This window comes from Chryseobacterium balustinum (assembly GCF_900168205.1).
Lineage (GTDB): Bacteria > Bacteroidota > Bacteroidia > Flavobacteriales > Weeksellaceae > Chryseobacterium > Chryseobacterium balustinum.
Window position 1 is genome coordinate 173,014 of the sequence record NZ_FUZE01000004.1, and the last position, 57,671, is coordinate 230,684.

Annotated in this window: 54 protein-coding genes, 1 pseudogene and 1 riboswitch (2 of these 56 only partly in view); of the genes and pseudogenes, 34 read left to right on the forward strand and 21 right to left on the reverse strand. The window is 33.0% G+C overall.

All coding sequences use genetic code 11. From position 1 onward, the window contains the following. Together B5X64_RS07920 and glgB are read right to left on the reverse strand one after the other, a co-directional pair. A protein-coding gene (locus tag B5X64_RS07920) for a glycogen synthase (RefSeq protein WP_079464706.1) crosses the window boundary here: on the reverse strand, positions 1-422 show its beginning. Its footprint begins 985 nt before the window's first position; 422 of the gene's 1,407 nt are visible here — the first part of the coding sequence; its start codon is at positions 420-422; its stop codon lies beyond the left edge, outside the window. Next, positions 419-2,368 carry a 1,4-alpha-glucan branching protein GlgB gene (gene glgB / locus B5X64_RS07925; RefSeq protein WP_172459129.1) on the reverse strand — a complete coding sequence of 650 codons (1,950 nt, stop codon included), beginning with the start codon at positions 2,366-2,368 and terminating at the stop codon, positions 419-421. Before glgB ends, B5X64_RS07920 begins: the two co-directional genes overlap by 4 nt. A 172-nt stretch (positions 2,369-2,540) precedes the next feature. On the opposite strand from glgB, the gene B5X64_RS07930 reads away from it, so the two are divergent. The 10 genes from B5X64_RS07930 to B5X64_RS07975 all read left to right on the forward strand — a co-directional run bounded on the left by B5X64_RS07930 (position 2,541) and on the right by B5X64_RS07975 (position 12,331). After that, on the forward strand, positions 2,541-3,671 hold the full coding sequence (locus tag B5X64_RS07930) for an alpha/beta hydrolase (RefSeq protein ID WP_079464708.1): 1,131 nt from the start codon (positions 2,541-2,543) through the stop codon (positions 3,669-3,671). 2 nt (positions 3,672-3,673) lie between these two features. Further along, complete coding sequence (locus B5X64_RS07935; RefSeq protein ID WP_079464709.1) at positions 3,674-5,089, forward strand: M17 family metallopeptidase; 1,416 nt, start codon at positions 3,674-3,676, stop codon at positions 5,087-5,089. 140 nt (positions 5,090-5,229) lie between these two features. Beyond that, on the forward strand, positions 5,230-6,441 hold the full coding sequence (locus B5X64_RS07940; protein ID WP_079464710.1) for an ATP-grasp domain-containing protein: 1,212 nt from the start codon (positions 5,230-5,232) through the stop codon (positions 6,439-6,441). Positions 6,442-6,528: 87 nt separating this feature from the next. Further along, positions 6,529-7,239: an alpha/beta hydrolase-fold protein gene (locus B5X64_RS07945; RefSeq protein WP_079464711.1), complete on the forward strand. Its 711-nt coding sequence runs from the start codon at positions 6,529-6,531 to the stop codon at positions 7,237-7,239. A gap of 46 nt (positions 7,240-7,285) precedes the next feature. Beyond that, the gene (locus B5X64_RS07950; RefSeq protein ID WP_079464712.1) at positions 7,286-8,239 is read left to right on the forward strand and encodes an ATP-grasp domain-containing protein; all 954 of its coding nucleotides are present in this window, start codon (positions 7,286-7,288) and stop codon (positions 8,237-8,239) included. A gap of 24 nt (positions 8,240-8,263) precedes the next feature. Continuing rightward, positions 8,264-9,382, forward strand: coding sequence for a carboxylate-amine ligase (locus B5X64_RS07955; RefSeq protein WP_079464713.1), 1,119 nt, complete (start codon positions 8,264-8,266; stop codon positions 9,380-9,382). Between the two features lie 32 nt (positions 9,383-9,414). Next, on the forward strand, positions 9,415-10,248 hold the full coding sequence (locus B5X64_RS07960; protein ID WP_079464714.1) for a type 1 glutamine amidotransferase: 834 nt from the start codon (positions 9,415-9,417) through the stop codon (positions 10,246-10,248). Positions 10,249-10,285: 37 nt separating this feature from the next. After that, positions 10,286-11,503, forward strand: coding sequence for a hypothetical protein (locus B5X64_RS07965; RefSeq protein ID WP_228418807.1), 1,218 nt, complete (start codon positions 10,286-10,288; stop codon positions 11,501-11,503). 15 nt (positions 11,504-11,518) lie between these two features. Further along, positions 11,519-11,962, forward strand: a complete 444-nt coding sequence (locus B5X64_RS07970) for a hypothetical protein (protein ID WP_079464715.1) — start codon at positions 11,519-11,521, stop codon at positions 11,960-11,962. Positions 11,963-12,025: 63 nt separating this feature from the next. Further along, positions 12,026-12,331: a hypothetical protein gene (locus B5X64_RS07975; protein WP_123920775.1), complete on the forward strand. Its 306-nt coding sequence runs from the start codon at positions 12,026-12,028 to the stop codon at positions 12,329-12,331. Positions 12,332-12,526: 195 nt separating this feature from the next. Here the strand turns inward: B5X64_RS07975 and cphA are convergent, their stop codons facing one another. Further along, positions 12,527-15,154: a cyanophycin synthetase gene (gene cphA / locus B5X64_RS07980; RefSeq protein WP_079464717.1), complete on the reverse strand. Its 2,628-nt coding sequence runs from the start codon at positions 15,152-15,154 to the stop codon at positions 12,527-12,529. Between the two features lie 198 nt (positions 15,155-15,352). Between cphA and B5X64_RS07985 the strand changes: the two genes are divergently transcribed. The 3 genes from B5X64_RS07985 to B5X64_RS07995 all read left to right on the forward strand — a co-directional run bounded on the left by B5X64_RS07985 (position 15,353) and on the right by B5X64_RS07995 (position 17,529). Next, a complete protein-coding gene (locus B5X64_RS07985) occupies positions 15,353-16,237 on the forward strand; it encodes a cyanophycinase (RefSeq protein WP_079464718.1) in 885 nt (294 codons plus the stop codon). Between the two features lie 105 nt (positions 16,238-16,342). Next, on the forward strand, positions 16,343-17,185 hold the full coding sequence (locus B5X64_RS07990; protein WP_079464719.1) for an isoaspartyl peptidase/L-asparaginase: 843 nt from the start codon (positions 16,343-16,345) through the stop codon (positions 17,183-17,185). A gap of 101 nt (positions 17,186-17,286) precedes the next feature. Further along, positions 17,287-17,529 (forward strand): YtxH domain-containing protein, encoded by a 243-nt coding sequence (locus tag B5X64_RS07995; RefSeq protein WP_079464720.1) that lies wholly within the window; start codon positions 17,287-17,289, stop codon positions 17,527-17,529. Positions 17,530-17,585: 56 nt separating this feature from the next. Here B5X64_RS07995 and B5X64_RS08000 read toward each other — a convergent pair whose 3' ends face one another. Further along, entirely contained in the window at positions 17,586-18,383 is a 798-nt protein-coding gene (locus B5X64_RS08000; RefSeq protein ID WP_079464721.1) for a class I SAM-dependent methyltransferase, read from the reverse strand. A gap of 156 nt (positions 18,384-18,539) precedes the next feature. On the opposite strand from B5X64_RS08000, the gene B5X64_RS08005 reads away from it, so the two are divergent. From B5X64_RS08005 to B5X64_RS08025, 5 genes are all read left to right on the forward strand, one after another. Next, positions 18,540-19,562 carry a hypothetical protein gene (locus B5X64_RS08005; RefSeq protein ID WP_079464722.1) on the forward strand — a complete coding sequence of 341 codons (1,023 nt, stop codon included), beginning with the start codon at positions 18,540-18,542 and terminating at the stop codon, positions 19,560-19,562. A 6-nt stretch (positions 19,563-19,568) separates the two neighbouring features. Beyond that, entirely contained in the window at positions 19,569-20,543 is a 975-nt protein-coding gene (locus B5X64_RS08010; protein ID WP_079464723.1) for a hypothetical protein, read from the forward strand. Then, positions 20,544-22,130 carry a hypothetical protein gene (locus B5X64_RS08015; protein ID WP_079464724.1) on the forward strand — a complete coding sequence of 529 codons (1,587 nt, stop codon included), beginning with the start codon at positions 20,544-20,546 and terminating at the stop codon, positions 22,128-22,130. Between the two features lie 424 nt (positions 22,131-22,554). Next, positions 22,555-23,199 (forward strand): TerD family protein, encoded by a 645-nt coding sequence (locus B5X64_RS08020; RefSeq protein WP_123920763.1) that lies wholly within the window; start codon positions 22,555-22,557, stop codon positions 23,197-23,199. Positions 23,200-23,542: 343 nt separating this feature from the next. After that, positions 23,543-24,049 (forward strand): thermonuclease family protein, encoded by a 507-nt coding sequence (locus B5X64_RS08025; protein WP_079464726.1) that lies wholly within the window; start codon positions 23,543-23,545, stop codon positions 24,047-24,049. A gap of 101 nt (positions 24,050-24,150) precedes the next feature. On the opposite strand, the gene B5X64_RS08030 is transcribed toward B5X64_RS08025, so the two are convergent. The 4 genes from B5X64_RS08030 to B5X64_RS08045 form a co-directional block, all read right to left on the reverse strand. Continuing rightward, complete coding sequence (locus tag B5X64_RS08030; RefSeq protein ID WP_079464727.1) at positions 24,151-24,837, reverse strand: DUF1835 domain-containing protein; 687 nt, start codon at positions 24,835-24,837, stop codon at positions 24,151-24,153. Positions 24,838-24,848: 11 nt separating this feature from the next. Beyond that, positions 24,849-26,219, reverse strand: coding sequence for a histidine--tRNA ligase (hisS, locus tag B5X64_RS08035; RefSeq protein ID WP_079464728.1), 1,371 nt, complete (start codon positions 26,217-26,219; stop codon positions 24,849-24,851). A gap of 142 nt (positions 26,220-26,361) precedes the next feature. Further along, positions 26,362-26,820 carry an HRDC domain-containing protein gene (locus B5X64_RS08040; RefSeq protein ID WP_079464729.1) on the reverse strand — a complete coding sequence of 153 codons (459 nt, stop codon included), beginning with the start codon at positions 26,818-26,820 and terminating at the stop codon, positions 26,362-26,364. 174 nt (positions 26,821-26,994) lie between these two features. Further along, a complete protein-coding gene (locus B5X64_RS08045) occupies positions 26,995-27,327 on the reverse strand; it encodes a single-stranded DNA-binding protein (protein WP_079464730.1) in 333 nt (110 codons plus the stop codon). 245 nt (positions 27,328-27,572) lie between these two features. Here B5X64_RS08045 and B5X64_RS08050 point away from each other — a divergent pair, with 245 nt between their 5' ends. Beyond that, positions 27,573-28,580, forward strand: coding sequence for a phosphotransferase (locus tag B5X64_RS08050; RefSeq protein ID WP_079464731.1), 1,008 nt, complete (start codon positions 27,573-27,575; stop codon positions 28,578-28,580). On the opposite strand, the gene B5X64_RS08055 is transcribed toward B5X64_RS08050, so the two are convergent. Continuing rightward, the gene (locus B5X64_RS08055) at positions 28,555-29,574 is read right to left on the reverse strand and encodes an acyl-CoA dehydrogenase family protein (RefSeq protein ID WP_079464732.1); all 1,020 of its coding nucleotides are present in this window, start codon (positions 29,572-29,574) and stop codon (positions 28,555-28,557) included. The two genes, B5X64_RS08050 and B5X64_RS08055, sit on opposite strands and share 26 nt — an antisense overlap. A gap of 260 nt (positions 29,575-29,834) precedes the next feature. Next, positions 29,835-30,431: a nicotinamide riboside transporter PnuC gene (gene pnuC / locus B5X64_RS08060; protein ID WP_079464733.1), complete on the reverse strand. Its 597-nt coding sequence runs from the start codon at positions 30,429-30,431 to the stop codon at positions 29,835-29,837. Positions 30,432-30,875: 444 nt separating this feature from the next. Here pnuC and B5X64_RS08065 point away from each other — a divergent pair, with 444 nt between their 5' ends. The 9 genes and pseudogenes from B5X64_RS08065 (at position 30,876) to B5X64_RS08105 (ending at position 36,148) form a co-directional block, all read left to right on the forward strand. Further along, on the forward strand, positions 30,876-31,472 hold the full coding sequence (locus tag B5X64_RS08065; RefSeq protein ID WP_079464734.1) for an HPP family protein: 597 nt from the start codon (positions 30,876-30,878) through the stop codon (positions 31,470-31,472). Positions 31,473-31,474: 2 nt separating this feature from the next. Continuing rightward, positions 31,475-31,816, forward strand: coding sequence for a DUF2116 family Zn-ribbon domain-containing protein (locus B5X64_RS08070; RefSeq protein ID WP_164463472.1), 342 nt, complete (start codon positions 31,475-31,477; stop codon positions 31,814-31,816). 13 nt (positions 31,817-31,829) lie between these two features. Then, on the forward strand, positions 31,830-32,735 hold the full coding sequence (locus B5X64_RS08075) for a TIGR01777 family oxidoreductase (protein WP_079464736.1): 906 nt from the start codon (positions 31,830-31,832) through the stop codon (positions 32,733-32,735). Positions 32,736-32,882: 147 nt separating this feature from the next. Then, positions 32,883-33,464, forward strand: a pseudogene (gene nudK, locus B5X64_RS08080) (GDP-mannose pyrophosphatase NudK). A gap of 28 nt (positions 33,465-33,492) precedes the next feature. Continuing rightward, entirely contained in the window at positions 33,493-34,065 is a 573-nt protein-coding gene (locus B5X64_RS08085) for a hypothetical protein (protein WP_079464737.1), read from the forward strand. 121 nt (positions 34,066-34,186) lie between these two features. Beyond that, positions 34,187-34,537 (forward strand): hypothetical protein, encoded by a 351-nt coding sequence (locus B5X64_RS08090; protein ID WP_123920761.1) that lies wholly within the window; start codon positions 34,187-34,189, stop codon positions 34,535-34,537. Beyond that, positions 34,537-35,226 carry a hypothetical protein gene (locus B5X64_RS08095; protein ID WP_079464739.1) on the forward strand — a complete coding sequence of 230 codons (690 nt, stop codon included), beginning with the start codon at positions 34,537-34,539 and terminating at the stop codon, positions 35,224-35,226. Before B5X64_RS08090 ends, B5X64_RS08095 begins: the two co-directional genes overlap by 1 nt. Further along, positions 35,223-35,603 carry a VOC family protein gene (locus tag B5X64_RS08100; protein WP_079464740.1) on the forward strand — a complete coding sequence of 127 codons (381 nt, stop codon included), beginning with the start codon at positions 35,223-35,225 and terminating at the stop codon, positions 35,601-35,603. The genes B5X64_RS08095 and B5X64_RS08100 overlap by 4 nt, the downstream gene beginning before the upstream one ends. 56 nt (positions 35,604-35,659) lie before the next feature. After that, the gene (locus B5X64_RS08105; RefSeq protein WP_079464741.1) at positions 35,660-36,148 is read left to right on the forward strand and encodes a hypothetical protein; all 489 of its coding nucleotides are present in this window, start codon (positions 35,660-35,662) and stop codon (positions 36,146-36,148) included. Positions 36,149-36,182: 34 nt separating this feature from the next. Here the strand turns inward: B5X64_RS08105 and B5X64_RS08110 are convergent, their stop codons facing one another. Next, positions 36,183-36,644, reverse strand: a complete 462-nt coding sequence (locus B5X64_RS08110; RefSeq protein WP_079464742.1) for an Lrp/AsnC family transcriptional regulator — start codon at positions 36,642-36,644, stop codon at positions 36,183-36,185. 153 nt (positions 36,645-36,797) lie between these two features. Next, positions 36,798-36,982: riboswitch (cobalamin riboswitch) on the forward strand. Between the two features lie 407 nt (positions 36,983-37,389). Here B5X64_RS08110 and metE point away from each other — a divergent pair. Then, positions 37,390-39,714: a 5-methyltetrahydropteroyltriglutamate--homocysteine S-methyltransferase gene (gene metE / locus B5X64_RS08115; RefSeq protein WP_079464743.1), complete on the forward strand. Its 2,325-nt coding sequence runs from the start codon at positions 37,390-37,392 to the stop codon at positions 39,712-39,714. A 41-nt stretch (positions 39,715-39,755) separates the two neighbouring features. Here the strand turns inward: metE and B5X64_RS08120 are convergent, their stop codons facing one another. The 4 genes from B5X64_RS08120 to B5X64_RS08135 all read right to left on the reverse strand — a co-directional run bounded on the left by B5X64_RS08120 (position 39,756) and on the right by B5X64_RS08135 (position 43,663). Continuing rightward, entirely contained in the window at positions 39,756-40,757 is a 1,002-nt protein-coding gene (locus B5X64_RS08120) for an NADP-dependent oxidoreductase (RefSeq protein WP_079464744.1), read from the reverse strand. An 11-nt stretch (positions 40,758-40,768) separates the two neighbouring features. Continuing rightward, entirely contained in the window at positions 40,769-41,533 is a 765-nt protein-coding gene (locus tag B5X64_RS08125) for an SDR family oxidoreductase (protein WP_079464745.1), read from the reverse strand. 210 nt (positions 41,534-41,743) lie between these two features. Next, a complete protein-coding gene (locus B5X64_RS08130; protein ID WP_079464746.1) occupies positions 41,744-42,448 on the reverse strand; it encodes an SDR family oxidoreductase in 705 nt (234 codons plus the stop codon). A 123-nt stretch (positions 42,449-42,571) separates the two neighbouring features. Then, complete coding sequence (locus B5X64_RS08135; RefSeq protein ID WP_079464747.1) at positions 42,572-43,663, reverse strand: alkene reductase; 1,092 nt, start codon at positions 43,661-43,663, stop codon at positions 42,572-42,574. 107 nt (positions 43,664-43,770) lie between these two features. Between B5X64_RS08135 and B5X64_RS08140 the strand changes: the two genes are divergently transcribed. From B5X64_RS08140 to B5X64_RS08150, 3 genes are all read left to right on the forward strand, one after another. After that, on the forward strand, positions 43,771-44,187 hold the full coding sequence (locus tag B5X64_RS08140; RefSeq protein ID WP_079464748.1) for a winged helix-turn-helix transcriptional regulator: 417 nt from the start codon (positions 43,771-43,773) through the stop codon (positions 44,185-44,187). Between the two features lie 174 nt (positions 44,188-44,361). Beyond that, positions 44,362-46,311, forward strand: a complete 1,950-nt coding sequence (locus tag B5X64_RS08145) for a DUF2075 domain-containing protein (protein WP_079464749.1) — start codon at positions 44,362-44,364, stop codon at positions 46,309-46,311. 86 nt (positions 46,312-46,397) lie between these two features. Continuing rightward, positions 46,398-46,844, forward strand: a complete 447-nt coding sequence (locus tag B5X64_RS08150; protein ID WP_076559884.1) for a KTSC domain-containing protein — start codon at positions 46,398-46,400, stop codon at positions 46,842-46,844. A gap of 92 nt (positions 46,845-46,936) precedes the next feature. On the opposite strand, the gene B5X64_RS08155 is transcribed toward B5X64_RS08150, so the two are convergent. After that, positions 46,937-47,737, reverse strand: a complete 801-nt coding sequence (locus B5X64_RS08155) for a Cof-type HAD-IIB family hydrolase (RefSeq protein WP_079464750.1) — start codon at positions 47,735-47,737, stop codon at positions 46,937-46,939. Between the two features lie 131 nt (positions 47,738-47,868). Then, entirely contained in the window at positions 47,869-48,741 is an 873-nt protein-coding gene (locus B5X64_RS08160) for an AraC family transcriptional regulator (RefSeq protein WP_079464751.1), read from the reverse strand. A 154-nt stretch (positions 48,742-48,895) separates the two neighbouring features. Here B5X64_RS08160 and B5X64_RS08165 point away from each other — a divergent pair, with 154 nt between their 5' ends. Then, the gene (locus tag B5X64_RS08165; RefSeq protein WP_079464752.1) at positions 48,896-49,492 is read left to right on the forward strand and encodes a hypothetical protein; all 597 of its coding nucleotides are present in this window, start codon (positions 48,896-48,898) and stop codon (positions 49,490-49,492) included. Positions 49,493-49,862: 370 nt separating this feature from the next. On the opposite strand, the gene B5X64_RS08170 is transcribed toward B5X64_RS08165, so the two are convergent. From B5X64_RS08170 to B5X64_RS08185, 4 genes are all read right to left on the reverse strand, one after another. Then, on the reverse strand, positions 49,863-53,054 hold the full coding sequence (locus B5X64_RS08170) for an efflux RND transporter permease subunit (RefSeq protein WP_079464753.1): 3,192 nt from the start codon (positions 53,052-53,054) through the stop codon (positions 49,863-49,865). Between the two features lie 6 nt (positions 53,055-53,060). Next, entirely contained in the window at positions 53,061-54,122 is a 1,062-nt protein-coding gene (locus tag B5X64_RS08175; RefSeq protein WP_079464754.1) for an efflux RND transporter periplasmic adaptor subunit, read from the reverse strand. Positions 54,123-54,211: 89 nt separating this feature from the next. Next, on the reverse strand, positions 54,212-55,564 hold the full coding sequence (locus B5X64_RS08180; protein WP_079464755.1) for a TolC family protein: 1,353 nt from the start codon (positions 55,562-55,564) through the stop codon (positions 54,212-54,214). A gap of 95 nt (positions 55,565-55,659) precedes the next feature. Beyond that, positions 55,660-56,253 (reverse strand): TetR/AcrR family transcriptional regulator, encoded by a 594-nt coding sequence (locus B5X64_RS08185; RefSeq protein WP_079464756.1) that lies wholly within the window; start codon positions 56,251-56,253, stop codon positions 55,660-55,662. Between the two features lie 171 nt (positions 56,254-56,424). Here B5X64_RS08185 and B5X64_RS08190 point away from each other — a divergent pair, with 171 nt between their 5' ends. Next, on the forward strand, positions 56,425-57,671 hold the start of the coding sequence (locus B5X64_RS08190; RefSeq protein WP_164463407.1) for a DUF7948 domain-containing protein. The gene runs 2,671 nt beyond the window's last position; only the first 1,247 of its 3,918 coding nucleotides appear in the window; its start codon is at positions 56,425-56,427; its stop codon lies off the right edge, out of view.

Here is a 57,671-nt window from a genome sequence, read left to right on the forward strand (position 1 = left end):
ACCAAACCGGTGTGATAATCATGACAATGCAAAACATCAGGACGAATTTTCATTGCAGTCAACCAATGTAAAACACCTTGCTGGAAAGCTAAAAACTGGAAACTTTCATCTTCATATCCATAAGGGTTTTCACGATCGAGTAATCCTGGAATTTTCACCATAAACAATTCAAATCCTAAAACATCTGTGGTTTCTTTCATAACCTGAACCTGAAGCATATTGGATCCCTGATGAATAAAGCCGTCAAAAACTACCTCAAAATCATAGTCGTATACAAAATGTTTGTTGTACCAAGGCATCACTACTTTCGCATTAACCTCTTTTATTTTGTTCTGATATTTTGGCAAAGCACCAACCACATCTGCAAGTCCGCCAACTTTTGCTACGGGATAACATTCTGTACTGAGGTGAAATATTGTCATTTTTTGTGTTGTTTAATCCTATTTAATTTATACTTTTTATCTTTTTTTTGTCTTAAAACAATTCCGGAAAGCGCAGGAAGATTAAGGCTTATTGATCTTGGACAATTCATCCATTCATCATGATCTTCTCTGAAAATATTCGCTTCAACTCCACTTCCACTATATTTTTCATCATCGGAATTCAAAACTACTTCCCAGTGTGTACCTAAGTTCACTCCGACTTTATAATCTAAAACATTTGGAGTAAGATTTAAAATCACCATAAAAACATCATCCCGTCTTTTTCCTTTCCTTAAATAAATATAGACAGAATTATCGGTATCATTGGCTTCAACCCATTCAAAACCATTTTGATTGAATTGATTTTCATAGAAAGCCGTTTCATTTTTATAAAGATGGTTCAGATCTTTTACTAAAGTCTGCAAACCTTTATGAACCGGATATTGCAGCAAATGCCAATCTAAACTCTGTTTAAAATTCCATTCATTGGTTTGCCCAAATTCATCACCCATAAAAAGCAATTTTGCTCCGGGATGCGTAAACATATAAACATATAATGCTCTGAGATTAGCAAATTTCTGCCACTCATCACCTTTCATTTTATAAATCAAACTGGCTTTTCCGTGTACCACTTCATCATGTGAAAACGGAATCATATAATTTTCATTATACATATACATCGACGAAAAAGTCAGTTTGTGATGATGGTATTTTCTATCTGCATGATCTTCTTTAAAATAAAATAAGGTATCGTGCATCCAACCCATCATCCATTTCATTCCAAATCCTACGCCACCGTCATGTACAGGTTTTGTCAACATTGGAAAATCTGAACTTTCTTCCGCAATGGTTATAATATTATTTCCAAATTCTTTATAAACAGCGGTATTAAATTCCTGAAGAAAAGCTTTTGCTTCAAGATTTACATTTTCTCCATAAATATTTGGTTCCCATTCGCCTTCATTTCTTGAATAATCAAGATGAAGCATAGACGTTACTGCATCAACTCGAAGTCCATCTGCGTGATAACGATCGAGCCAGAAAACCGCATTCGAAATGAGGAAAGATTTCACTTCATTTCGTCCGTAATTAAAAATGTATGATTTCCAATCGGGGTGAAAGCCTTTTCTGGGATCTTCATGCTCATATAGATAAGAGCCATCAAAACAATGCAAACCATTAGCATCACCCGGAAAATGTGAAGGAACCCAATCTAAAATAACGCCAATATCATTTTTATGAAGTTCATTGATCAGAAACATTAAATCCTGCGGAGAACCAAAACGAGACGTTGCCGCAAAAAAACCGGTAATCTGATATCCCCAACTCGGATCATAAGGATATTCCATCACGGGCATAAATTCTACATGAGTAAAACCCATTTCGGTAATATACGGGACCAGTTTTGAGGCAATTTCCCTATAATTCAGAAATTTTTCTGGATGGTCTTCATCTCGCATCCATGAAGCTAAATGTATTTCATAAACGGAAATAGGAGCATCCAAACTGTTTTTTTGCCAGCGTTTGTCAAGCCATTCCTGATCTTCCCATTCATACCAATTGGTAGAAACCATCGAGGCTGCCTGCAGATTCTGCTCCCAGCTTAATGCATAGGGATCACTTTTTTCTAAAATTTTCCCCTGAGCTGTTTCTATCGCGTATTTATAAAGCGTTCCCCAGGAAAGTGCGGGAATAAATCCTTCCCAAATCCCCGATTGATCCCATCTGGGAAAAAGAATATGTTCACGGTGATTCCAGTTATTGAAGTTTCCTATCACAGAAACTTTTTTGGCATTGGGAGCCCAAACCGAAAAATAAACCCCTTTTACTCCGTCTTTTTCAACAGAATGAGCACCAAACTTTTCGTAGAGCCTGTAATGTATACCTTCTTTAAAAAGGTATACATCATGATCCGTAAAAAGAGTGTAGGTTTTTACAAAATTCATCATAATCGGTTTTTGATCTAAATCATCATAAGCATATCTTCTACTAAATTACGATGACTACCAAATATATGAAATATTCCCTTGGCAAGAGCTATTTTTAATCAATATTAAAAAGAATTCATAAAAATATTTTTTATAAATTTAAAAGTTTTAAAACCGTTAAAAACACATAATGAAATTTACACTCAATACGGCAGAAAAAGACAACAGACCTATTTTCATCACCGGAAATTTCAATAAATGGAATCCTAAAGATTACAATTTTCAACTTCAGATTTCTGAAGAAAATACTTACAGTATTGATATTGAAGACCAATTACTTCCTGATAACATCGAATACAAATTCACAAAAGGAGGTTGGGAAAATGTAGAATTGGATCAATACGGAAATATTACTCCAAACAGAAAAACCCACAAACATTCTGCTAAAACTACTGATTTTGTAGAAAAATGGAGATTCAACTGGGGACCTTTTAAAGATGAGTTCTTCCCGATTGTTGAGGTGATTTCTGAAGAATTTTACATTCCACAGCTTGACCGTTACCGCAAAGTTTGGGCACTTCTTCCCTACGATTATTATATTTCAGATAAAAAATATCCTGTGCTTTACCTTCAGGATGCACAAAATTTATTTAATGAAGGCAGTGCATACGGAAATTGGGAAATCGACAAAAAACTATCGATTCTTGCCGAGTACGGCCGTGGAGATGTTATTGTAATCGCAGTAGAACACGGAAGCGAAGACCGTATCAAAGAATATATTTTCGATAATGATAACGTTGCCAACGGATCGGAAGGGAAAAAATATATCAGATTCGTCACAGATACTTTGAAACCTTTTATTGATGAACATTACCGCACAAAAAAAGACCGCGAAAATACAGGGATCGGCGGAAGTTCTTTAGGCGCATTAATCAGTTTATACAGTGGTTTTCTCTACCCTGAAGTCTATTCTAAACTGTTGATTTTTTCACCTTCACTTTGGATAGAACCCAATAATAACTTTCCGATGATGAGTTTCAGAATTCCTTTTAAAACTAAAATCTATCTTTATGGTGGCGAAAAGGAAGGTTCTAAAATGGTAAAAAGAATTCAGGTTTTTGAAAACTATCTGAAACGATGGGAAAAGAAAAACCTTTTTGATTTTGAATTTAGAACCAATATTAATCCTGATGGCGAACACAGCGAATTTTATTGGTCACAGGAATTCCCGAGAGCAATAGAATGGCTTTTCTATAATAACACAGAAAACCCTGTTGAAGTAACACCACAACAGGAAAATATTAAAAATAAAACGATTTAAAAATGCAATTATTCAACAAAAAAAATAAACAGTACGCACAGATTTTTCAATTATTTACAGAAGAAACTTGGGCTTTAAACTCTAAAAATTTCAACAAAAACATAGCACTTCTTTTTTCAGGTAAAAAACATGAAACCTTCATTGAAACCGGTGAAGAAACCATTACATATTATATAGGTCTTGGAAAAGAAAGTTTACAGGATTTTGAATTCCAACAAATTGGAGTGAAATTTTCTCAAACTCAGAAAAAAAACATACAAACCGTACCTACTTTATTAATTTCTGAATTTATTAATGAAAAACAGTTTGAAGAATTTGCAAAAGGATTACTGTTGGGAACTTATACTTACCCATTTGATAAAACCCATCCTTTTTGGAACGAATCTTTTGAACTTCACTTTGGAAATTTAAGTCAGAAAAAACTGGAAACCATTTCTTCAAGAATAGACGCTATTTGTGAAGGACAAGCAGCTTGCCAGGATTGGCTTAATAAACCAGCCAACCTAAAAAAGCCTGAAATTTTCAATACTTACCTAAAAAATTTAGCTAAAAAAAATCAGTTGACATACACTGTTTTCAATAGAAAAAAATGCGAAGAGTTAGGTCTTGGAGCTTTTCTTTCAGTGAATCAGGGAAGTGCTTATGATGCAGCTTTTACTATTTTAGAATATAAAACAACGGAGAAAAATGCCAAAACTTTTGGACTTGTAGGAAAATGCGTTTTATTTGATACCGGTGGAATATCCATCAAAGCTTCAGACAATATGCACTACATGAAATCTGACATGGGAGGCGCAACAGCAGTGATTGGAGCATTAATTTACGCATCGCAAATGAAACTTCCCGTTAACATTACAGCGATTTTACCGATTACCGACAATGCTGTCTCAGAAAATGCCTATTTGCCTAGTGATGTCATTACTGCTTATAACGGAAAAACAATTGAAGTTTTGAATACCGATGCGGAAGGCAGAATGACGCTTGCTGATGGCTTGTCTTATCTCTCAAAAAATTATAAAACCGATGTCCTTATTGATCTTGCAACACTTACAGGAAGCTCTGTAAGAATGTTTGGAGATACTTGCGGAGCGATGTTTTCTAACAATGAAGACTTGAAAAATCTATTGATTAAAACCGGTGATAAAACCAATCAGCGATTATGGAATCTTCCACTTTGGGATGTTTGGTTAGATGATTTCAAATCTGATGTTGCTGATTTTAAAAATATATCGATGAAACCTCTTGGAGACTGTATTATTGCTGCAAAATTTCTGGAACAGTTTATTGAAGACCATCCAAACTGGGCACATCTCGACATTGCAGGAGTTGCGTTTGGAAACGTTGGATATGCAAAAGATAAAGCCGCAACCGGCTTTGGAGTACAATTACTGGCCGATTTAATCGAAAATTATCATTAAAAATTAGTTTTTTAAAATTTTTCTTCTTATACTTGATTAGTAATTCTCAAAAGCACATCGATTATCAATTTTTAATATTAAATAATCAATAATCATAAGCTTTTATTTTTTATAATTTAATAAAAATTAAAAATCACTATATGAAGGAGAAAACCATCGTATGTATTTCGTGCTATTATAAAGGTTACGATTTTATGGACGAGATGAAAAAACTCGGCAATAAAATCATCCTCGTAACATCTGAAAATTTAAAAGAAAAAAACTGGCCATGGCACGCTGTCGATGAAGTTTTCTACATGCCGGAACTTAAACCTTCGGTTTGGAATCTCGATCATCTTATTCAGGGATTTTCTCATTTGATGAAAACCCGGAAAGTAGATGCTGTAATTGCTTTGGATGATTATGATGTTGAAAAGGCTGCGTTGATTCGTGAGACATTCCGTATTCCCGGGATGGGGCAGACAACGCACCGTTATTTCAGAGATAAACTGGCCATGCGTCAAAAAGCAAAAGACTCAGGAATCAGTGTTCCTGAATTTACCGCCGTGTTTAATGATCAGGAAGTAAAAGATTTTACCGATAAAGTTTCTCCGCCCTGGGTTTTAAAACCACGATCAGAAGCTTCAGCATCTGGAATTAAAAAATTAAAAACTCAGGAAGAACTTTGGAATGCCTTGGAAAAACTGGGTGAAGAAAGACATTTATTTCTTCTCGAAAGCTTTAAACCGGGCGATGTTTACCATGTAGACAGTTTAACATTCAATAAAGAAATTGTTTTTACCTCTGCTTCAAAATATCTGGCTCCACCGATGCAGGTTTCTCACGAAGGCGGCGTTTTTCGTACCAAAACTTTAGGAAGATATTCTGAGGAGTTTAAAGCTTTAGAAGAGGCTAATGCAAAAGTTTTATCGAATTTTGGATTGCTGAACGGAGCCACTCACACAGAGTTTATCCGTGGTAAAGAAGATGGAAAATGGTATTTTCTGGAAACGTCCTCAAGAGTTGGAGGTGCTCATATTCCTGATTTAGTCGAGGCTTCGAGCAATATTAATATTTGGCGCGAATGGGCGAAAATTGAAGATGCTCTGTTGAGAGGAAATGATTATGAAGTTTCAAAACCTACAGGTTATTATTCAGGATTAATTGTCGCATTGATTAAAGATTTAGCTCCAAACTATAAGGATTTTGAATGTGAAGAAGTCGTAAAATTCCTTCCTATTGATTATCATGTAGGAATTGTTTACAAATCAAGGGATTCTGGTATTGTGCAGGAAAGACTTGATTTTGCTGCTGAAAAGATCCATGCTGAAATGCTGAATGTACTTCCTCCGAAAGACAAACCATCAAGTTAAATGAATGATAAATGATAATCAATAATTGATTAACAAAACTTCCACTACAAATTATCATTCATCAATTATCAACTATAAATTAAAAAAATGCCACATATAGAACATACAGATTATTATTCTAATATCTTAGGAACAAACCTTAAAGTGGAAGTTACGGGACATTACGGTTATCCTATCATTATGTTTCCTACTTCTCAGGGTTTATATACTCAAAATCACGATTTTCACCTGAACAGCAGTATCAATTATTTTATTGAGCAGGGAAAAGTAAAATTATACAACATACAAACCATTGATTCATGGAGTTTTTATGACGAAAAAATTTCGCCACAACAAAGGATTAGAAATTACGAAAAATATGTACAGTTTCTGATTCAGGAGTTTGTTCCTTACATTCAAAAAATTCATCAAGTACATCGTGTTGCTATTGCAGGAGCGAGTTTTGGAGGGTATCATGCCGCTAATTTCGCATTTAGATTTCCTGATGTTATTTCGCATTTATTCTGTCTTTCGGGAGCGTTCAGCATTAGAAATTTCATGGATGGATATGATGGTGAACTCGTTTATTTTAACTGTCCGAGAGAATTTGTAAAAAACGATGAAGCGTGGAAATATAAGCATATGCACATTGTTTTAAGCACTTCTGATGAAGATATATGCAAAGACAAAAACGTAGAAATGGCAGGGATTTTAGCCTCAAAAGGAATTGATTTCTGGTATGACGAAAAAAAATGGATCAATCACGACTGGCCACTTTGGAGAATGACTTTTCCAACGTACATCGGGGCATTTTTTTAAATTAAAACAACTCAAATATTAATATTAAATCATTAAAAAACAAATTATGGCAAAAAAAGTAGGAATTTTATTCGGGATGGAAGACACATTTCCGTGGGCATTTATTGATAAAGTAAACGAATTAGGAAAAGGAGAAATTATCGCCGAAGCAGTGAATATAGATAAATTGGAACAAGGTGCAGACTATGGATATGCTGTAATTATCGACCGAATTTCTCAGGATGTTCCTTTCTACAGAGCTTATCTGAAAAACGCAGCTTTAAACGGAACCTATGTCATTAATAATCCTTTTTGGTGGAGTGCAGATGAGAAATTCTTCAACAATGCTTTGATGTCAAAACTCGGAATTCCTTTGCCTAAAACCGTTCTACTTCCTTCACACGAAAGACCTACAGATACTTCAGAAACTTCTTTCAGAAACCTAAAATTTCCACATGATTGGGAATACATTTTTAATTATGTAGGATTTCCTGCTTACATGAAACCTCACGACGGCGGTGGTTGGAAAAGCGTTTACAGAGTTGAAAATCCGCAGGATCTTTGGGATAAACTGAGCGAAACAGAACAGTTGGTGATGATGGTTCAGGAAGAAATTGTTTTTCAGGATTATTACAGAGTGTATTGTTTGGGACAGAAATACGTTCACATCATGCCTTATGAACCAAGAAATGCTCCTCATCTGAGATATGAAACCACGCATCAGACGGAAGGCGAAGATTTGAAAAAACTACTGAAAACGATTCATGATTACACCATTAAAATGAATCAGGCTTTAGGATATGATTTCAATACCGTGGAATTTGCGGTAAGAGACGGAATTCCTTATGCGATTGACTTCTGTAACCCAGCTCCTGATGCAGACAAAAATTCTGTTGGAGAAGAAAATTTTGCATGGATTGTAGAACATTCTGCAAAATTAGCCATTGAAAAAGCTAAAGAATACGTTCCCGGAAAACCTAATATTTCGTGGGGAACTTTTGTAAAAGATTCTGTAAAATAAAACATAAAAAACACTGAAAAAAAAATGCATCAATTTACAATAGGAATAGAAGAAGAATATCAGATCATCGATGTTGAAAGCCGAGATTTAATCTCTCATGTTTCAAAAATCATTGAAGGCGGAAAGGCTGTTTTAAGTGAAAATTTAAAACACGAAATGCACGAATCAATGATTGAAATGGAAACCGGAATCTGCCAAAACATTCAGGAAGCTCAGGCTGAACTTACCAATCTTAGAAGACATCTGATCAATACAGCCCACGAACAGGGACTTCGTGTTTCCGGAGGTGGAACTCATCCTTTTTCAAACTGGGAACACAATACGATTACAAACGGCGAACGTTATAACAAAATTGTAGATGATATGGGCGATGTTGCCCGTGGAAATCTTATTTTCGGATTACACGTTCATATTGGAATTCCAAACCGTGAAGAAGGCGTAAGAATACAGAATGTAATGCGTTATTTTCTTCCGCATGTTTATGCTCTTTCTGTAAACTCCCCTTTTTGGATCGGAAGAAGCACAGGTTTTAAATCTTACAGACAGGAAATTTTCGTGAAGTTCCCAAGAACCGGAATCCCGAGTTACTTTAATTCTTTGGCCGAATTTGACAGTTATGTTGATCTTTTGGTGAAAACGGGAACCATTGATAATGCTAAGAAAATTTGGTGGGATTTGCGTGTTCATCCTTTTTATCCTACTATTGAGTTCAGAATCTGTGATATGCCTTTAAGAATTGAAGAAACGGTTTGTCTGGCTGCAATTATGCAGAGTTTAGTAGCAAAAATCTATAAACTTCACCAACAGAATTTAAGTTTCAGAAGCTACAGAAGATTGTTGCTTAACGAAAATAAATGGCGCGCTTCCAAAGACGGAATTCATTCTAAGCTGATTGATTTTGGTAAAGAAGAATCGGTACCTTATCCTGATCTTTTAAAAGAACTTTTAGAGTTTATTGATGATGTTGTAGATGAATTAGGATGCAGAAAAGAAGTAGAATATGCCTGGAAAATCTTGGAAAACGGAACCGGCGCAGACCGACAATTGGCAGTCTACAAAGAAACCGGTGATCTGAAGAAAGTCGTTGATTATATGATATCTGAGACTGAATACGGCATTACGCACGGCGAATTTGCTTCATAATAAATTCATAACTTTGCAGAAATTATGAAGTTATGAAAGATGTAAGAATTGCTTTATTGGATATGAATAACAATCAGGCGAATCAGGGGTTTAAAAATATAAAAGAAATCTCTGAAAATTTCCAGAAGCAATCGGAAGAAAATATCAGCATTACAGGTTTTGATGTAAGACATAAAAATGAAATTCCAAATATTGAGGATTTTGATATATTTATTTCATCCGGCGGACCGGGAAATCCGCACCGTGAAGGTTTTGAATGGGAACAGAAGTTTGCAGATTTTTTAGATGCTGTTTATGAACATAACAAAAATAATGACGCAAAAAAATATCTTTTTCTGATTTGTCATTCTTTCCAATTGGCAAGTATTCATTGGGATTTAGGAAATATCTGTAAAAGAAAATCTTACTCTTTTGGAGTGCAGCCAATTCATAAAACGGAAGAAGGCGAAGAGGAATTTTTATTCAAAAACTTACCCGATCCTTTTTATGCGGTAGATTCCAGAGCCTATCAGTTTATTGAGCCTAATTTGGATCGCTTTGAAGAACTAGAAATGAAAATGGTAGCGATTGAAAAATCTCGTCCTCATATTGATCTGGAGCGCGCAATTATGGCAGTCCGTTTTTCTGATGAAATTTTCGGAACACAGTTTCATCCCGAAGCCAATCCTGATGGAATGCTTGAAAATCTGAAAGACGAGAAAAACAAAGAAGCGATGATTGAAAATTACGGTATGGAAAAATATCTGGAAACCGTAGACCGAATTAATGACGAAGATAAAATTGTTCTTACGCAATCTCAGATCTTACCACGCTTTTTGAGCGATGCTAAGAAAAATATTTTGAAACAAAAGACGGCAACAGCCTGATAAAAAATTCAAATAAAACAATTAAAATCGAGCATTCATGTTCGATTTTTTAAATCACAAAAGAAAAAATATGATCCCAAAATACAGAAAACAGTTTAACGAAGAGTTCAGTAGCGAAAAGTATGATCAGCTTCAATCAATATTAAAAGAAAAAAGCGGCATACAACCTACATTCAGATTGTCTGAAAGTCCTATTTTTTTAACTCATGAATTCAAAGAAAAATTAGTTTCCGCAAGTGAAAGTATTATTGATCAGATTAAAAATTTCCCAGAAGGAACTTTAGAAAATTCGATTCCTGAAAACTGTAAAGTTCCTAATGATACAAAACAGCCTCATTTTTTCACCATAGATTTTGGAATCTGCAGAAGTGAAAACGGAAAAATAGAACCTCAACTGATAGAATTGCAGGCTTTTCCTTCATTGTATGCGTTTCAGAATGTTTATGAAGAAACCTTTTGTGAAGTTTATCCGTTCTTAACTCAATTGAGAAATAATATTTCAGATGAGGATTATAAGAAACATTTATATGAATTAATTGTAGGTAAAGAAAATCCTGAAAACGTAATTCTTCTTGAAATTTATCCTGAAAAACAGAAAACCGCAATTGATTTTGCCTTAACCGAAAAACTTTTAGGCATAAAAACCATTTGTCTTACTAAAGTAAAAAAGCAGGGAAATCAACTATTTTATGAACATAATGAAAAGCTGATCAGAATTAAAAGAATTTATAATCGTGTCATTTTTGATGAACTTGATAAAATTCCTGATCTTAAAACTGAATTTAATTTCCGTGAAGAAATAGATGTAGAATGGGTTACGCATCCGAATTGGTTTTTCAAAATTTCTAAATATATTCTGCCTTTATTAAAGCACGAATTTGTTCCGAAAAGCTATTTCCTCCACGAATTCCCTGAAAATGAAAGCCTTGAAAATTTTGTTTTAAAACCTTTGTTTTCTTTTGCAGGAAGTGGTGTAAATCTAAATCCTACAAAAGAGATCACAAATACTATTTTAGATAAAGAAAATTATATCTTGCAGCGAAAAGTAAACTATGAGCCTATTTTTGAAGATATCAACGGTGATTTTTCAAGAGCAGAAATTCGTTTACTTTATGTCTGGAAAGAAAATGAAGAACGACCTATTTTACTTCAAAACCTTTCCAGAATGACCAAAGCCGCAATGGTCAATGTAGATTTTAATAAAAAAGATGCAATTTGGATTGGAAGTTCTCATGCGTTTTTTGGGGAAGAGTAAAAATAATAATTATATATGGAAGAAAAATCTGTTTTTGATGAATTTGATAATAATTTTAACACAAAAAGAAGAAGAAATCTATTACCTATTTGGATAAAAGTTTTCATTTGGCTTTTCTTTGCTTTTGGTTTTATTGGTATTTTAATTCTGGCTTTCGGATTTTTCATGGGTAAATTTAACTTGTCTCTTTACGGGCTTGAAACAGATAAAGTATATAGTTTAATGGGATTCTTTCTCACAGCTTTATTTATTCTGAAAGGTATTGTCTCGTACGGACTGTGGTTTGAACAAGATTGGGGAATAAAAATCGCAAAAATAGACGCAATTATCGGGTTAGTAGTTTGTGGGGTTTCAATGTTTATTTTACCATTTTTCACTAAAAATTTTGAATTACGACTTGAAGTTGCTGTTTTAATTCCTTACTTGATTAAGCTCCAAAAAATAGAGAAAAACTGGTAGTAAAAAAGATAAAATTTGGACAAGCAGTTTTAATGCTTTTTTGGGGAAGAATAGTTTATGAACATGAATAAATATGTATTAAAAATCATTTTGCCGGCTATTTTAGTTTTTACTTTTAAGCTGAATGCTCAACAAAAAGTATATTCTAAACAGGAAATCGGAAAATTTAAAGAAAATGAACAATTTTACCTCAATAAAAAAGTAAAAAACATTTTGAGAGACCTTAAAGTAAATTTTGAGATAGCATATGTTGGCGGTGGCTGGTCTGAAGAAATGAGTTTCATTGTTTTAAGATTTAATAATCGAAAAGATGAATATCAACTTCAGCAAAAAGGAATTAAACTCGCAAGATTAACCCTTTTTTATTAAAGAACGAGACGTTGAAACCAATAAGCTTTTTTATTCTGAAACAAAGAGAATCACATTTTACAGAGACAGTTTAAAGAATAAATCTAATAAACAAATTTTAAAGGATTACAAAAATCTTACTGTTGCGATGATTTATGCTAATTCTGAGCAACCGTAAACAAAAAAGGAGTAAATCAACTTTACTCCTTTTTGATTTTAAAATTTATCGTCCTCGAGCAACTCTCTCGCCTGATAATCCTGAACAAGGTCAATCGCATTAGAAATCACATCACTTAAAGCAGTGATAAAAGTTCCTTCTTCCGCCATTCCCATCGCGTGTTTCAAAGCATCAATTTCTTTAGGAATCGTCTCATAACTTACATCTCTTCCCGAAGCCTGCATTCCATCGATAATCAAACCGTTGATTTCTTCTTCTGTTCTTCCTCGAAGATGTTTTTCGTTTCGGATGATGATATGATCAAACATTCTTCCTGCAATTTTTCCGCATAGTCTTATATCTTCATCTCTCCTGTCTCCCACTCCGGAAATAATCCCGATTTTCTTTGTAGATTCTACATTTTTAAGGTAGTCTTCAATCGCTTCGTAGCCTGCAGGATTGTGTGCAAAATCTATTAAAACTTTAAAGTTTTTAAATTTAAACACATTCAGCCTTCCCGGAGTCAGCTGCGCACTTGGAATAAATGTACGAAGTGAATTGGAAATATCTTCAATACCAAAACCATAAAGATAACAAGCCAAACTCGCTGCCAAAACGTTATCTATCATGAATTTTGCCTTTCCTTCCATTGTAATCGGAAAGTCTTTTACTTTTCCAATCCTGATTTTCCAGTCGCCTTTTTTAATGGTTACAAAACCTTCTTCGTAAACACAGGTTATACGGCCTTCTTTAGCGAATTTTTTGATGTATTCGTTATTTTCATCCAAACTGAAAATAGCAACATTACTCGGCAGATCATTAATGATTCGCATAGAATACTCATCTTCAGCATTCAACACGCTCCATCCATTTTTCTTTACACTGTCGAGTACTACCCTTTTTACTTTGGTTAAATCTTTCAGATTGTGAATATCATTCATTCCCAAATGATCTTCTTTAATATTGGTTAAAACACCGATATCACACTGAGAAAATCCTAAACCAGAACGAAGAATTCCACCACGAGCAGTTTCTAAAACGGCAAATTCTACGGTTGGATCTTTTAGAATAAATTCAGCAGAAATAGGTCCGGTAGTATCACCTTTCGTTAACATTGTATTCTGAATATAAATTCCGTCTGATGTTGTAAAACCTACTCTGTAGCCATTATTTTTAACGATATGAGAAATTAATCTTGTTGTAGTCGTTTTACCATTGGTTCCTGTAACTGCAATAATCGGAATGGTAAAAGGTTTTCCTTGCGGATAAAGCATATCTACAACTGGAGCGGCAACGTTTCTCGGAAGACCTTCACTCGGAGCCAAATGCATTCTGAAACCAGGTGCTGCATTAACTTCTATAATTGCTCCACCGCTTTCTTTTAACGGTTGGGTTAAGTTTTCCGCCATAATATCAATTCCGCAGACATCTAAACCGATGATCTTTGAAATTCTTTCTGCCATTGTGATATTTTCGGGGTGCACCATATCGGTTACATCAATCGAAGTACCGCCTGTAGAAAGATTAGCTGTAGATTTCAGATAAACAACTTCTCCTTTTTGAGGAATTGTTTCTAAAGTATATTGAAGTTTTTCAAGTAATTCTAAAGTATCTTTATCGACTGTAATTTCGGTCAAAACATTTTCGTGACCATACCCTCTTCTCGGATCTTTGTTTTCTTTTTCAATGAGCTTCTCAAGATTAGATTCACCGTCACCCACAACGTGAGCAGGAACTCTTCTCGCAGCAGCAACCATTTTATTATTAATCACCAAAACTCTAAAATCGTATCCGGTAATGTATTTTTCAACAATTACTTTTCTTGAATATTGTTGAGCATGTTCTAGTCCTGTAACCGAAGAAACCCAATCATTTACATTAATTGAAGATCCTTTTCCGTGATTTCCGTCTAAAGGTTTGATGACAATAGGATACCCAATTTTCTTGATAACACTTTGTAGCTCTTCTTCATCCACAATTAGATCTCCCATCGGAACAGGAATTGCAGCATCATGAAGCATTCTTTTTGTTAATTCTTTATTGCAGGCGATATCTACAGCAATTGAGCTTGTATTTCCGGTAATTGTCGCCTGAAATCTTTGTTGATTAACGCCATACCCCAACTGTACCAGAGAATTGCTTCCTAGTCTTATCCACGGAATTTTTCTTGAAACTGCTTCTTCAACAATACTTCCTGTTGAAGGTCCCAATCTTACACGTTCTCTGATTTCTTTTAATTTCTGAATACAAGCATTGATGTCGTATTCTTTATTTTCAATTAAAGCTAAAGCAATTTCTACTGCCTGTTCTGCAGCATAGATTCCAGCATTTTCTTCGATATAATCAAACACGACGTTGTAAATTCCCGGTGATTTTGTCTCACGTGTTCGTCCAAAACCAGTTTCCATACCCGCCAAGGTTTGAATTTCTAAAGCGATATGCTCAATTACATGTCCCATCCATGTACCGGTTTCTATTCTATGAAAAAAACCTCCTCTCGTTCCTTCAGAGCAACGGTGACTAATGAGTGAAGGCATAAGATGTTCTATTCTTTCACGAAAACCTTCGATTTTATTTGTAGGAAAATTTTCCATTTCCTCCAGATCCAAACGCATCTGTATCAGCTTCTTTCTTCTTATACTCCAAATATTTGGACCACGCAAAGCCTGTATCTTCTCAATTTTCATACTTTAGTTATACCTTATTATATTAATAAAAACATCTTTCTAAATCAAAGATAATGTAAAACCTCAAACAAAACCATAGCGTTATTAAAGATTTATTAAAAAAATACAATTTCTGTAATCAATTATAAATCAAACTAAATACGTTAAAAATGGGTTTACATTTCATTAACAATTTATTATTTTTTAAATTTGCAAGCTATGAAACCTGTTGGAAAATTAATTATTATCGGTGGGGCTGTTAATAAAGGCAGTTTTTCTGAGACCGATTACGATCAGAATGTCGAAAAAAATCTTAACTTTTTTGAAAGAGGAATCTTAAGAAAAATCATTACTGAATCTAAGAATAAAGAAAACTCAATTATCGAAGTCATTACTACGGCTTCGCAAATCCCTCAGATTGTTGGTGCTGAATATAAAAAAGCTTTTGAATTTTTAGGAGCCAAAAATGTCAATATCCTTGATATTCACAACCGTGAAGAAGCCAATTCGGATGCTATTGTGGCAAGAGCAAATGCAGCCGATGTTGTAATGTTTACGGGTGGCGATCAATTGAGGCTGACTTCTATTTTGGGTGGTACAAGATTTCACGATGCTATTTTACTGAAATATCAGGAGCAGGATTTTATCTATTCCGGGACTTCCGCAGGAGCTGCTGCAGCTTCTGAGAATATGATTTACCAAGGAAGCAGTTCTGAAGCTTTGTTGAAAGGTGAAATTAAAACCACACAAGGTTTAGGCTTAATCGATAACGTAATTGTTGATACTCACTTTGTACAAAGAGGAAGAATCGGAAGACTTTTCCAGGCTGTAGTAAATAATCCGAGAACTTTAGGCATCGGATTGGGGGAAGATACCGGACTTTTCATTCATAATGATACCATGACCGCTGTAGGATCTGGATTGGTAATTATTGTTGATGGAAGATTCATTAAAGACACCAATCTTACCAACATCAATTTAGGTGAACCTATCTCAATAGATAATCTTACCGTGCATGTCATGTCGATGAATGATCATTATGATTTGACGACTAGAAAACTGACGATAGAAAACTCTCAGTTTAATCCGATACCTCAAACATAAAATAATCATTGATAATCTATAAATAATAAATGATTTTGATTTGTAATTAAAAATTAAGATCATTTATAATCAATTATCATCTATCAATCATCAATTATACTTTTTATGAAAATCATTATCCACGGAGGTTTTTTCTCTGAAAGTGACCAGAGCCATGAAGTGAAAGTTGCCAAACAAAAGTCTTTAAAAAACATCGCTGAAAAAGCATATCAATATTTAGAAAACCATTCTGCTGTTGATACTGTTGCGTATGCAGTTTCTCTTTTGGAAGATGATGAATTGTATAATGCTGGAATCGGTTCACAAATTCAAAGTGATGGCATTATCAGAATGAGCGCAGCATTAATGGATGGTGAAACTCAGAAAATGAGCGGTGTTATCAATATTCAGGATGTAAAAAATCCGATTTTTGTAGCAAAAGAACTGATGAAAGAAGATGATCGTGTTTTAGGGGGAAAAGGAGCAAAGATTTATGCTAACAATAACGGATTTGAAAACTTCTCAACAGAAATTCCTCAAAGAAGAAAAGAATACGAAGCGAAATTGAAAAACGGAGGAAAGGGAACTGTTGGTTGTGTTGCCATCGATAAAAACGGAAAGTTAGCCGTTGCCACTTCTACAGGAGGTAAAGGTTTTGAGATTCCGGGAAGAATTTCAGATTCCGCAACCGTAGCCGGAAATTATGCCAACGAATTTTGCGCAGTAAGCTGTACCGGAGTGGGTGAAGATATTGTAAGCAATGCTACTTCAGCCAAAATTGTAACCCGAGTGACAGATGGAATGAGCTTACAAGAAGCTTTTGACAAAACTTTTGCAGAGCTAAAAGTTATCGATGGTTTTGCCGGAGCTATTGCGATTGATAAAAACGGAAATATTTATCATCAAGACTCTTACCCTACAATGGTGTTTGCAAGTTTTGATGGAAATCAGTTTGAAATCTTTAAATAATTTTAACATTTATTTATTATTCCCAAAATATTTTTGGCACACATTTTACATAGTTATTAATAACAAAATTTTAATATTATAACTTTTAAAAATCAAAGATCATGGGAAATAAGACAAACGGAATATTAGCTTTATTAGGAATTGGTGCTTTAGCATACTGGAAGTACAAAAAATCTACGCCGGAACAGCAACAAGCTGTGAAAGACAAAATCAACTCTGCGAAGGATAATTTGAACAAATGGGGAAATGATTTAAAAGATAAGGCAAATGATGTGGCTTCCCAGGCGCAAAGTAAATTTGACGAAGCAAAAACAAAAGTAGAAGATTCTGCATCTAAATTATAAGATCTGAATCAACAAACTTAGAAATTTTTAACATTCATATATAAAAAAAGTCATCATTACGATGACTTTTTTTGTGCTGAAATGGCATAAACCATCGGTATTTTGTTTCCAAATTTCTCTGTTCGCCATTTTCCTTTTTCAAATTCTACAATATTCTTAAAGCAAGGGTAAGGAGACCAATCAAACTCCTGAAATTTCTCTATTATCAGGTTTTTATCCATCAAACTTTGCATTACTTCTGATAATGAGTGGTTCCACATCACATATTCTTGTACGATTTCGGCAGAAAAATCAGCATATGTTCCTTCATAGGTTTCCATGATTGGCTTTTCATTAAAATAATTGTAGGCAATATCTTTAAAGTCGTCATCAAACATCCAAACTACAGGATGAAATTCTGCCATGACAAACTGCCCGCCAGGTCTTAGAAAATGATCAATTACATTCGCCCATTTTTCAAGATCAGGAAGCCAGCCGATCGTGCCGTAACTGGTAAAAACGATATCAAATTTTTCGTTTAAAATATTTGGTAAATCATATACATCAGAGCAAATAAATTCTGTATCTGTAGTGCATTGTTTAGCTAAATCTTTTCCAGTTTCAATCGCTTTATCTGAAAGATCAATTCCGGTAACCTTTGCGCCCATTCTCGAAAGCGAAATAGAATCCTGCCCAAAATGACACTGCAAATGAAGGATTGCTTTATCTTTTACATCTCCTAAAAGTCCTAATTCTATTGAATTTAATGAAGTTCTTCCTTTTAAAAATTCATCTACAAAATAGAAATCAGATTTCAGATGTGATTCTACTTTAGCGTTCCAGGATTTCCTGTTGATGTCTAAATAATTTTCCATTGTTTTTTCTGTAAATATAATTTTTTTCCGGAAACCTCTATGCTTTATGGTTTCCCGTAAAAAAATATAAGAATGCCACTGTAGTTTTGAAGAAAATTAGAATACTGAATTTCTTGTTTTAGAAGAAAGAAAAAAACAATATTATAAATACCAACCATGAGTAAAAATTCTTTAGGAGCATCAGATCTATTTTTAGGCGTGCTCGCAATATTATTAATCAGCGTGAGCTTTTATCAAACCTGGGTCGGGCTCGAGCAAATTTTTGGCAATGCATCATTTGTAATCGCACTCGTGCTTTCTTTGCTTTTATTATTCCTCTGCTGGATGCTTCGTGCTGCAAAACTTGAAGGTAAATCTACCGGAAGCTTGGTAGGAATTTACATATTCATTGCATCGTTTTGTTTTATCGCCAATTTCAATGCATTATACACAAGATTTATGCGTACTGACATCTATACCAATGAATTAAAAACGATTAATGAAGATTTTAATACACTGGAAAACAATATAGAAGCTAAATTAAATTATAAATATCCAAAAGAAACCACAAGGAATATTGAGATTAAGAAAAAACAATTAATGGCTCAAATTGTTGATCCTGCAAATCAGGGAATCGGGACAAGAGCGCAATCATTGATCAGAGATATTGAAAAAATGACGGGTCAGAAGGTAGATCTTTTAACGCCAATTGGAAATGATTATGAAGATTTAGCACAAAGAATGGGAAGCCAAATAGACAATATGGTAATGGATTTGTCACCAGACGAAAGAAATTTAAAATCAGATATCAATAACTCTGTTCTAAAATGGAATAAAAGAACACAGGAATTCTTGCTGTTACCTAAAAAAGAGAAAGATGATTTGGCACAAGCGCTTATAGACAATGCCTTAACAGACTATAATAAGCTTGGAAACCGAGGCAGTAATGTTTTAGGAGAAGAAAAATTCAAATTCGAACCTTTACTTTCTAAAACACAAGACGTTGGAAAAATCGGTTATGCTTTCGAACATGCGGTAAAAAACTTCGGAATGTATCAGTTTGTTGTTTTGGCGGGATGTATTTTATTAGATTTTGTGATTGTAATTATCATTTTGTTGGTTACAAGTCCGGATAACAGAACCAATAACAGCGTTTTAGGAAACAGAAAAAAAGGCAGAACATTAATCCCTAATAAATAAATTACCATGATCAATAATGACCAACCTTTTTCTTTTGACAACTATGATTATGAGAACGATTTTAAAAAATTCGATGATTTTACAGAGCCTCAAAACGAGATTGTAACGAATGAAAATATTTACACGCTTCCTGAAGTAGAAGATGACGGTTTTGTTCCAACTTCAAACGGCAGTACAACCACTGTGAAAAATAAAGACAGTAATTTCGTTTTCTTTTACGGAACATCTGCCTCGGGAAAATCGGTTATTTTATCGGCAATTTTATATTATTTAAATTCCTATGCCGGAGTTTTAAGACCTAAACTGGGAAGTCCAAATTCCAGAGAAGCCCAAATTTTATTGGCTGATTTTTTTGAAAATATAAAAAAGGGCATTCTTCCCAATAGAAGTACGAGAGATCAGGTGACAAGATTAGATTTTGTATTTGACCCCAATAATCAATCGAAAAAAGTTCCTTCCATTAATATTTCATTTTTAGAAACTGCAGGAGAAAATCATAACGAAATCTCAAGAGGTGGAAGATATCACACAGATATTGAAGCGTACTTAAACTCAGATATTCCGCTGAACTTTCTTATTGTAACAAGCTATGATAAAGCACATCATGAGGATTCTAAAATCGTGGAGTTTTTAGATTATCTGGAAAAAAAGGGAAAGAATTTGAAAAATGTAAATGTGCTTCTTGTGATTTCCAAATGGGATAAATCTGGAAATACAGGCGTAGATAACGAACAACATCTTGAAAATTTCATCAGCGAAAGATTGAGCATGACCAATAACCGAATTGATACGTACAACCTCAGCAAAACTTATTTTACAATTGGGAATGTGCAGAATCAGGCTGGAATTGAAAAAATAACGTTATTGAATCTGGAGTCGGCAGAAGTCATTGCAAAGTGGCTCTATCACAATATTGTTGGCTACAATTTGGATTACGAAGGGACTTTCTGGGAAAAAATAAAATTTAGCTTTTCAAAATAAATGAAAAATATAAATGTCTTTGGTTATGCAACATTTGGGACACCGAATGGTTTTACACAATCCTGTATTTATGGAAACAAAAATTTAGAAAAAGCGCTAAAAACTTTCGATTTAAAAACAGATGCCATACAATTATTATCTCCCAATGACCGTATTTACTCAATTAGAAAAGAAGGTATTGCCGATAAATTTATTGTCTCTTATTCTGTTTATACCTATGCAAAAGAAAAAAATTCTAACAGAACAGGCACTTTTATCGGTACAAGCTTGATTTTTTCTAACGAAATTGCTGATGAAAACTTAATTTTAAACTCATTGCATCAGATTCATCAGAAATTAAAAAATAATAATGTAAGCAATAATGTTTTAAATATTAATCATTCAAAAGAGTTTAATCTCACAGATGTTTTTGATAATGATTTTGAAAAAATTGAATACAACAGTAAAAAAACAGGCTTTATAGACTGGCAAAGTTCAGATAAAAATCTTGTTATTTTCACCAATAAATTAGACAATAATTCAATTCAGAATCTGTTTAAAAAAGCGTTGGAAATTTTACCAAAATATGATACTCTATTTTTTATAGACAGTAAAGAAATCGCTGAGTTTGTGTCTCAAAAAAGGCTTTTCAGATTAATTGATGTCAATATTTTAGAAGAAGAAATTCAAAATTTTCAAACTGAAATAAATCAACAGATCCTCAATACTATTTCAACATTCAAAAAGCAAAGTAAAAAGATTGAAGAGGAGGGAAAAACCGAACATGAGAATTTAAAAAAACAAATCGAGAAAGACGAAAAAACACATTGTGAGAATGGTAAAAAAATTGAGAAAGCAAATGAAAATTTAACAGTTTTGAAAAGCTTATACGAAAATTTTTCACACAAATTCAATGAATTTATTTCTGCTTTGGAATCTGGAAGACAACTGGAAGACATTAATAATTCTATCAAGCAATTGGAGAGAGAATTTAATATCGAAAAGAGAAAACTAGGAACTCCACTTCAGATTTCATTCCTTTCTAATACAAATACAAACAATCGTGTATCTCCATATCAAAATCCTTATCAGAGAGATTTAAATGATAGGAATATGGAAAGAAGTGAAAAAAACAGAAGTTTTGGAACTTTAGCGGTCATTTCATGCATTATAAATCTTCTATTTATTGGGGGAGCTAGCTATTTTTACTTTATGCATTATAGAGAAGTGAAAAAAATTGCTCCGCAAGAAATTATTGCTGAAAAGCCTTACATTGAAAAAGATTCCGCTGTAGTAGAAAATAAATTAAATCCTTTACCAAATGATTTTGCAAAAGATGAAAATAATAAAAAACTGATTTTAGACTTGCTTATCGAAAACAATACAAACATTGAAAAAACGGTTGATCTAATTTTTGAAAAAAATAAAATTATAAAAGATGTCTACCAATTTCAAAAAGAGGATTATGCTGATGAATTAATTAGAAAAAATCCAGGTGCATTTGACTCCAATAAAATCTTGCAAAAGAAAGATTCATTAATTAGAATTCCATTTTTTTCTTTTAGTTTAAGTGAAAATATTTCACCAAGCACTTACACTTTTAACTAAAAATGAATTTTTCATCTCAATATTTATATTACTTTTTCCAAAAATAAAATTTTAAAAAAAATATAATATCTATAAAAACATTGAATTAATTAATAGTTTCACAATTATCATTAACATTAATGTAACATATTACCAAAAACATTAAATATAACTTAAATAAATACAAAACATTAGGATTATTTCAAAAAACTATGTTAAATTTGCGCCAAACTAAGAGCTAAAAACTAAATTAAACAACTGTATTTCCAGATATTGAATCAAATAAAAATCTTCAATTTTATATTTTCATTTTTTAAGTTTTGATTAATCTATTTAAATCAAGACTAGAATTATATTTATTTTTTTCAACAAAGATTATTTTTGTTTATCACATACGTACAGCTTGAGATTAGTTTTTTTTAAAAGTAAAATTTCACAAAAAATTATGACAGCAATTTTAGAGAAAAGTCAGATCACTAATATATTTAGAGATTCTAAAAGCAATGATACAAGTTATACTTTGGGCGTAAATTGGGGGAAAATAGAAATACAGAAACGTAACTTTTTAGGAATAAAAACAAAAAAAATTATTTTAGACATCGACCTTGACTTAACTTGTATTATGTTTGATACTCAAAAAAAAGCAATAGACTGGATTTACTCTCCGAAATACAACAGTTGGCTTATTCATCATAATTTTCCTTTAGGTAAATACCATTCAAAAGACAACGCTTTTAATCATTTTTACAAAACATTAAATGATGATTCTCAGTATAAAAAAACCATAAAAATAAATCCTGATAAAATAGGTAATGAAATAGAAACCGTTTTTTTTTATTTAAGTATTGATCGAAAAAAAATAAAGGAAACCGATTTTTCAATGGTAGAATCTGTGAATTTAAGAATTAATGAAGATGCAAAAGCTGATAAACCATTAATTGAATTTAACATCAAATCTAATTATAATAAAAAGAATAAAGGAATTTTAGTCTTAGGAAAGCTTTTTCGAGAAGATAATGAGTGGAAATTTAAAGCAATGGGACAAGCTATTGATGAACAAAAATTTATTAAACTTACTCGTGGTTTTTAATATTCTATTGTAGATAAATTATTCTTTTATTTCCTAAAACGATTATCTCAAATCCTGTGATAACATTGTAAAGTTATCACAGGATTTTATTTGTTAAAAACTAACAAAGCACTTGCAGAGCCGAGTTTTTCAGATTTTATAAACTTTTGAATTTATCATTTCTTTTGATACTTTTGCAGAAAAAACGATACTTAAGCTTTTCTGTCGTGTACTAAGAAAATTGATTTAAGACCTGAAAAAGGTGAAAATATTAATTTAAATAACTTAGAGGCAATCGTAATTAATCATACTTTTTAAGAAATCTCATCTGTAGATTTTGGTATTATAATGTAATTATATTTAAATGGTTTATAAAACTTTTCTTCTCTTTCTCTTTCCAATTATTATATTTTCGCAAAATAAATCTTACAAAGTAATCGGAGTAAAAGACGGTGATACTATAGAAATATTAATGGACGGAAAACCGCAAGTTGTGAGACTTTCACATATTGATTGTCCGGAAAAAAAACAGCCGTTCGGAAACAATGCAAAACAATTTGCATCAGATCTATGCTTTGGGAAAAAAGTTAAACTTTCTACAGGATGGAAAAAAGATCGCAATAAAAGATTGCTTGCTGAGATTATATTATCAAACGGAAAAAATCTTAATAAAGAACTTGTAAAAAATGGTTTTGCTTGGCATTACAAAAAATATTCTAAAGACAACAGCTATGATGATTTGGAAAAGCAGTCAAGAAATCTGAAATTAGGATTATGGAATGACAAAAGCCCGACAGCGCCTTGGGAATGGAGGAAATCACGAAAAAAACCATCAAAACACTCCTTATCTTCTACTTCTAAAAATAAATAGCATAAAAAATTCCGGCTTTTCGAGCCGGAATTTTAATATTTTATCTACGAAAATTATAATTTTATTTTCCTAAACGATTATTTCAATATTTTCTTTAAAAATCATCTAGAAAACTGGTCAATACATCTCTTTAACTGCAAATCTCCAAAACCATAAATCGGATATTTTTGATTAAAAATTTTGAAAATTTCTTCAAAGCTTTCTGCTGTCTTTTGAATATCTTTTATTTGATTTTCTAAGACTCCGTTAAATCTATTTTCGTTTGCGACAATCAGTTCTTCAAGGTTTCTCACAATTTCAGATGAAGCCTTTTTCGATAAATTATTTTGTTGGAAATCTATCCAAAGATTTGAAATCAATTTGCTTTCTTCAGCATTAATTTCTTTTGCAGAATGAAATAGTTCCAACAAATCTTTTTCTTTACTTTCTGCAAACCCTTTTTCTTTATTTTTCGGGAAAATTCTAAAAATCTTTTTCTTATTTAAATTCAAGTTCGAAATTAAAAACCAAAGATTCAACTGACAAAACAAATCATCTTCAAACCAGAAAAATACATCAGAATCCTCTGGAATATTTTGTATTCTTTGAAATTCTTTTACAACCAATTCATCATAGTCGCTTTCTGCATCGTAATTTTCTGTGATAAATTTCTTACGATTTTCAAAGAAATTATTGTCTGAAACAGGTCCATCAATTAAAGCTTCTCTCCAGATAATACTTTCACCTTCCAAGTTTTTTGGAAATTTTTCAGCTAAACAATCGCCATTCAGAATGTGAAAAGTAGTCATCTGCAAAGAATTTAAGAATTAAGAAACTCTTCCAAAAAAACCGTTTTCTGTTCTCCTGCTTCTAAATTTTTAAAAGTAACCGTATTGTTCTTCAGCTCTTCTTCGCCTAAGAAAACCAAATTTTTAATTCCTTTCTTTTCAGCGTAAGTAAATTGCTTATTGATTTTTGCATTTTCAGGATAGAGCTCTGCAGAAACTCCTTTCTCTCTTAATTGGATGATTAATCTTAAAGCTTCCGAAGTTTCTTCTCCTCCGAAATTGGCAAACAGATATTCTACATTTGAAGCAGCTTCTTCTGGGAAAAGATTAAGCTCTTCCATTACCAGATAAATTCGGTCTAGACCAAAAGATATTCCGATTCCGGGAACATTTTTCACCCCAAAAACTTCGGTAAGATTATCATATCTTCCGCCACCGCCGATAGAACCCATTTGCGCTTCATCTGCTTTCACTTCAAAAATTGCTCCGGTGTAGTAATCTAAACCACGCGCCAAAGTAATATCAAAAACAAGATTCTGAATATCAACACCTAATTTTAGAGATTGTGTAATTACAAATTCTAGTTCTTCAACACCTTTCAAACCTATTTCATTTCCTACGAATTTTTCTTTCAGCTGAAGAAGATTTTCTAAAGCATCATTCGACTGATTGAAAAGGAAATCTAATTTATCGATCGATTCCTGAGAAATATTTCTTTCTAAAAGTTCCTTCACTACTCCATCCTTCCCTATTTTGTCTAACTTATCTAAAGCAACTGTGAAATCAATCAGTTTATCTGTAATTCCCGCATATTCTGCCAAACCTGAAAGAATTTTTCGGTTGTTGATATGAATGGTTACTGAAACTTTTAACTGAGCAAAAGATTTTAAATACAATTGCACCAAATCAACTTCCTGCCAAAGACTTTCGCTTCCCACAACATCGGCATCACACTGATAAAACTCTCTGAATCTTCCTTTTTGCGGACGGTCTGCTCTCCAAACCGGCTGAATCTGGTAACGTTTGTAAGGGAATGTCAGTTTCCCATGATTCATTGCTACAAATCTTGCGAAAGGAACCGTCAAATCGTAACGAAGCGCTTTATCTGTAAGGCTTTCTGCGCTAAATGGTTTATCTAAAGCTTTCTGAAAATCGGTCAACATTTGAGTTTTCTTATCCTCTTTAGCTTCGTTGATGCTTGAATTTAAAATCTTAAAAATCAAACGATCTCCTTCTTCTCCGTATTTACCTGTCAATGTTGAAAGATTTTCAAAACTTGGTGTTTCCAAAGGTTGAAATCCAAATAATTCAAAATTCTTTTGTAATATATTGATGATGTATTTTCTTCTTGAAACTTCCAGCGATGTAAAATCTCTCGTTCCTTTTGCTAAGCTTGGCTTCATATAATATAGGTAATGAATAATAAGTAATCAGTAATTGATTGCAAAAATAAGGAATTGAAAGGACTTTTAAATCAATAAAAAAGCTGGAGATTAGATTTCTCCAGCTTTGCTATTTCATCATTTGTGTTTTAGTGTTTTCATTTTACACGCTTTCTAGGATTTCTAAAATCTCTTCACCGTAGTTTTCAATCTTATGTTTTCCGAAACCTTTGATGTCGAGCAACTCTTCTTTTTTTGCAGGTTTATATTTCGCCACAGATACGAGCTCTTTATTGGTTGCAATAAAATACGTCGGAAGATTTTGCTCTCTTGCTTTTTCGGAGCGCCACAATTTCAACGCATCCAGAATTTTTATTTCGTCATTATTAAGAACTTCGTCATCGGCAGAATATTTTACTGCTTTAGAATCTTTTACACTCGTTTTATTAACAACAGATTCGGCATCATTAAAATAAAGTACCACCGACCAAAACTGTTCGTCGTGTACAAATGCTGTTTCAGTTTTAATAATTTCATGATTTTCAAGGAAATTATCTATTACTTTTTGGTCTTCACGCAGAAATTCATCTGCAATTCTGATTTTTAAAACTTTTATTTTCATTATTTGTGATTTTAAAGTTTAGCAATTATTTGATTGTCCGTTTTAATCTATAATTATTTTAACGCGAAGTGCGCAAAGTTTTCTTGACAACTCGCTGTTTTTAAGTTCGCAAAGGCGTAAACTCAGCAAAGAACTGAAAGTTTATCGAAAAAAAGGTAGGTTGATAAACGGATATTATTTACCACCCAAAAGCAGAAGTTCATCTACTCTGATTTCGGTAATATATCTTTTTACACCATCTTTATCGTCGTACGATCTGTACGTTAATTTCCCTTCAATGGCAATCTCTTTTCCTTTTGGAACATATTTCTGAAAAATCTCAGCCGTTTTTCCAAAAGCAACCAAACTGTGCCATTGTGTTTCTTCTACTTTCTCACCTTTTGCATTGGTGTAATGATCGTTTGTAGCCAATGAAACTGAAATTTTCATTCCTCCGTTTTCGAAGTTTACTGTTTCAACTTCTTTTCCTGTGAAACCTATTAAGGTTACTTTGTTTCTTAGTGACATAATTTTATATTTTTAAGATTATCGATTTAGATAAGAGACGTTCACTTGTTTTCTCGAATCTCTGTTGCAAAGATTCATCAGATTGGAAAAATTAGTCGGTGATAAACTATTTAAATTCGTTTGTAGTCGTTTGAAAATGGCTAAGTTATAATGAACAAAAAATAAATGAATACTAATATTTTCGTTTCGATAAATTCATTTTGTATATTTGAGAGTTAACCCCAGTTATAGAAAATCTACCTAAAATGTCAACTTTCCCCGTTATAGCTTCAACATTATCACAAACAGAATTAGGTAAGTTTATTAGCGAAAAATATCAATTAAAAGAACATTTTGACTGTAAACTTTTTAGAACCGGAGTAAATCACACTTATTTTATGTTGGGTACTCGTACAAAATATGTTGTTAGAGTATACTGTTATAATTGGAGAACAAAAGTTGAAATACAGCAAGAATTAGAACTTTTAAACTTGCTTAAAAACAATGATCTTTCAGTTTCATTTCCAATTGCTGATAAAAAGGGAGATCTAATTCAAGAAATAAATGCACCAGAAGGATTACGATATGTAGTACTTTTTACATTTGCAGAAGGTGAAAAAATACGATTTATGACAAATGAAACCTGCTTTGCAATAGGCTCAATTATGGCCAAGATTCACAATATAACTGCATCTAAAAAAATCGAGCGGGTAAATTACAATTCTGATGTTCTAATGAACAAAGCTTATGATCAACTAAACCTATTTTTCTCTAACGATTTAAGTGAAATGAAGTATATCAAACAAATTACCTCTAAAATATCGAAGAATTTTGAAGAAAGTAATTTGTCAGAAAATCAAAAAGGAATAGTTCATCTCGATATTTGGTATGATAACTTGAGTGTAAATAAAGAAAATGAAATTACAATTTTTGATTTTGATAATTGTGGAAATGGATTGCTCATTCTAGATGTCAGTTATTTTTGTAAGCAACTATTTTTCATTGAATCTGACAAGAACGAATATGAAATGAAAGTTGAAAATTTTATCAACGGCTATAGAACAGAAAGAATTTTATCTGAAAAAGAAATGAAATTAATTCCAGCAGCAGGTGCATCTATTTTTATATTTTATCTTGGCGTTCAAGCCCAAAGATTTGATTGGTCCAATATATTTTTAACTGAAAATTATCTTAAAATGTTTGTTGGAAGAATAAAAAACTGGATTGACTATTATGATGCAAAAGAAATTACATGCTCTCAAACTCTTTCCTAAAATTAGAATGTTGCGTTGCTGTAAAATAATCACAGAAAACCTGATAAACTGCAGAATCGGCATGACTTGCTTTAATTCCTAATTGAATATAAATCTGCAAAATCTTATGTGATAAATTGTCAACCAAATTTGACGAATACGTATGAATTTCTGATTGCTTTTCCTGAGTTATCGCTTTAGACTCATTTAATAAACTTTCAATTTCATTGGCAAATTCAATCGCTTTCACCATTGCTTTGTGTATTTTTTCATCGAAAAAGTTTAAGTCTAAATAAGGTCTTATTTTAATTGCTTCTTCAGAAAAATGAGAAGCCATTCCGAGATAATTGACCAATAAAGTTAAATCTGCAAAAATTCTGAACGGAATTTTATCAATCGTATCACCAGTGAAAAATTCGTCATAAATAAAACTGCAATCTTCCGCAACTTTTAAATTATCAACTTTAAAAGAATACGTTCCTGTCGCTTTCATTCCCATAGATTTCCAATTCGGAATTATTTCAGCCTGATTTTTAGAAACCACAAAAGATCTGATCAATTCATTTCCCGATTCGTCAAGCAAAGGATTTTCGTTTTCGGTCAATTTTGCGTTTAAGGTAAAATGACTTAAATGGGGAGCGCCCGTTGCAAAATGCCAAAGTCCGTTAATAAGAAAAGTTCCGTCGTTTTGTTTTTCAGCGGTTCCGCCAATCATTCCACTTCCTCCGAAACAGATTTTTGGATTGGAAAAAAGTTCTTTAGCAATATTTGGTTTTAAATTTCTTGAAAAAAAATTCGCACCGGAACACAATGTCAACATCCAACCTAAACTTCCATCGATTTTTGACCAATCAAAAAGGAGTTGTAAACCTTCATTTAAACGAAGTCCCAATCCGCCATACCTTTTCGGAACCCAAATCTGAAGCAATCTTTCATAATGAATCTGATCAATGATTGACTGTGGAACTTCAGAAGCTCCATGCATTTTTTCTCTTATTTCTTTAGGTGTAAACATTCTTTTTATTTTACCTCTCAATATTTTCTAAATCTAAATGGGACTTTATAAATTTTTATTTTTTCAAAGCAAAGTTTTATTTCTATGTGCTTTTATTTAAGAGGCAAAGAATAATCAATAAAATTGATTCAAAGCATATGTTTTCAAGCTTCATCAGCAACGAAGTTACCATCTTTGCTCCTTTAAAATATGTGTTTTCAATATAAAACTTTGCGTTTTCTCTTTCGTCGTTTAAAAATATAGATGAGGTGTTATAATTATTAAACAACTGCAACCGATTTAGATTTAATAATTTTTCTCCATTCCAAATAGCCAGAAATTGCGACAATAAATAGGAAAGCTGTCAAAACTGCATACAAATAAAGTCCTTTGTGAATCAATAACGGAATCGCGATAATGTTACTGATATTGAGTAAAATCCAGTTTTCAATTTTCCTACGAGCCATCAACCACATTCCTGCCCATGCAAAAGCACTGACTAATGAATCTAAAATTGGAACATCAGAATCTGTAAAATTCGTCAGGAAAAAATAGAAAATACTAAAGGTTCCAATCACAATTCCTGCAGTAATTAATTTTTCATTTTTGGTTGTTTCGGAAATTGTTGTTTCAGATTTTCGTTTTCCAAACTTCCAGTACAACCATCCGTAAATACTCATTATCAAATAGTAAAGATTAAGTGTAAACTCTGCGTAGAGTTTAGATTGAATCATCACATAAAGCGTTAGTGAAATTCCGGCAATACCGAAAAGATAATTATTGGAATTGTTTTTTCTTGCCAATAAAACCTGAAATACTGAAAAGAAGACACCAAGCCATTCTTGCCATGTTGTCTGTTGTAAAATGTCCTGCATCAAATTAACTTGTATAAATTAAATGATGAGATGATAAATCAAAATTCCCTACGCTGGAATTACCCAGATCAGGTGTGGAAAATTTTCCCGGGTATCATCTCAGCCGCAATTTGCAGCACCCCATTGATGGCGCAAAATTGATGTTTTTAAATGACATTAAAAAATATTTGGTCTTTTTTATTGTAAAAAGGAGCAAAAGGAACAACTGAGATTAAAAATAATTTTCTCGCAGATTGAGCTAATTAAGCAGATTATTTTAAGCTTTTATATCTGCAAAATTTGTTTAATCTGCGAGAGTTAATAGTTTGTCGTGCTGCAAACATCTCTCTATATCATATGTTAGATTCCTGCGGAATGACAAACAAACTACCTAGATTTAATAATGATTTCATTCATACCCGTTTACAAACGGATATTTTGTACCTTTAAATCTCAAATAAATTTATTGTGAAAAAAACTTTCAAAAGAACGCTCAGAGTATCCAAATATGTCATTTATAAAGAAACACTGGTTGATTATAAAGAACATTTTTGGTCTTTTCTGGGTGCATTTTTCGGAATTGGATTAATCGCTTTTCTGCAGTCTCAATATCTATTCAAACAAGAAAATATCTTTTTAATCGGTTCATTCGGAGCTTCATGTGTATTAATTTACGGAGCCATTCAAAGTCCGCTCGCTCAGCCGAGAAATCTTGTTGGCGGTCATGTAATTTCAGCATTAATCGGAGTTACCGTTTTTAAAATTGTTCCCGATATCATCTGGCTTTCTGCACCACTCGCTGTTGCTTTTTCAATTGTTGCCATGCAATACACAAAAACGCTTCATCCACCCGGTGGAGCAACAGCCTTAATTGCAGTAAGCTCAACGGGTAAAATTCCTGAACTGGGATATTGGTATGTACTTTCTCCGGTTCTTTCGGGTTGCTTAATTTTACTTTTGGTGGCTTTGGTTTTTAATAATATGACCAAACACAGAAGCTATCCCAACAGTACAAAATGGAAGCAACTTTTACATAAAAGACACAAACATCAACTGAAAAAATAATAATCATGGAATGTATAGAATGCGGTGAAAAGATCATTGGAAGATCCGACAAAAAGTTCTGCAACGATTCTTGTAGAAACGCTTATAACAATAATCAGAATAAAGATTCAAGCAACCTGATGCGGAATGTAAATAATAAACTCCGTAAAAACTATCGCATTCTGAGTGAAATCAATATCGAAGGAAAAACAAAAATTGCAAAGTCAAAATTGGATGGCTTAGGTTTTGATTTTAATTATTTCACCAATATAAAAGTGTATAAAAACGGTTCGGAATATAAATTTGTATACGACCAAGGTTATAAAATACTGGAAGAAGACTACGTTTTAATTGTAAAAAATTAAGCTAAACAATAAGATGAAAGAAATTGTATTAATTACCGGTGCAAGTGGAGCGATTGCGAGAGAGCTTTCAAAAAAGATTGAAAAAGAATATACAGTACGTTTCTTAACCAGAAAGAAGAAAGCCGAAAATGAGTTTGAATGGAATCTGGAAAATAATACGATAAATGAACAAGCATTTGAAAATATCAGCCATATCATTCATCTTGCAGGAGCCAATATTTCTGAAAAACGTTGGACTGAAGACAGAAAAAAAGAATTGATTTCAAGCCGGATAAATTCTGCAAAACTGATTTTAAATACACTTAAAAAGAAAAAAATTAAGCTAAAATCTTTCATTTCAGCATCAGGAATTAATTTTTACGGAACAAAAACTACGGATAAAATTTTCACTGAAAACGATGCTCCCGGAAATGACTTTCTGAGTGAAGTTGTCGTGGTTTGGGAAAAAGCTGCTGATGAATTTAAAGAACAAAATATAGCAGAACGAGTGGTAAAAATAAGAACCGCTGTTGTTTTGTCTAAAAACGAAGGCGCTTTGGCAAAGATGATGACCCCAATAAAATTCGGAGTTGGATCTCCCATCGGAAGCGGAAAACAATATATGCCGTGGATTCATATCGATGACATTTGTTCGATGTATGAATTTGCATTAAAAAATGCTGAAACTGAAGGTTCTTATAATGCTTCAGCACCACAACATACAACCAATGAAAATTTAACGAAATTAATTGTGAAGGTTTTAAACAAACCTTTGTTGATGCCGAATGTTCCATCATTTATTTTAAAATTGATATTTGGTGAATTGGCAGACGCTTTGCTGGAAGGTTCTAGAGCTTCTTCAGAAAAAATAATAAAAGTAGGTTTTGAATTTCAATTTCCTGATTTGAAAATGGCTTTGGAAGATTTGCTGAAAAAATAATGCTGTTATTAATTTTTTAAACGCAAAGGACGCAAAGATTTATTAATTACTAACTGTTTTTAAGTTCGCAAAGGCGTTTCACTTAACAAAGAACACAGAGTTTTTTAATAAAAATTATCATTAAAATAAAAAGATATACAATATAGAATGCAAGAGACGAATGTAAGTATCGAGAAAACAGAGATCTTATCTGATAACTGGTACACTTTAAAAAAAGTAACTTTCAACATAAAAAAAGAAAACGGACACATCGAAACCCAAAGCCGGGAAGCTTATGACAGAGGAAACGGAGCCGTTATTTTACTGTATAACACCCATACTAAAAATGTAATTTTAACGAGATAGTTCCGTCTTCCGACATATATCAACGGAAACCCGGATGGAATGTTGATTGAAGCTTGTGCCGGACTTTTAGACAACGATAATCCCGAAGATTGTATTAAAAGAGAAACTGAAGAAGAAACCGGCTATAAAATTTCGAAAGTCGAAAAGATATTTGAAGCCTATATGTCGCCCGGATCTGTAACAGAAATTCTTCACTTTTTTATCGCAGAATATTCTGATGATATGAAAATAAATGAAGGTGGCGGATTGGAAGAGGAAGGCGAAAACATCGAAGTATTGCAGCTTCAGTTTGACAAAACTCTTTCTATGATTGACAAGGGCGAAATAAAAGATGCCAAAACCATTATGCTTTTACAGTATCTTCGTCTGAAAAATATTCTGTAAATATTTAAATCCAAAAATCAAAAGTATTATGAAATTTATATTCACAATTGGTCTTTCACTATTGCTTTCTTCCAATTTTTTTGCCCAGAAAAATGAGAAACTGAACTCAAAAGACCAAACAATAGTCGAGCATTTTAAAAATGATTATAAAAAGAAAAATTATAAAAAATTTGCAGGTAAAATTCTTGTAAAAGATAATCTTGTACAATTTGATAATAAAACGGTTTACTATGACAAAGTCGACAAAACTACAGCAACAATTCTAAAAGAAGGTTTAATTTATCCACAGCTTTTAACTGACTACCAAATGCAGAAGTTTCTGGATGAGTCGACCGATAAAACGCAGAAAAGGTTTTTGAAGCTTCAGAAAGATCCAAAAGCTTCTTTTGATGTGAATAATATTAAACTGAGCAACACTTCTGAGCTAACTTTTTTTAATTCAAATATAAAAACAAAGAGATTTAAAGTTTCACTAAAAGACATCAGATTAAACACAACCTCAACTTATCTTTTTGAATTGATGAATGATAAAGCTACAAAAGATATTTCTTTGGAAGAATTTATTAAAGGGGCGAAACTGACGTATATTGATACCGAATAATCTATTTATCTTTCTTATGAAGTCAAAAATATTGTTTCTTTTCTTTTTATTTCCTTGCTATTTTTTTTCACAGGATGGTTCTAATATTCGATATATAAATACGTCGGAAATTAATAATGAAATGCTGGGAAAGTTTATTCATCTTGATTTTTACAATCAGTCATTTGGAAGAAAGAGAATTCAGGATTCTATTGATTTATCTATTAATAAAAACATCATAAAGTTTCTGGAAATAAGAAATGACACTGGACTTAATAATTGGTTTGATGACCAATCTCTATTATCCGTTTTAAAAATTAATGGTCAAAAATTACAGATAGAGAAATTTCAGTTAACAGGATTTGATGACAAAAACTTACATGTCGTCGCTTTTATAAATTATCTTAAACATGATAAGATTGTAAAGAAAAGCACGGAAAATATGATTATTGAAAAAAGTAAAGTTGTGGAAATTTTGGTAAAAAATAGATAATGAGAAAGTACTTCATCATTTCAATTATTTCAATCAGTTTGATTTGCTGCAAAAAAGAGTCTGAAAAACCATCATCAGTTCAAAGTTCTAAACCAGAAAATGTAAATATTGATGTAAAAATTTCAGATCCAGAAATTGATTATTTAGAATTCAAACCAGACAGTATTTCTAATGTGAAGATAAAAGGATTTGAGGTCATAAGCTCTTATTCTTACAATCAGACCAAATTTGTGACGGGATATTATAATCCTGTAAACGGTGAAACTGTAGCACCCGATACAGAAAAAGATAACGGACAAAGACTTTTGGTTTTAAACAATAAAAATGAAATCATTTTTAAAGGGCAAGGCGCAGGAGACACCTATCTGTACCAACCTCATTTTTACAAAAATAAAATAGACGGTAAAGTTTTAATCGTTTGTCAATTAGCATTTGAATATTTTTTTGGTGGCGAAGTTTTTCTACTTGAAAACAATTCTGTAAAATACGCTGGAAATATTGATTTAGAGCCTTTTGATATGGAAACCTCAATGACTGAAGTTCTTAAAATTCACGAAAAGAAAAATGCCATTCACTTTAAATTTGATTCTGATTCTCTTTTGCTAAAACCCGGAAATGAAGACATTAAGATTAAAAATAATGATACTGAATATATTTATGAAAAGGGGATTTTAAAATTTAAAAAATGAAAATAAGCAATATTGATCACCTTGTTTTAACTGTCATTGACATTGATAAAACTATAGATTTCTACACTAATATTCTGGGTTTTGAAGTTGTAATGTTTGGAGACAACAGAAAAGCACTGACTTTCGGAAATCAAAAAATTAATCTTCATCAAAAAGGAAAAGAATTTGAACCTAAAGCAGAACATCCAACTTCAGGTTCATCAGATCTATGTTTTATCGTAGAAACTAATATTGAGAATGTTTTAGAAGAACTAAAACAGAAAAATATAGAGATCATCGAAGGAATTGTAGAAAGAACCGGAGCGTTGGGTAAAATAAGGTCAGTCTATTTCAGAGATCCGGATTTGAATTTAATTGAGGTAAGTAATTATTTTTGAAGTGAATTGTCACTGATCAATTCTGAATTAAATTCTATTTTTGTAAAAAAATAACATTGAAAGCCATTAACATTATTACAATATTGACTTTATTATTTTCTTGTCATTCAAAAAATGAAAATAATAAAATCGTTAATCTTGATTCTGAACAAATAAAGCTGGGCGAAATTGTTCACGACACACTTTCAGCTGAACAGCTACTTAAAATTAAGCATATACAATCTACTTTTCAAGAAGTTTATCCTGTAACTTTAGAAGAAACCATTATTAATTTTAAAAGAGACCAAAATCCTGATAATGAAATTGCAATATGGCTTGATATGTCGAGTGCTTATGAAAACTACTTAAAAAGCCAAACTAGCAATGTAGATTTAACGAAAAAACAAGAAGTTTTTAAACTTTTACTTTCAAGATCTATGATGCCTTCCAATGAAGCCATACTAAATTCTGAATTAAAAGTTTTGGATGAAAGTGAAGCAAATAAAGTCTTAAGCTTTTATACCGAAAGCCCTAAACCAATTAAAGTTTATAAAAATAATAATTAAGATTTTTTCAGTAATCAATTTGAATGAATATTCTCTAAATACTCACTCCATGAATATTCTTCACTTCCGCCATCACAAAAGTACTGTGTGTACTTCCGATAGAATTTACGCTTCCTAATTTATTAAAAACAAAATCCTGATAATGCTTCATATCTCTTACCTGAACTTTGAGTAAGAAATCAAAATCCCCAGAAATATTATAACATTCTGCAACCTCATCAATCTGCAGAATATCTTCCACAAACTGATTTCCTACTGAACGGTCATGAATTTTGAGTTTAATTTGGCAAAAAACGGTAAATCCACGATTAAGTTTTTCAGCTTCCAAAACGGCTGCATAATGCTTAATATACCCTTCCTGTTCCAGTCTTTTCATCCGTTCAAAAACAGGTGACGCAGAAAGGTTTACTTCTTTGGCTAACTCTTTTACGGTCAGTTTTGCGTTTTTTTGTAGGATTCTTAATAGCTGTAAATCCTTTTCGTCGAGTCTTTCCACAGAATAATATTCTTTTTTAGATTACAAATTTCAAATTTAAAGAATAAATTTCTTTTATAATTAAAATAAAAAGAATATTATCCTTTATTTTTAAACTAAATCCAATCAATTCACTTTAACATTATCTTTACCAAAGAAATTGTTCTTTCACATACTTCATCAAACGGAAGAGGTTTTATTTAAGGTAAATTAATAGGGAATCGTGTGAGAATCACGAACTGTCGCGCAACTGTAAGTAACACATCAAAAGTTTTTGTCCGAGAATATCCACTGTGAAAACGGGAAGGATGACAAAAGCTGTTACAAGTCAGGAGACCTGCCTGTTCCGAATGGTCAATGCTCTCGCGAATTGGAGTTTTTGGGTCAATAGATGATACTTTTGAATGTATTTTGGGTTAAAATTTCAAATTAATATTGTTTTTTTAAACGCAAAGATTTTTTATGATGACTTCTTATTTTTAAGGAACAAAGAATAGCGATGAATCGCTGATGAAGCTTATTGTTAACGTTAGCTTCATAAAATCAATTTATTGATTAACTCTTTGCTTTCTTAATATATAAAGAATATTGAATTAAAACTTTGCGTCAAAAAATAAAAAAGTTTAAGCCAATTCTTTTTATTAAAGGAATAAATTACGTCATTATTGTATCTACTCTATTCCTTAAAATTTCTTTCTAAGACAGCATTGCGAAGCATTCAAAAAGAACTTTACAACTATTGTTTAATTAAAAAGTTTAAAAGAAAATGCAAACGCACATTCTTGGCTATCCGCGTATTGGTAGCAACAGAGAACTCAAAAAAGCCTGCGAGCAATATTGGTCAGGCAAAATTGTTTTAGACGAATTATTAGAAGTCGGAAAAACCATCACTCAAAACAACTGGAAACTGCAGCAGGAAGCAGGAATTGACCTTATTCCTTGTAATGATTTTTCATATTATGATCAGGTTTTGGATATGACTTTGACGGTCGGAGCCATTCCGGAACGTTATCAGGAAATTGCCTTAAAAAAATCTGAAACCGATCTTTATTTTGCGATGGCAAGAGGTTTTCAGAAAGATGGATTGGATATTACCGCAATGGAAATGACGAAATGGTTTGATACCAATTATCACTACATCGTTCCTGAATTTCAGAAAGATCAGGAGTTTAAGTTATTTTCCAATAAAATCATTCAGGAATTCATCAGCGCAAAACAATCAGGAATCAATGCAAAACCTGTAATCATCGGTTTGTTGACTTATTTATTATTAGGAAAAGGGAAAGAAGAAGGTTTTGATAAATTAGATTTAGCTCAAAACTTGCTTCCGATTTATATTCAAATTTTAAAAGAATTGCAAAATCATGGTGCGGAATATATTCAGTTTGATGAGCCATTTTTAGCTTTAGATTTAAATGAAAAAGCAAAAGAAACCTATCAGTTTATTTATGCGGAAATCAGGAAACAATTCCCGAAACTTAAATTTATTGTTGCTACTTATTTTGAAGGATTAAAAGACAATCTTTCTTTGGCAACTTCCCTTCCGATCGATGTTTTGCATGTTGATTTGGTTCGTTGTCCTGAACAATTGGATGAAGTTTTAAATACAATTCCGGAAACTTTAAGTTTATCTTTAGGAATTGTCGACGGAAGAAATATCTGGAAAAATGATTTCAGTCAGTCTTTAAAATTCATAAAAAAAGCAATCGAAAAAATTGGTTCTGAAAGAGTTTTCATCGCTCCGTCTTGTTCATTACTCCACTCTCCTTTCGACCTTGATTCTGAGAAAAATGCAGATATTTTATCTCCGGAAATCAAACAATGGATGGCTTTTGCGAAACAAAAAGTTGTTGAGATTGTTAATTTAAAAAAATTAGCTTCAGAAAATCCTGATTATAATGTTTTACAAGCTTTAGCTGAAAACAAAAAGGCAATTGAAAACCGTAAAACCTCAATATTAATTCATAATCAGGATATAAAAAATCGTGTTGATATAACGACTGAAGAAGATGCGCAAAGAAATTCGCCGTTCAATGTCAGGAAAGAAACTCAGCAAAAAGTGTTGCAACTTCCTTTGTTTCCAACAACAACAATTGGTTCATTTCCGCAAACGAAAAAAGTGAGAAACTGGCGTTCAAAATTCAAAAAAGGAGAATTAAATGCCGAACAATACGACACTTTATTGAAACAGGAAACCGAAAGAACGATTCGCTGGCAGGAAGAAATCGGAATCGATGTTTTGGTTCACGGAGAATTTGAGCGAAACGATATGGTGGAATATTTCGGCGAACAGTTGGCTGGATTTGCATTTACTCAAAACGGTTGGGTTCAAAGTTACGGAAGCCGTTGCGTGAAGCCGCCTGTGATTTTTGGAGATGTTCACAGACCAAATCCGATGACGGTTTATTGGTCGGAATATGCACAATCTTTAACCAAGAAATGGGTAAAAGGAATGTTGACGGGTCCTGTGACAATTCTTCAATGGTCTTTCGTTCGTGACGACCAACCTCGTTCGACGACTTGCAAACAAATTGCTTGGGCGATTCGTGATGAGGTCAATGATTTGGAGAAAGCGGGAATTAGAATTATCCAGATTGATGAACCGGCAATTCGTGAAGGTCTTCCGTTGAGAAAATCCGACTGGCAAAATTACCTGAAATGGGCTGTTGAAGCTTTTAGAATTTCAGCAAGTGGTGTGGAAGATGCGACACAAATTCATACGCATATGTGTTATTCTGAGTTTAATGACATCATTCAAAATATCGCCGATATGGATGCCGATGTGATCACAATTGAATGCTCCAGAAGTCAGATGGAATTGTTGAATGCTTTTGCAGATTTCAAATATCCAAACGAGATTGGTCCAGGAGTTTATGATATTCACTCGCCAAGAGTTCCGTCAAAAGAGGAAATGGTAGAATTGCTGAAAAAAGCACAAGCCGTGATTCCTGCACAGCAACTTTGGGTAAATCCTGATTGTGGCTTGAAAACCCGTCATTGGGATGAAACGGAAAAGGCGTTGATTGCGATGGTGGAGGCTTCAAAAGAAGCGGCTGAAACTTTTGAAAATGAAAGAAATTTAGTTCAATAAATTATTTAGGCAGGAGTTGTAATGCTCCTGCTTTTTTAAAATTATTTCATTTTGATAACTACTTTTCCTTTTGCACGCCCACTTTCAACATATCTTACTGCATCATTGGTATTTTCGAATGCAAAAACTTTGTCGATCACTGGTTGTATCTTTCCTGATTCTATCAGTTTGGTAATTTCTGTCAACTGCTTTCCATCTGCTTTTATGAAGAGAAAAGAATAATTAACATTCTGTTTTTTTGCTCGTTTTCTGACTTTACTACTCAATAATTTTGTAGCAAATTTAACATACCAAGGCAGATTAAATTCTTCCGCAAAAACAGGAGTTGGAGGTCCGGAAATCGAGATAATTTTCCCCTGAGACTTTACGACTTCAAAAGATTTTTCAAGTGTTTTGGAATCTTGACTGTTTAATACTACATCATAATCGATTAGTACATCTTCAAAATTTTGTGTTTTATAATCAATCAGTACATCTGCGCCTAGATCTTTCAAAAAATAAAAACTTTTCTCACTGGCTGTGGTTGCCACCGTTGCACCGAGATGTTTTGCCAGCTGAATTGCAAAAGTTCCCACTCCACCAGATCCTGCCTGAATAAAAACTTTCTGACCTTTTTGAACCTTTGACTTTTCAACCAAAGCCTGCCAAGCCGTTAAACCAACCAAAGGAATTGAGGAAGCTTCTTCCATCGTCAAATTTTTAGGTTTTAAAGCAATATCTTTTTCATTAACAGAAATAAATTCGGCAAAAGTTCCGATGTGAAAATCGGATGCTCTTGCATAAATTTCATCTCCTACTTTAAAGTTTTTTACTCGTGAACCAACTTTTATGATAACTCCGGCAACATCATGACCCAGAACCAACGGCATTTTGTAAGGCAAAATCAGTTTAAATTCTCCGCTTTTTATTTTTGAATCTAAAAGATTAACACTCGCTGCATAAATTTCAACTAAAACCTCATCTTCTCTCACAATCGGTTCGGGCACAATTACAAGCTGAAGCTCACTGTTTTTCTTGTAGTAACTGATGCTAAATGCTTTCATAATTTCAATTTTTATTTAAGATACTGCTCTGATTTCTTAGGATTTACCAATCCAAATGTTAATTTAGGAAAAAACCTGTTGAGAAAGTACACCAATTTTGTATCTCCCACTCGAATTGTATAATTATCATTCTTTAAGCCGAAAATCAAACCTTTTACCAACTCTTCCGTTGTCATTTTTTTGTCTGTTCTGGAAACTGTCATTTCGGTATCAACTACCGGAGGAAGCAGCTCAAATATTTTTACTTTACTATTGATAATCCGCAGATGTTCTCGGAGCGATTTTGTGTAAAATCCCAATGCCGTTTTAGAAGCAGAATATGTTGCTTCCAGAAGTGACGGAACGTAGCTTAGAATTGAGGTTGTATTGATAATTACACCTTCTTTTCTTGAAGTAAGCATTTCGATAAAAAGATTATTTAATCGAATTACGCCGAGATAATTGACTTCCATTTCGTAAACCGCATTTTCAAAATGTTTTTCGTTTGGAACCCCTAAGTTAATTGCCGGAACCCCAACTCCTGCATTATTGTATAGAATATCAATTCCACCTATTTCTAAGATTTTATTAAAAAGCAACGCTGCATCTTCAGCTACAGAAACATCGCTTTTTACAGTAATAAGAGCTGGAAATTGTTTTTTTGCTGTATCAAGTTTAACTTGATTTCTACCTGTAATAATAACTTTGGCTCCAATCTCTAAAAACTGTTTAGCAGCTTCCAATCCAATTCCGGAAGCTCCGCCTGTTATCAGAATTGTTTTTCCTTTTAATTCCATGTTACAATATTTTAAAAGTTAAAATTCTCTGTTGGTACATTTTTATCGCATTATTTAAACCACAAAAGTCATAGAAAAATAGTTTGGCTCATTAAAGTTCAAAAAAGGAAAATGTTATAAACAGTGGCTTTTTTGCTCTTAAGTGTTTTCCAGACTTTTCTTTGTGCCTTTTGTGGTTAAATTTTATTTGAGAACTTTTCTTATCCCGAATTAAACTAAATCTTTTGCAAAAAACTGTTTAGAATCTCCTACCGGAACATCAAACTGATTTTTTTTGAGTGCTAAAAACAATTCGTCAGCAACTTCAGAAGGAGGAATTCCGTTGGCTCCACCTATTTCTGCTGAGAAATCTGTGTTTACCAATGGTGGATATACTTCATAAATCTGAACATTCTGTTGCTCTTCGTAAGTTTGTCTCAAAGCAAGTGTGTAGCTATGTAACGCTGCTTTTGTTGCACCATAAGTTGGTAGCATTTTGTGGCTTCCAAAAACGGCAATTGATGAAATATTGATTACCGCTGCTTCCGTTTTTTGAACTAAATGAGGAAGTAAAAGTTCTGTAAAATGAATGACGCTGAAATAATTGGTGTTCATTTCAATCGATGCTTTTTCATGCGCGTTTTGAGTTTCATTTAATAGATAAGCAAATGCTGCTCCTGCATTGTTGATGATGATGTTAACTTCCGGATGATTGTTTTTTAAATCTTCTGCGATTCTTAATCTGTCTGCCTCTACAGAAAGATCGCCTTGAATAGCTATAGCGTTATTCAGTTGCTGCAATGCATTCTGAAGACGTTCTTCATTTCTTCCGTTGATGATGATTTTATTGCCTTCTGCGTTGAGTTTTTTTGCGATGGCTAAACCAATTCCAGCACTTCCGCCGCTGATGAATATTGTATTACCTGTTGTTTTCATTTTTTTGTTTTGTTTAAATGTTGTGTATGGTTGTTAAGGTCGAGTTTGCGACAGGGATTGCAGCGACATCCTTTTGTGAAACAAAAGATATAGCGGAAAGCCCGTTCGTTCGCCCAAGTTATTTTAGTTGTTAAGAGTCGGATAATCGGTATAGCCCTTTTCTCCAGGCGTATAAAAAGTTGCCTGATCGGGTTGATTGAGTGGTGCATCGCTCTTGAAACGCTCTACCAAATCGGGATTGGCAATAAACGGAGTTCCGAAAGAAACCAAATCTGCATCGCCATCTTGTAATACTTTTGTGGCAGTTTCTTTGTTGAAACCACGGTTGATGATAATAGTTCCGTTGTAGATTTTGCGGAAATGTTTTGCAACTTCCTGAATAGCATAAGAATTATTCGAAACGTCTGTGAAAGGCTCTATCAAATGCAAATATGCCAAATTGTACTCGTTGAGACGAGTGACAATGTAATTGTAAAGTTCAATGGTTTCATCGTCGACTAAAATCCCCATAATGCCGTTGAGCGAAGGATTTAAACGAAGTGCCACTTTTTGTAAATCTGCGATTTCTTTGATGGCATCCAGAATTTCGAAAAGAATTCTTGCTCTGTTTTCTACTGAACCACCATATTCGTCGTTGCGGAGATTGGAATTTTTGCTAAAAAACTGTTGAAGCAAATAACCATTTGCACCGTGAAGTTCTACTCCATCAAACCCGGCTTCAAAAGCATTGAGTGTAGCCTGCTTGAAATCATTTACGGTCTGTTTGATATCTGCTGTAGTCATAGGTTGAGGCTCTTCGCTGATCTGAAAACCTTTAGCTGTAAAAACCTGTTGTTGAGGGTTTACGTTTGACGGAGCCAAAGGTTTTTCACCATTATGCAAATCGGGATGAGAATAAGCTCCTGTATGCCAAAGCTGGGCGAAAATTTTGCCACCTTCGTTGTGAACAGCTTCTGTTGTAAGTTTCCAACCTTCGATTTGTGTTGCATTGTAAATTGCAGGAACATTGATCACGCCAACCGCTTCGGGACTGATGAAAGTACCTTCTGTGATAATTAAACCTGCGGTAGCTCTTTGCTGGTAATACTTAGCAGTTAATTCTGTTGCTTTATTTTCTGGATTATCTGAACGACTTCGGGTCATTGGAGCCATCACGATACGGTTTTTCAAATCTAAGTTTTTGCTCTTGTAAGCATCAAAAAGAATGTTTTCCATTGTATTTTAAATTTAATTCGGTAAATTTGCTTGCGTTTTGCAAGTGCAAATCTATAACATTACTTTCAAAATGCAAGTGTTTTTATTTAATTATTTAAAATAAATTTATGTCGAGTTCAAAAAAGAGATCAGATTGTCCTATCAGCAGCTCATTAGACGTATGGGGAGACAAATGGTCATTGTTGATTGTGAGAGATCTGATGTTTGGGAAACAATGCACCTACGGAGAATTTCTAAAATCTGACGAAAAAATAGCGACTAATATTCTGGCATCCCGTCTTTTGATGCTTGAAGAAAACGGTATCATCAGCAAACAAAATCATCCTGACAGCAAAGCGAAAGTTCTATATAAACTCACCGAAAAAGGAATCAATTTGCTTCCGCTGTTGATAGAAATTAATCTGTGGGCAGAAAAATATTCTGAAATTCCTGAAAGCCAGATGGTGATTTTGAATGCAGTAAAAAAGAATAAAGCGGGTTTTATTGAGGAGAAAATTGAGGAGTTGAAGAGGGAAGTTTTATGAGTTTGGGTTTCGAGGGAAAGCGTCAGAAGTTTGCTTTAGAAGAACTTTAGATTATTGATTATTATATTTCAGGAGCCTTTTGGCGTTCCTTTTTTTTGATAATGAAAATAATTAATGTATATTTTTTGTCTAAGAAATTATTATACTATTTTCGTGCAAAACTAATCACCTTTAATGCAAAAGAGCTATTACAACAATTCAATTAACAGTTTTTTAGAAGAAGATATTGATTCAATCTTTGGAAAGTTATCAAAAAAACATAGTCATGCACTAGAACCATTACAAAAAGAAGCGTGGAAAAAACAAATCGAAATTTTAAAACGAATTACTCAATCACTAGATTCAGGAAATATCTATTTTGAATTTTCTATTCCGCGAATGGGTAAAAGAGTTGATAATATTATTATAGTAAAGGACTTAATTTTATTACTAGAATTCAAAATTGGAAGCTCTGAATATCCAAAGCATGATCAGAATCAAACAATTGACTACTGTTTAGATTTAGTGAACTTTCATGAAGGAAGTCATGATAAAAAAGTGATCCCAATTCTTATAGCGACAAACGCTAAAAATAAAAGTAGTGATATTCTGAATTCAACTAATTTAGAAAAATGTGTTCTTTGTAATGAGGAAAATTTAGAAACTATTATATCTGAGGTTATTGAAGTACTTTCTTCAAAAACTACAATTAATATTGAAGAATGGGAAAATAGCATCTACAAACCCACTCCTACAATTATTGAGGCTGCACAAGCTTTATACAAAAATCATAGTGTCGAAGAAATTTCTAGAAATGATGCTGGAAGAGATAATCTTTCTAAAACATCAAAGATAATCAATGATGTCATTAAATACTCAAAAGAAAATAATAAAAAATCTATCTGTTTTATAACAGGTGTTCCAGGTGCAGGAAAAACTCTTGCAGGGCTTAATATTGCTAATGAGCGTTTAAAAATTGATGAAGATGAACATTCTGTTTTTCTTTCTGGAAATGGCCCTCTTGTAGAAGTTCTTCGAGAAGCTCTTACAAGAGATACTATGAATAATGAAGATTTAAAAAGACAAGATGCGGCAAGAAAAGCAAAAAGTTTCATTCAGAATATTCATCATTTTAGAGATGATAATTTAGGTTCTGAAGTTGCTCCCACAGAAAAAGTTGTTGTTTTTGATGAAGCACAAAGAGCTTGGCAAAAAAGTTCAGTTGCTAAGTTTATGAAGAATAAAAAAGGCATTGAAAATTTTGATATGTCCGAACCAGAATATCTTATCAGTGTCATGGACAAACATACAAATTGGTGCTGTATTGTTTGTCTTATTGGTGGCGGACAAGAAATTAATACTGGAGAAGCTGGCGTTTCCGAATGGATTGAATCATTAAAAAGCAGATTTCAAAATTGGAATATTTATTTATCCGAAAAAATATTAAATGATACGGTTTACTTAAAAAATGAAGAATTAATTAATTGGGTTGAACAAAATGGTCAAAAACGATCTGATTTACACTTATCCATTTCAATTCGATCATTTAGAAGTGAGAAAGTTGCTTTTTTAGTACAAAACATTTTGGATAACAGTAATCAAACTTTAGAGATTTACCAATCCCTAAAAAATAATTATCCTATTTATCTTACCCGTGATATTAAACTAGCAAAAAATTGGCTTAAAGAAATATCAAAAGGAACGGAAAGGATTGGTATTATAGCAAGTTCAGGTGCTAAACGTTTGCGTTCAGAGGGAATAAGTGTTAAAGAAAAAATTTCAGCAGCAGATTGGTTTCTTAACTACGACCATGACATTCGCTCATCTTATTACTTAGAAGATATCGCTACAGAATTTGATATTCAAGGTTTAGAAATAGACTATACTTGTGTCGCTTGGGACATTAATATGTATTATGATGAAGAATGGAAATTTCAAAATTTCATAGGTGCAAAATGGACCAATATGAATGAATCTAGACAAAATTACCTACTAAATTCTTATAGAGTTTTATTAACCCGAGCAAGACAGGGAATGGTAATTTTTATTCCGGAAGTTGATAATTCAGATTGGACAAGACCAAAAAAATTATATGATTCTACATTTGAATATTTTAAATCTTGTGGTTTTGATATTTTAGAATGATGATTAAAACAAATTAATAATCAAAAACTTACGGTTTTATCAATTTAAATTCTTAATTTTGCACCCCGAAATAAGGATTGTACGTTATGAAAAAAATAGGTGATTACAGAAAACTTCTTGAGGTAGACAATACTGCTACTTTGAAAGATTTGAAAACAATTTACAGAAATGTGATGAAAGATACACATCCTGATAAATTTGTGAATAATGAAGAAGGGAAACTGGCTGCAGAAGAAAAAAGCAAATCTGTGATTGAGGCCTATCATTTTTTGGTAAGCATCAACCCTGAAACTCAGGAAAAATACAAAGAAGAATACACAGAAACGATTACCACTTCGATCATTACTGATTTCTATCTTGAGAAATCAATTTTGAAAGTTCAGCATTTGAACGGAAAAATGTTTGAATACATCGGAGTTCCAAGAAATACGTATATCAAAATGGTGAATGCAGATTCGCCAAGCCGTTTTGCAAGAAGACATATCTATGGGAATTTTACCTTTAGAAAGTCTGGTGAAGTAATGGCAGATTAGTTTTCTGAATAAAGATAAAGTTGTCAATGACAATTAAAAATATAAAACCGTATTCTGAGAATACGGTTTTTTGCTTGTTATAGGGTTAAAATTTAATTTCCGTTGAGATACGTTTTTATCGTTTCTAAAACACCAAAATTGTCATTAGAACACGCTTCATATTTTGCTGCTTCTTTTACCGATGGATGTGCATTTTTCATAGCGTAAGAATAATGAGCATTTTTCAGCATTTCAATATCATTCAGATAATCGCCGAAAGCCATCGTTTGCTCGGGAAGAATATTTAAAGATTTTTGAAGTTTTTCAATTGCGTTTCCTTTATTGGTGTGCTTATTCATAATATCCAGCCAATATTTTCCGGAAACTACGACCACCAAATCTTCATCTTCAAACTTTTTCATTGCAGGATACAGAAATTCTTCTGCGCTCACCGGATGATACACTGCAATTTTAAAAACAGAATCATCGACTTCCTGAGTAAGATCTTCCTTTTTCTGATTTTCAATATAATATTGTGTAAAATAATCTACAAAATTCTGGTCTGTACTTTCGTAATATGAACTATCTTTTGCACTCAAAACGGCTCTCGCATCAGGAATTTCTCTCACCGTACGAATAATATCTGCAATTGATTTTTGGCTCAATTTATCAGCAAACACTTCTTTATTTTTATAAACAACATATCCTCCGTTTTCAGCAATGAAACCTATTTCATTTTCAATATCACCAAAATATTTTGTGATTCCCGACATCTGTCTTCCGCTCGCAGGAACAAAAAGAATATCCCTTTTTTTCAGTTCTTCATACACCTTCGGAAAATCGGGACTTACCTCGTAATTTGAATTCAGAAAAGTTCCGTCCATATCGGTTACAATCAGCTTTATATCCTTCATAAAATTCTTTTTTTCTTCTTCTTATTTCTAAAACCTACACAAATATAGACTTTAAAATCTTACAGGCAGATTCAGTATCTGTTACCAACAGGTTGTTTAATTTTCTTTTAATATAAAATCAATCAGAATCATTAATCGATCAGGTAATTAAATTCTTTTCTGTATTGAGAAGGGCTTTTCCCGGTATATTCCTTGAATGTTTTATTGAAATAACTGAAATTATTAAATCCCGATTCAAAACACACTTCTGTAATGCTTAATGGCTTTTCGGCAAGCAGTTTTAATGAATGGGTAATCCTGTATTCATTGACGAATTGTGTAAATGTTTTATTGGTAATTTTCTTGAAATAACGGCAAAACGAAGGCACTTTCATGCTTGCCAAATCTGAAATCTGCTCCAAGGTAATCTGTTCTTTAAAATGGTCTTTTACATAATTAAAAATATGATTGATACGCTCATTATCTTCCACCTGAGTCTGGAGATAGTATTTCCCGGCATTTAAAATCCGGTATTCCTGAGTTGAAGCGAGTTCTTCCAATATTTTAAGAAATTTCATCAGTTTATCCAAAGATGATGATTCATGCATTTCTGTAATTTTCAAACCAACTTCTTTTTTTATACTTTCTGAAAATACAATTCCAGCTTTTGCTTTTTCCAACAGATTGGTGATTTTCTGCATTTCAGGTAACGTCCAGATTTCTTCACCTAAAAAATCAGGCTTGAATTGAATAACCATTTCATACTCATTATTAGTATTTTCATTGGTCATTCCGCAATGTGGAAGATTAGTTCCCATTAAAACCAAATCTCCATCAGAAAAATAAGAAATATTACTTCCGATTTGTCTTTTTCCGGAACCTCCACACACGAAAATCAACTCAATTTCAGGATGATAATGCCAAACATGAGACTTGATATTTTCGTTTTTCAGAAACTTTAAACTCGTAAAACTGCTTCCCAGATTGGGTTTCACAGCTTCGAAGGCAGGATGAGAATGTTTCATATCATAATCACTAATTCATATACAAAATTAACAATTTATATTTAAATAATTAACATAAGGGTTAAAATAGCACATAAATAAGAAAATTATGCAGTAGAAAGGCATTGCGGTATGGTCTAAATTTGCAGTATTAACAAATGAAAAAATTAATCGTATGAAAAAAGTATTTCAATCAGTTTTAATGATCGGTTTCTTATCCATTTCAATGAGTGCAATGAGTAAAGAAAAAGACTTTTCTCTTTCATTTGGAAAAGCTGAAGCAGAAACGGTAAAATTTGAGATTTCAAATGCCAAAAATGTATCGGTAGTCATTTACAATGACTTTTACGGAGAGTTATTTTCCGAAACTTTTGAAGACTATAATTCTGTGAGTAAATCTTACAATTTTAAAGATTTAGATTCAGGAATTTATTATTTGGTTCTGGAATCGCAACAGAAAATTGAGAAATATAAAATTAAGGTAGATTCTGATAAAAAGGTTTTGATTGAAAAAGAACCTGTTTCAGAAATATTTAAACCTGAATTTTCGATTACCGGTAATATGGTGAAACTGCATTTATCAGGTGTAAAAAATACGGCCAAGATTTCAGTAACAGATTTTGATGATACCATTTACTACAATGCTACAAAATCTGCAACGAACGGTGAGATTAAGCTTACTTTTGATTTAAGTAAAAAAACAGCCGACAGCTACATCATCACTGTAGAAGAAGGTGGTAAAGTTTTTAATAAAATAATCAGGGTGAGATAATCAATTACTCTCAGCTGATAAAAAGATTTTTATATAGTTTTTTTTTAGGTTAGATTTTTTCTGAATTTTTCAGAAGAATCTAACTTTTTTTTGCTTAATCTTTTTTGATAGGGCTGCAACTTATATTAGTTAATCTCGTTGAGTTTTTTTGGGGGCCTTAAATTTTTGCTTAAGAAATTTCTAAAGTGAAATATTGATTTAGGAAATATAGACGTTAAGAAAATTTATTGCCTATATAACATCCACTGATTATCAACAAAGTTTTTATCACTTGGAATCTTTGATTTAAAAGAAAAGAACATATTATTAAAAACAAAAAAAACGCATCAATTAAATTGATGCGCTTTTAGGTTAATTAAAGGTTGTTATATTAATCTACGTGTTTTGGGGTAAACCCATCTTCACTTAGTTCTCTGTGATCGTAATCGGCTTTCATTTCAGCTTCATAATCTGGTGTTTCATGTTTACCCATTCTTCTTAACATTGAATCGAATAGTGAATATACTACCGGTACAATAATCAAAGTAAGGAATAATGATGATGTTAAACCACCAATGATTACCCATGCCAATCCGTTGTTCATCTCCGCTCCTGCTCCTTTTGCAATCGCAATCGGGATCATACCGAAGATCATCGCAATAGTTGTCATCAAGATAGGACGAAGACGTGCGTGGTTTGCCTGAATCAATGCATCATGCGTTGTTGCGCCTGCTGCTTTTCTCATATTGGCAAAATCGACAATCATAATCGCGTTTTTCGCCACCAAACCAATCAACATGATCATTCCCAACATCGTAAAGATGTTAATAGAATTTCCTGTGATGGCCAAGATAATCATTACCCCAATCAATGCCAAAGGAATTGAGAACAATACTACAAACGGATATACAAATGAATCATATAATGAAACCATTACCAAATAAACCAATACGATAGCCGCTGTTAAAGCAATTCCTAACGTACCGAAACCTTCAGTTTGGTTTTCCATATCACCACTCCAGATATAAGAAACACCTGCAGGTTTTGTTTTTTCGTTGTCCATAAACTGAGCTGCCCATTCGTTGGCAACATCTCCTACAGGACGACCTACCACTTTCGATTTAACCTTTACAGAAGGCGCTTTGTCTCTACGCTCAAGCAAACTTGGTCCTGAACCCATTTTCACTTCTGCAAACTGGCTTAACCTGATTTGTTCTCCTTGAGGATTTGTAAACATCAAGTTTCTTACATCATCAATAGATTGTCTGTTGGCATCACCAAAACGAATGTTGATATCATATTCATATTCTCCAGCTCTGAATTTCCCATCTGTATTTCCACTAAATGCAGTCTGCATTGTCTGTCCTACACTTGAAAGATTTAAACCTAAAGAAGCCATTTTATCTCTGTCGATATTCACCTGAACTTCAGGATTTCCTGAGTCAGTTGATAATTCTGCATCTACAGAACCAGGTACTTTTTTAAGTAATTCTAGAATTCTGTTGGCTTCTTTATTTGCCGTTTCGTTATCCTGAGCGGTTACCACCATTTCAATTGGTGCATTGTCTGCTCCCATTAATCCGATTGGTGCCGTTTTAAACTCAACGCCGGTGAATTTTTCTTCTAAAGCTCTTTTAATTTTAGCTGATTTAATATCTGTACTCTCATTACGTTCAGCTTTATCAACTAAAATCACCTGAATTTCTGACTGATACAAAGTTGCCTGTGCACCACCAAAACCTGATGATTGCTGACCAACCGTTGTAATCATATCTACTACATCTTTATCATTTCTAAGGTATTTCTCAACCTCCAAAGTCAACTGATTGGTTTTTTCTACAGAAGCATCTTTTGATAATTCCATCTGAACAAGGAATTGGCCTCTATCCATCTTAGGGAAGAATTCACCACCGATAAATCCTCCTCCAAGTAATCCCATCGTTGTTACAATCAATAAAACAAACGTAAAGAAAACCGTTAATACTCTTCTCCAAGTATTTTTTAAAGCCCACTCTAAAATTCCTGTAATCCAGTGTGTGAATTTTTCTAATTGCTTTTCAAACCAAAGGATGAATTTTTCGAAAGGATTTTTCCCCGATAAATGCACCAACTTACCATACCTTGAAGATAACCAAGGAATAATAGTAAATGAAGCTAATAATGAAAACAATGTTGCAATAACTACTGTTATACAGAACTGAGTCAAGATATCAGATACCAAACCTGAACTCATTGCAATCGGTAAGAATACCACCACGATTACCAAGGTAATTGCCGTTACGGTAAACCCGATCTCTGAAGCACCATCATAAGCAGCACGAATTCTGCTTTTACCCATCTCCATGTGACGGTAAACGTTTTCTAATACTACAATCGCATCATCCACAAGAATACCTACCACCAATGAAAGTCCCAATAAACTCATTAAGTTTAAGGTATATCCCATTAAATACATCCCGATTACCGTAGCAATCAAAGACAACGGAATAGAAACCATTACAATAAATGCGTTTCTGATGTTGTGAAGGAACAATAACATTACGATAGCTACAAGAATAATCGCTAAGAATAAATCGAAAATTACGTGATCGGCTGCTTCAAGGGTAAATTCTGTAGAGTCATCTACAATACTCACTTTGATCGCCTGACCTTTATAATTGTCTTGTACCTGAGCAATTGTTTTTTGAACTAATTCTGAAACCGCTACTGCATTGGCATCAGATTGTTTTTTAACCTGAAGTAAAATCGTAGGATTCTGATTAAATCTTGCTACTTTTTCTACATCTTTCTGAGTATCAAAAACAGTTGCAATATCTGAAAGACGAACCTGTGCCCCATCTTTATTAGACACTACAAGATTATTCATCTCATTGATATCTCTATATTTCCCAGAAAGTCTGATCGTAGATCTTGAAGTTCTTGTCTTCAAAGCTCCCGTCGGGAAATCTAAGTTGGATGAAAGAATTGCCTGCTGTACGTCTCCAATAGAAAGACCGTAACCCTGCAGTTTCTTTTCATCTAAATTTACCTGAATCTCTCTCTCCTGTCCACCAACAAGGTCAACCTGAGCCACACCGTTTACACGGGAGAAAATAGGTTCTATTTTTTTATCTAAAAGATCGTAAAGCTCTTTATTATTCAGCTTGTTACTGGTAATACTCAAAGTCATGATCGGTAAATCATCCAATGAGAATTTTTGAAGAGAAGGTGGATCTGCATCTTCCGGAAGATCCGCAAGAATTGCATTTACCTTTCTCTGTGCATCATTCAAAGCATAGTTTACATCAGCACCAGTATTCAACTGAACCATGATTACTGATAAACTTTCGTATGAAGATGATTCTACCTTTTTTACGTTTTCCAAAGAACCTACAGCATCCTCAATCTTTCGGGTCACCGAAGTTTCCACCTCTGAAGGTGAAGCTCCCGGATAAACCGTAGAAATGGTTACCATATTGGTTTCAAACTTCGGAATCAATTCGTACCCCATCATGGAGTAGCTTAATAAACCTCCCAACGTCAAAATCGTAAATAATACGATAACGAGGGACGGCCTTTTAATGGATATTTCTGCTAACTTCATCTGTTGTTACTTTACGATATTGATTTTTGAACCGTTATCTAGGTTGATCTGTCCGCTGGTAATTACCTGTTCGCCACCGTTCAATCCGCTTAAGATCTGAACTTTGTCGCCGTAAACTTTTCCGGTCTGAACTTTAATCATTTTAGCAGTTCCATTGCTTACAATAAATAACTGTCCTGAACTTACTCCGTTTACGAAAGCTTCTGCAGGAACAGTCAACATATTTTGAGTTTCTGCACCGTGGTTAGTTTTAAAGGTAGCAGTTGCGTACATCCCTGCTTTTAAGTTTCCTCTGTTTTGAACTTCAATTTCTACTGGGAAATTTAAAGAAGCATCACTTTTAGGAGCAATAAATGTAATTCTTCCGCTGAAAGAATCGTTTGGTAACACATTTACATTAATTGGAACTTCCTGACCCAACTGAATTCTTCCGATTTGGCTTTCGTCAACCAAAACTGAAAGTTTCAATGAATTGATGTTTACAATTTCAAATAAAGCTGTTCCTGGAGAAACTACAGTTCCCGGCTCAACCATTTTTTTGTTGATGGTACCGCTGATTCCTGCTCTGATACTTGTATCATTAATTTTAACTCCCTGAGCTCTTACTGCAGCCTGCATATTTTTCAACTGTAGTCTTGAGTTATCAAGCTGTTGTTTAGTAACACCGCCAGTTTTATAAGCGTTTTCGTAACGCTGATTATCGATAATTGCGTTTTGTAAATTGTTTTGAGCCTGAGTAACATCAACTTCGATCGCATCTCTTTTGATGGTTGCCAAAGTCTGTCCAGCTCCAACTTTTGAACCTTCTTTTACCAAAACACTCACAATACGTCCTGAAATTTCAGAAGACTGCTGCATTTCCTGCTTAGGAAGAAATGTTCCGTTGGCGTTATAATCGGTGTCAATATTCTCTCTAGAAACAGTGATTACATTCACGTTGATTTTATCAACCTGTTTTGCAACCTCTTTTACTTCAGTTTCCTGTTTCTTTTTATTGTCTGTAATTTTCCAAGCTGCCAAACCAACAAGTACAGCTGCTACGATGATATATATTAAAGTTTTTTTCATTTGAAGTTATTTATTAATTAAAAGTCAAATGCAATCGCCAAATCTTTAGTAATTTTTTTTGTACTACAATTCATAGCGATTTCATGTTCTTATGGGTTTTGTAAAGTATTAAGCTCGCCTTTAGCTTTTATTAATTTAATTTCAGCCTGTTTGTAGTCTAATAATGCAGTTGTGTAATTTTGTTTTGCATCTGTTAATGCATTTTCAGAATCTAAAACTTCCGTCAATGTTGCTAAACCGTACTGATAATTTGACTGGGTGTCTTTCTGTACTTTTTCGGCAAGCGTTACGTTGTTTTTCATGCTTTCAATATTGATTAATGAATTTTCAATATTGGTCACCGCATTTTTATATTCAAGACTTAACTGAAGCTGCGTATTCTGAATATCTTGATCAAGATCTAAGATATCAATTTCAGCCTGCTGAATTTTTGATTTTGTAGAACCACCGGTAAAAATCGGAATGTTTACATTTAAACCAATTGCAGAATAATCGCTCCAAAGAACACCGTTATTCAATCCGTTTGTTAAAGGGAATTTTTTACCCATTCCGGCCCAACCGTAGTTTGCCTGCAAACCAACAGTAGGATAAAGATAGGCTTCAGTTGCTTTTTTGTTATATACTAAAAGCTCTCTGTTTTTCTGAAGAACTTTAAGTTCAGAACGGCCTTCAAGATTTACAGCATCTGCCAAAAGCTGAGGCTGAGGTTCGATCGTTTTTTCTTCTAATTCAATATCGGTATCAATAGGAATTCCCATATAGAACTTCAAAGAATTCTTTGAAAGCTCTACCGCATTCACCAACTGCTGTCTGCTTGAACTGATATTCGTTAGCTGAACATTGGTACGGTCTAAGTCGATTCCTTTTGCTAAACCATTATCTACCAAACTTTTAATTACATTTCTTACTTTTTCGGTATTGGTGTAACTTACATTTAAAGTTTTAAGATTTTCTTCCTGTACAAAAACCTGATAATAAGCTGTTGCTACATTTTCAATAATCTGTTCGTTCGTCAATTGAGCATTTAAAACATAAAATTCTCTAGTTGATTTTGCTGCTTTAAGACCTGTAAAAACTCTTTGATCAAAAATAGTCTGATTAAGAGTTACTACCGCTTGTGATTGCCAAGCCTGACCCAATTGTGCACGAATTCTTTCGCCTCCAAACTCTAATAATGACTCTTGGATCACCGGATTGTAAGTTACCCCTGCAGTAGCTCCTATTTGTGGTAAAGCTCCAGATCTTGCCTCATTGATTTTGTACTCTGCTTTTTTAATCTGCAAAGCCGCTTTTTTAGCTTCAGCTTTATTTTGCAACGCCTGTTTAATAGCTTCCTGCAGAGAAATCTGCTGCTGTGCATAGGCAGATGAAGAGCCGAAAATCATAAATGCAGCAGCTATCCCAATTTTTAGCTTTTTTGCAGTTATACGTTTTCTATTCATAATTTTATACTTCGTTTATTTTTTGTAGTTTTTGTCTTGAGGTACTTTATCCCTAAATGACGATTCAGTTTTATAAATACTTTAACAGTTTTTAATTATTTTTTAAAAAGCATGTTAAGAATGATATCTTTTCGTTCTGAGATGATCTGATCAAATTCTTTATCATTCATCATTAAATTCTCTAAAAACAAAGGACGAACCGCACTCGGAAATACTAAAAGCGAAACCATGTTGAGTACAAATTGTACAGGTGCCATCTTTTCGATATTTCCTAATTCCATTTCTCTTTCAATATCTGCATAGAGTTTATTCAACTCTTCTTCTTCAACATCTCTTTTGTGACAACTTCCTTTATTGATTTGAGAAACTATATATGTTTCTAAATATGGATATTGAAGACTTGTCTGTAAGCTTCCATCTATAAAATTGCCAATCTTTTCCTTAAACGGAAGATCAGAATTCATAATAATCTCTGATTTTTCTTTCTCTACTCTGTGAGCTTCATCAAAAATAATCTGAATCAAATTGTCTCTCGAGCGAAAATAGTAGTTGATCAACGTTCGGTTGACACCAGCTTCGTCTGCAATCTCTTGTGTAGTTGCATTAAATTTCCCCTGAACAAAGAATAAATTCTTTGCAGTTTCCTTTATTAATTCCTGTGTTTGATCTTTTTTTTCTTGTTTTGACATTTTTGTTAAACAATTTTGTGCAAATATATATCAATCATTTGTTTTGACAAAATTGTTAAACAAGATAATTAATATGATTTGCATCATATTTTGGTCAACGAATCACGTATTCATGATTTATTAATTCCCGCAGAAGCATTGTTTGATTATATTTGCGGAAAATTAATAATGATGAAAAAAACTTTACTCTTATTTTCAATAATTAGCTGTGTTCTTTTGTTTGGGCAGAAGAATTTTCAAAAGAATAGTGAATATTATTTCTATGAAAATAAGGGACAGATTGTAGATCAAAATGGAAAACCTAATAACAATGTAAAATATTTATTTCACTCAAATGGATTGAATATTCAGTTGCGGAAGGGAGGATTTTCTTATGACGTATATGAGGTTAAAAAGACACTAAATCCTAATTATCGTAAAGCAGAAAAAAACGATCTTCCACAAAAGCCAGGTTTTAATTTTAATGAATTTAATTATGAAAATATTTATCATAGAATCGATATAGAGCTTGTAAATTCAAACCCAAACGCCAAAATTATAGCCGAAAATAAATCGAAAGACTATGATAACTATTACAATATAAGCCACAACCCTAAAGGTATAACCAATATCCACAAATATCAAAAAGTTACTTATAAAAATATTTACAAAAACATAGATTTGGTATTCTTTAAGCCTAAAGATACTTTAAAACCTATTGAATATAATTTCATCATTAATCCAGGAGGAAAAGTATCGGATATTAGAATGAAATTTAATGGCGCTGAAACAAAAATTCAGGATAGTAAATTAGAAATGGATCTGCGCTTTGGTAAAATGCAAGAAAATATTCCACAAAGTTGGATCGAAGGAAATAATAGAGAAAATATTAATGTTTCATTTAAAGATTTAGAAAATCAAACTTTTGGTTTTAATTCTCCGATAAACACTTCTAATAAAACAATTATTATTGATCCTGTACCAACAAGAATTTGGGGAAGTTATATCGCTGGCTTTGGAAATGACTATGCAAGAGCAAAAACAGATGCTCAAAATACACTTTATATTTTTGGATCTACATCAAGTACCACAAACTTTGCAACAGCAGGTACTCATCAGCAGACTGTAGCAGGAAATCTTGATGCTTATGTAATGAAAATAACAAAATTCGGTCAAAAGGTTTGGGGTACATACTATGGTTTCAATCTTGATGAATATTTTGGCGACGTTGATTTTGATGAAAATTTTAATATTTATGCTGGTGGAGAAATTCAACATACATTACTCAACGAAAACATCTTTTTAGTAAAATTTAATAGCAATGGTAATTTGATATTTCAAAAAGAATTTTTAACAAATTCAAATGACAATTTCAGCAGCTTATCATACAATCAAAATCATCTTTATTTTGCAGGTAGTACTTTCAGCTTCGATTTCCC

Excerpts from the sequence above, each read along its gene's own strand:
- B5X64_RS07965 (WP_228418807.1), top strand. The coding sequence starts at position 10,286 with ATGTTCGATTTTTTAAATCACAAAAGAAAAAATATGATCCCAAAATAC.
- metE (WP_079464743.1), top strand. The coding sequence starts at position 37,390 with ATGCAAACGCACATTCTTGGCTATCCGCGTATTGGTAGCAACAGAGAA.
- B5X64_RS07960 (WP_079464714.1), top strand. The coding sequence starts at position 9,415 with ATGAAAGATGTAAGAATTGCTTTATTGGATATGAATAACAATCAGGCG.
- B5X64_RS08120 (WP_079464744.1), bottom strand. The coding sequence starts at position 40,757 with ATGAAAGCATTTAGCATCAGTTACTACAAGAAAAACAGTGAGCTTCAG.
- B5X64_RS08130 (WP_079464746.1), bottom strand. The coding sequence starts at position 42,448 with ATGAAAACAACAGGTAATACAATATTCATCAGCGGCGGAAGTGCTGGA.
- B5X64_RS08005 (WP_079464722.1), top strand. The coding sequence starts at position 18,540 with ATGAGTAAAAATTCTTTAGGAGCATCAGATCTATTTTTAGGCGTGCTC.
- B5X64_RS08025 (WP_079464726.1), top strand. The coding sequence starts at position 23,543 with ATGGTTTATAAAACTTTTCTTCTCTTTCTCTTTCCAATTATTATATTT.
- B5X64_RS08140 (WP_079464748.1), top strand. The coding sequence starts at position 43,771 with ATGTCGAGTTCAAAAAAGAGATCAGATTGTCCTATCAGCAGCTCATTA.
- B5X64_RS08015 (WP_079464724.1), top strand. The coding sequence starts at position 20,544 with ATGAAAAATATAAATGTCTTTGGTTATGCAACATTTGGGACACCGAAT.
- B5X64_RS08175 (WP_079464754.1), bottom strand. The coding sequence starts at position 54,122 with ATGAAAAAAACTTTAATATATATCATCGTAGCAGCTGTACTTGTTGGT.
- B5X64_RS07935 (WP_079464709.1), top strand. The coding sequence starts at position 3,674 with ATGCAATTATTCAACAAAAAAAATAAACAGTACGCACAGATTTTTCAA.
- B5X64_RS07975 (WP_123920775.1), top strand. The coding sequence starts at position 12,026 with ATGAATAAATATGTATTAAAAATCATTTTGCCGGCTATTTTAGTTTTT.
- B5X64_RS08185 (WP_079464756.1), bottom strand. The coding sequence starts at position 56,253 with ATGTCAAAACAAGAAAAAAAAGATCAAACACAGGAATTAATAAAGGAA.
- B5X64_RS08170 (WP_079464753.1), bottom strand. The coding sequence starts at position 53,054 with ATGAAGTTAGCAGAAATATCCATTAAAAGGCCGTCCCTCGTTATCGTA.
- B5X64_RS08020 (WP_123920763.1), top strand. The coding sequence starts at position 22,555 with ATGACAGCAATTTTAGAGAAAAGTCAGATCACTAATATATTTAGAGAT.
- B5X64_RS08090 (WP_123920761.1), top strand. The coding sequence starts at position 34,187 with ATGCTGGGAAAGTTTATTCATCTTGATTTTTACAATCAGTCATTTGGA.
- B5X64_RS08045 (WP_079464730.1), bottom strand. The coding sequence starts at position 27,327 with ATGTCACTAAGAAACAAAGTAACCTTAATAGGTTTCACAGGAAAAGAA.
- B5X64_RS08030 (WP_079464727.1), bottom strand. The coding sequence starts at position 24,837 with ATGACTACTTTTCACATTCTGAATGGCGATTGTTTAGCTGAAAAATTT.
- B5X64_RS07990 (WP_079464719.1), top strand. The coding sequence starts at position 16,343 with ATGAAAATCATTATCCACGGAGGTTTTTTCTCTGAAAGTGACCAGAGC.
- hisS (WP_079464728.1), bottom strand. The coding sequence starts at position 26,219 with ATGAAGCCAAGCTTAGCAAAAGGAACGAGAGATTTTACATCGCTGGAA.
- B5X64_RS08145 (WP_079464749.1), top strand. The coding sequence starts at position 44,362 with ATGCAAAAGAGCTATTACAACAATTCAATTAACAGTTTTTTAGAAGAA.
- B5X64_RS08150 (WP_076559884.1), top strand. The coding sequence starts at position 46,398 with ATGAAAAAAATAGGTGATTACAGAAAACTTCTTGAGGTAGACAATACT.
- B5X64_RS08155 (WP_079464750.1), bottom strand. The coding sequence starts at position 47,737 with ATGAAGGATATAAAGCTGATTGTAACCGATATGGACGGAACTTTTCTG.
- B5X64_RS08085 (WP_079464737.1), top strand. The coding sequence starts at position 33,493 with ATGAAATTTATATTCACAATTGGTCTTTCACTATTGCTTTCTTCCAAT.
- B5X64_RS07985 (WP_079464718.1), top strand. The coding sequence starts at position 15,353 with ATGAAACCTGTTGGAAAATTAATTATTATCGGTGGGGCTGTTAATAAA.
- B5X64_RS08180 (WP_079464755.1), bottom strand. The coding sequence starts at position 55,564 with ATGAATAGAAAACGTATAACTGCAAAAAAGCTAAAAATTGGGATAGCT.
- glgB (WP_172459129.1), bottom strand. The coding sequence starts at position 2,368 with ATGAATTTTGTAAAAACCTACACTCTTTTTACGGATCATGATGTATAC.
- B5X64_RS07955 (WP_079464713.1), top strand. The coding sequence starts at position 8,264 with ATGCATCAATTTACAATAGGAATAGAAGAAGAATATCAGATCATCGAT.
- B5X64_RS07995 (WP_079464720.1), top strand. The coding sequence starts at position 17,287 with ATGGGAAATAAGACAAACGGAATATTAGCTTTATTAGGAATTGGTGCT.
- B5X64_RS08075 (WP_079464736.1), top strand. The coding sequence starts at position 31,830 with ATGAAAGAAATTGTATTAATTACCGGTGCAAGTGGAGCGATTGCGAGA.
- B5X64_RS07970 (WP_079464715.1), top strand. The coding sequence starts at position 11,519 with ATGGAAGAAAAATCTGTTTTTGATGAATTTGATAATAATTTTAACACA.
- B5X64_RS08040 (WP_079464729.1), bottom strand. The coding sequence starts at position 26,820 with ATGAAAATAAAAGTTTTAAAAATCAGAATTGCAGATGAATTTCTGCGT.
- B5X64_RS08095 (WP_079464739.1), top strand. The coding sequence starts at position 34,537 with ATGAGAAAGTACTTCATCATTTCAATTATTTCAATCAGTTTGATTTGC.
- B5X64_RS07940 (WP_079464710.1), top strand. The coding sequence starts at position 5,230 with ATGAAGGAGAAAACCATCGTATGTATTTCGTGCTATTATAAAGGTTAC.
- B5X64_RS08055 (WP_079464732.1), bottom strand. The coding sequence starts at position 29,574 with ATGTTTACACCTAAAGAAATAAGAGAAAAAATGCATGGAGCTTCTGAA.
- cphA (WP_079464717.1), bottom strand. The coding sequence starts at position 15,154 with ATGAAAATTGAGAAGATACAGGCTTTGCGTGGTCCAAATATTTGGAGT.
- B5X64_RS08135 (WP_079464747.1), bottom strand. The coding sequence starts at position 43,663 with ATGGAAAACATTCTTTTTGATGCTTACAAGAGCAAAAACTTAGATTTG.
- B5X64_RS08160 (WP_079464751.1), bottom strand. The coding sequence starts at position 48,741 with ATGAAACATTCTCATCCTGCCTTCGAAGCTGTGAAACCCAATCTGGGA.
- B5X64_RS08100 (WP_079464740.1), top strand. The coding sequence starts at position 35,223 with ATGAAAATAAGCAATATTGATCACCTTGTTTTAACTGTCATTGACATT.
- B5X64_RS08165 (WP_079464752.1), top strand. The coding sequence starts at position 48,896 with ATGAAAAAAGTATTTCAATCAGTTTTAATGATCGGTTTCTTATCCATT.
- B5X64_RS07950 (WP_079464712.1), top strand. The coding sequence starts at position 7,286 with ATGGCAAAAAAAGTAGGAATTTTATTCGGGATGGAAGACACATTTCCG.
- B5X64_RS08010 (WP_079464723.1), top strand. The coding sequence starts at position 19,569 with ATGATCAATAATGACCAACCTTTTTCTTTTGACAACTATGATTATGAG.
- B5X64_RS07930 (WP_079464708.1), top strand. The coding sequence starts at position 2,541 with ATGAAATTTACACTCAATACGGCAGAAAAAGACAACAGACCTATTTTC.
- B5X64_RS08125 (WP_079464745.1), bottom strand. The coding sequence starts at position 41,533 with ATGGAATTAAAAGGAAAAACAATTCTGATAACAGGCGGAGCTTCCGGA.
- B5X64_RS07945 (WP_079464711.1), top strand. The coding sequence starts at position 6,529 with ATGCCACATATAGAACATACAGATTATTATTCTAATATCTTAGGAACA.
- B5X64_RS08000 (WP_079464721.1), bottom strand. The coding sequence starts at position 18,383 with ATGGAAAATTATTTAGACATCAACAGGAAATCCTGGAACGCTAAAGTA.
- B5X64_RS08050 (WP_079464731.1), top strand. The coding sequence starts at position 27,573 with ATGTCAACTTTCCCCGTTATAGCTTCAACATTATCACAAACAGAATTA.